The organism is Dellaglioa algida (genome assembly GCF_030127605.1).
Lineage (GTDB): Bacteria > Bacillota > Bacilli > Lactobacillales > Lactobacillaceae > Dellaglioa > Dellaglioa algida.
Window position 1 is genome coordinate 1 of record NZ_JANXLE010000010.1, and the last position, 47,445, is coordinate 47,445.

Annotated in this window: 49 protein-coding genes, 2 tRNA genes and 1 pseudogene; 10 read left to right on the plus strand and 42 right to left on the minus strand. The window is 36.3% G+C overall.

Annotation, left to right across the window (positions count from 1 at the left end):
• Positions 1-14: 14 nt before the first annotated feature.
• From N0K73_RS07775 to N0K73_RS07790, 4 genes are all read right to left on the minus strand, one after another.
• Positions 15-1,124, minus strand: coding sequence for a D-alanine--D-alanine ligase family protein (locus tag N0K73_RS07775; protein WP_181647360.1), 1,110 nt, complete (start codon positions 1,122-1,124; stop codon positions 15-17).
• A 102-nt stretch (positions 1,125-1,226) separates the two neighbouring features.
• The gene (locus N0K73_RS07780) at positions 1,227-2,537 is read right to left on the minus strand and encodes an NCS2 family permease (RefSeq protein WP_112250163.1); all 1,311 of its coding nucleotides are present in this window, start codon (positions 2,535-2,537) and stop codon (positions 1,227-1,229) included.
• A 136-nt stretch (positions 2,538-2,673) separates the two neighbouring features.
• Positions 2,674-3,228: a 5-formyltetrahydrofolate cyclo-ligase gene (locus tag N0K73_RS07785; RefSeq protein ID WP_112250165.1), complete on the minus strand. Its 555-nt coding sequence runs from the start codon at positions 3,226-3,228 to the stop codon at positions 2,674-2,676.
• 4 nt (positions 3,229-3,232) lie between these two features.
• Positions 3,233-4,273, minus strand: a complete 1,041-nt coding sequence (locus N0K73_RS07790; protein ID WP_225416482.1) for a zinc-binding alcohol dehydrogenase family protein — start codon at positions 4,271-4,273, stop codon at positions 3,233-3,235.
• Between the two features lie 148 nt (positions 4,274-4,421).
• Here N0K73_RS07790 and N0K73_RS07795 point away from each other — a divergent pair, with 148 nt between their 5' ends.
• Positions 4,422-5,138, plus strand: a complete 717-nt coding sequence (locus tag N0K73_RS07795; RefSeq protein WP_083478938.1) for a DUF975 family protein — start codon at positions 4,422-4,424, stop codon at positions 5,136-5,138.
• Between the two features lie 32 nt (positions 5,139-5,170).
• Here N0K73_RS07795 and N0K73_RS07800 read toward each other — a convergent pair whose 3' ends face one another.
• A complete protein-coding gene (locus N0K73_RS07800; RefSeq protein WP_112250167.1) occupies positions 5,171-5,812 on the minus strand; it encodes a DNA alkylation repair protein in 642 nt (213 codons plus the stop codon).
• A gap of 94 nt (positions 5,813-5,906) precedes the next feature.
• Here N0K73_RS07800 and N0K73_RS07805 point away from each other — a divergent pair, with 94 nt between their 5' ends.
• Complete coding sequence (locus N0K73_RS07805) at positions 5,907-7,010, plus strand: baeRF6 domain-containing protein (RefSeq protein ID WP_112250169.1); 1,104 nt, start codon at positions 5,907-5,909, stop codon at positions 7,008-7,010.
• Positions 7,011-7,108: 98 nt separating this feature from the next.
• Positions 7,109-7,579: a nucleoside 2-deoxyribosyltransferase gene (locus N0K73_RS07810; protein WP_112250171.1), complete on the plus strand. Its 471-nt coding sequence runs from the start codon at positions 7,109-7,111 to the stop codon at positions 7,577-7,579.
• A gap of 70 nt (positions 7,580-7,649) precedes the next feature.
• On the opposite strand, the gene N0K73_RS07815 is transcribed toward N0K73_RS07810, so the two are convergent.
• Entirely contained in the window at positions 7,650-8,216 is a 567-nt protein-coding gene (locus N0K73_RS07815) for a TetR/AcrR family transcriptional regulator (RefSeq protein WP_284068668.1), read from the minus strand.
• A gap of 169 nt (positions 8,217-8,385) precedes the next feature.
• Here N0K73_RS07815 and N0K73_RS07820 point away from each other — a divergent pair, with 169 nt between their 5' ends.
• Positions 8,386-9,312, plus strand: coding sequence for an SDR family oxidoreductase (locus tag N0K73_RS07820; protein WP_112250176.1), 927 nt, complete (start codon positions 8,386-8,388; stop codon positions 9,310-9,312).
• A gap of 57 nt (positions 9,313-9,369) precedes the next feature.
• On the opposite strand, the gene N0K73_RS07825 is transcribed toward N0K73_RS07820, so the two are convergent.
• The 7 genes from N0K73_RS07825 to sufC form a co-directional block, all read right to left on the minus strand.
• Positions 9,370-11,274 carry a M13 family metallopeptidase gene (locus N0K73_RS07825; RefSeq protein ID WP_284068669.1) on the minus strand — a complete coding sequence of 635 codons (1,905 nt, stop codon included), beginning with the start codon at positions 11,272-11,274 and terminating at the stop codon, positions 9,370-9,372.
• A gap of 406 nt (positions 11,275-11,680) precedes the next feature.
• Positions 11,681-12,325: a hypothetical protein gene (locus N0K73_RS07830; RefSeq protein WP_146744978.1), complete on the minus strand. Its 645-nt coding sequence runs from the start codon at positions 12,323-12,325 to the stop codon at positions 11,681-11,683.
• Between the two features lie 218 nt (positions 12,326-12,543).
• Positions 12,544-13,938 carry a Fe-S cluster assembly protein SufB gene (gene sufB / locus N0K73_RS07835; RefSeq protein WP_112250181.1) on the minus strand — a complete coding sequence of 465 codons (1,395 nt, stop codon included), beginning with the start codon at positions 13,936-13,938 and terminating at the stop codon, positions 12,544-12,546.
• A 15-nt stretch (positions 13,939-13,953) separates the two neighbouring features.
• Entirely contained in the window at positions 13,954-14,385 is a 432-nt protein-coding gene (gene sufU, locus N0K73_RS07840; protein WP_112250183.1) for a Fe-S cluster assembly sulfur transfer protein SufU, read from the minus strand.
• Positions 14,372-15,610 carry a cysteine desulfurase gene (locus N0K73_RS07845; protein WP_112250185.1) on the minus strand — a complete coding sequence of 413 codons (1,239 nt, stop codon included), beginning with the start codon at positions 15,608-15,610 and terminating at the stop codon, positions 14,372-14,374. Before N0K73_RS07845 ends, sufU begins: the two co-directional genes overlap by 14 nt.
• Positions 15,579-16,871 (minus strand): Fe-S cluster assembly protein SufD, encoded by a 1,293-nt coding sequence (gene sufD, locus N0K73_RS07850; protein ID WP_112250186.1) that lies wholly within the window; start codon positions 16,869-16,871, stop codon positions 15,579-15,581. Before sufD ends, N0K73_RS07845 begins: the two co-directional genes overlap by 32 nt.
• A gap of 13 nt (positions 16,872-16,884) precedes the next feature.
• Positions 16,885-17,667, minus strand: a complete 783-nt coding sequence (sufC, locus tag N0K73_RS07855) for a Fe-S cluster assembly ATPase SufC (RefSeq protein WP_112250188.1) — start codon at positions 17,665-17,667, stop codon at positions 16,885-16,887.
• Between the two features lie 135 nt (positions 17,668-17,802).
• Here sufC and N0K73_RS07860 point away from each other — a divergent pair, with 135 nt between their 5' ends.
• Positions 17,803-18,519, plus strand: a complete 717-nt coding sequence (locus N0K73_RS07860; protein ID WP_112250190.1) for a gamma-glutamyl-gamma-aminobutyrate hydrolase family protein — start codon at positions 17,803-17,805, stop codon at positions 18,517-18,519.
• A gap of 43 nt (positions 18,520-18,562) precedes the next feature.
• On the opposite strand, the gene N0K73_RS07865 is transcribed toward N0K73_RS07860, so the two are convergent.
• The 24 genes and pseudogenes from N0K73_RS07865 to N0K73_RS07980 form a co-directional block, all read right to left on the minus strand.
• The gene (locus N0K73_RS07865; protein ID WP_404825126.1) at positions 18,563-19,369 is read right to left on the minus strand and encodes a MetQ/NlpA family ABC transporter substrate-binding protein; all 807 of its coding nucleotides are present in this window, start codon (positions 19,367-19,369) and stop codon (positions 18,563-18,565) included.
• A gap of 19 nt (positions 19,370-19,388) precedes the next feature.
• Positions 19,389-20,093: a methionine ABC transporter permease gene (locus N0K73_RS07870; RefSeq protein ID WP_112250194.1), complete on the minus strand. Its 705-nt coding sequence runs from the start codon at positions 20,091-20,093 to the stop codon at positions 19,389-19,391.
• Positions 20,083-21,120 carry a methionine ABC transporter ATP-binding protein gene (locus N0K73_RS07875; RefSeq protein ID WP_112250196.1) on the minus strand — a complete coding sequence of 346 codons (1,038 nt, stop codon included), beginning with the start codon at positions 21,118-21,120 and terminating at the stop codon, positions 20,083-20,085. The genes N0K73_RS07870 and N0K73_RS07875 overlap by 11 nt, the downstream gene beginning before the upstream one ends.
• A gap of 367 nt (positions 21,121-21,487) precedes the next feature.
• Positions 21,488-21,847, minus strand: a complete 360-nt coding sequence (locus N0K73_RS07880) for an arsenate reductase family protein (RefSeq protein WP_112250198.1) — start codon at positions 21,845-21,847, stop codon at positions 21,488-21,490.
• A 63-nt stretch (positions 21,848-21,910) separates the two neighbouring features.
• Positions 21,911-23,116, minus strand: a complete 1,206-nt coding sequence (locus N0K73_RS07885) for an FtsW/RodA/SpoVE family cell cycle protein (RefSeq protein WP_057973813.1) — start codon at positions 23,114-23,116, stop codon at positions 21,911-21,913.
• Positions 23,117-23,188: 72 nt separating this feature from the next.
• Positions 23,189-23,410 carry a DUF2969 domain-containing protein gene (locus tag N0K73_RS07890; RefSeq protein WP_057973812.1) on the minus strand — a complete coding sequence of 74 codons (222 nt, stop codon included), beginning with the start codon at positions 23,408-23,410 and terminating at the stop codon, positions 23,189-23,191.
• Positions 23,403-23,663, minus strand: coding sequence for a membrane protein insertion efficiency factor YidD (gene yidD, locus N0K73_RS07895; RefSeq protein ID WP_057973811.1), 261 nt, complete (start codon positions 23,661-23,663; stop codon positions 23,403-23,405). The genes N0K73_RS07890 and yidD overlap by 8 nt, the downstream gene beginning before the upstream one ends.
• A gap of 83 nt (positions 23,664-23,746) precedes the next feature.
• A complete protein-coding gene (gene mreB / locus N0K73_RS07900) occupies positions 23,747-24,733 on the minus strand; it encodes a rod shape-determining protein (RefSeq protein ID WP_112250200.1) in 987 nt (328 codons plus the stop codon).
• Between the two features lie 94 nt (positions 24,734-24,827).
• Entirely contained in the window at positions 24,828-26,132 is a 1,305-nt protein-coding gene (gene murA / locus N0K73_RS07905) for a UDP-N-acetylglucosamine 1-carboxyvinyltransferase (RefSeq protein WP_112250202.1), read from the minus strand.
• Between the two features lie 16 nt (positions 26,133-26,148).
• Positions 26,149-26,382: a DUF1146 family protein gene (locus N0K73_RS07910; protein WP_057973808.1), complete on the minus strand. Its 234-nt coding sequence runs from the start codon at positions 26,380-26,382 to the stop codon at positions 26,149-26,151.
• A gap of 135 nt (positions 26,383-26,517) precedes the next feature.
• Complete coding sequence (locus N0K73_RS07915) at positions 26,518-26,937, minus strand: F0F1 ATP synthase subunit epsilon (protein ID WP_057973807.1); 420 nt, start codon at positions 26,935-26,937, stop codon at positions 26,518-26,520.
• A gap of 13 nt (positions 26,938-26,950) precedes the next feature.
• Positions 26,951-28,351: a F0F1 ATP synthase subunit beta gene (gene atpD / locus N0K73_RS07920; RefSeq protein WP_057973806.1), complete on the minus strand. Its 1,401-nt coding sequence runs from the start codon at positions 28,349-28,351 to the stop codon at positions 26,951-26,953.
• Positions 28,352-28,374: 23 nt separating this feature from the next.
• Entirely contained in the window at positions 28,375-29,322 is a 948-nt protein-coding gene (locus N0K73_RS07925; protein ID WP_112250204.1) for a F0F1 ATP synthase subunit gamma, read from the minus strand.
• Positions 29,323-29,353: 31 nt separating this feature from the next.
• Complete coding sequence (gene atpA, locus N0K73_RS07930) at positions 29,354-30,871, minus strand: F0F1 ATP synthase subunit alpha (RefSeq protein ID WP_057973804.1); 1,518 nt, start codon at positions 30,869-30,871, stop codon at positions 29,354-29,356.
• Positions 30,872-30,899: 28 nt separating this feature from the next.
• Positions 30,900-31,445, minus strand: coding sequence for an ATP synthase F1 subunit delta (atpH, locus tag N0K73_RS07935; RefSeq protein ID WP_057973803.1), 546 nt, complete (start codon positions 31,443-31,445; stop codon positions 30,900-30,902).
• A gap of 1 nt (position 31,446) precedes the next feature.
• Positions 31,447-31,956 (minus strand): F0F1 ATP synthase subunit B, encoded by a 510-nt coding sequence (gene atpF, locus N0K73_RS07940; protein ID WP_112250206.1) that lies wholly within the window; start codon positions 31,954-31,956, stop codon positions 31,447-31,449.
• Positions 31,957-32,027: 71 nt separating this feature from the next.
• Positions 32,028-32,240, minus strand: a complete 213-nt coding sequence (gene atpE, locus N0K73_RS07945) for a F0F1 ATP synthase subunit C (RefSeq protein WP_057973801.1) — start codon at positions 32,238-32,240, stop codon at positions 32,028-32,030.
• Positions 32,241-32,273: 33 nt separating this feature from the next.
• Positions 32,274-32,984: a F0F1 ATP synthase subunit A gene (gene atpB, locus N0K73_RS07950; RefSeq protein WP_112250208.1), complete on the minus strand. Its 711-nt coding sequence runs from the start codon at positions 32,982-32,984 to the stop codon at positions 32,274-32,276.
• A gap of 217 nt (positions 32,985-33,201) precedes the next feature.
• Positions 33,202-33,831 (minus strand): uracil phosphoribosyltransferase, encoded by a 630-nt coding sequence (gene upp, locus N0K73_RS07955; protein ID WP_057973799.1) that lies wholly within the window; start codon positions 33,829-33,831, stop codon positions 33,202-33,204.
• A 64-nt stretch (positions 33,832-33,895) separates the two neighbouring features.
• Positions 33,896-35,158, minus strand: a complete 1,263-nt coding sequence (gene glyA, locus N0K73_RS07960) for a serine hydroxymethyltransferase (RefSeq protein WP_057973944.1) — start codon at positions 35,156-35,158, stop codon at positions 33,896-33,898.
• A gap of 33 nt (positions 35,159-35,191) precedes the next feature.
• A pseudogene (locus N0K73_RS07965) lies at positions 35,192-36,175 on the minus strand (L-threonylcarbamoyladenylate synthase); the annotation flags it as partial.
• 16 nt (positions 36,176-36,191) lie between these two features.
• On the minus strand, positions 36,192-37,037 hold the full coding sequence (prmC, locus tag N0K73_RS07970; protein WP_181647362.1) for a peptide chain release factor N(5)-glutamine methyltransferase: 846 nt from the start codon (positions 37,035-37,037) through the stop codon (positions 36,192-36,194).
• Positions 37,030-38,115: a peptide chain release factor 1 gene (gene prfA / locus N0K73_RS07975; RefSeq protein WP_057973797.1), complete on the minus strand. Its 1,086-nt coding sequence runs from the start codon at positions 38,113-38,115 to the stop codon at positions 37,030-37,032. Before prfA ends, prmC begins: the two co-directional genes overlap by 8 nt.
• Positions 38,116-38,159: 44 nt before the next feature.
• Entirely contained in the window at positions 38,160-38,741 is a 582-nt protein-coding gene (locus tag N0K73_RS07980; RefSeq protein WP_057973796.1) for a thymidine kinase, read from the minus strand.
• 211 nt (positions 38,742-38,952) lie between these two features.
• On the opposite strand from N0K73_RS07980, the gene N0K73_RS07985 reads away from it, so the two are divergent.
• Entirely contained in the window at positions 38,953-40,299 is a 1,347-nt protein-coding gene (locus tag N0K73_RS07985; RefSeq protein ID WP_112250214.1) for a Mur ligase family protein, read from the plus strand.
• A 2-nt stretch (positions 40,300-40,301) separates the two neighbouring features.
• Complete coding sequence (locus N0K73_RS07990; RefSeq protein WP_057973794.1) at positions 40,302-41,009, plus strand: type 1 glutamine amidotransferase; 708 nt, start codon at positions 40,302-40,304, stop codon at positions 41,007-41,009.
• Between the two features lie 56 nt (positions 41,010-41,065).
• Here the strand turns inward: N0K73_RS07990 and manA are convergent, their stop codons facing one another.
• Genes manA through N0K73_RS08005 form a run of 3 tightly spaced genes read right to left on the minus strand, consistent with a single transcriptional unit; the run spans position 41,066 to position 43,780 of the window.
• Positions 41,066-42,031: a mannose-6-phosphate isomerase, class I gene (gene manA / locus N0K73_RS07995; RefSeq protein WP_112250216.1), complete on the minus strand. Its 966-nt coding sequence runs from the start codon at positions 42,029-42,031 to the stop codon at positions 41,066-41,068.
• 54 nt (positions 42,032-42,085) lie between these two features.
• Entirely contained in the window at positions 42,086-43,120 is a 1,035-nt protein-coding gene (locus N0K73_RS08000; RefSeq protein ID WP_112250218.1) for a serine hydrolase domain-containing protein, read from the minus strand.
• A 6-nt stretch (positions 43,121-43,126) separates the two neighbouring features.
• A complete protein-coding gene (locus tag N0K73_RS08005) occupies positions 43,127-43,780 on the minus strand; it encodes a histidine phosphatase family protein (RefSeq protein ID WP_057973791.1) in 654 nt (217 codons plus the stop codon).
• Positions 43,781-43,985: 205 nt separating this feature from the next.
• On the opposite strand from N0K73_RS08005, the gene N0K73_RS08010 reads away from it, so the two are divergent.
• Positions 43,986-44,324 (plus strand): hypothetical protein, encoded by a 339-nt coding sequence (locus N0K73_RS08010; RefSeq protein ID WP_057973790.1) that lies wholly within the window; start codon positions 43,986-43,988, stop codon positions 44,322-44,324.
• Between the two features lie 73 nt (positions 44,325-44,397).
• Here N0K73_RS08010 and N0K73_RS08015 read toward each other — a convergent pair.
• Positions 44,398-44,470: transfer RNA gene (locus N0K73_RS08015), tRNA-Glu, on the minus strand.
• Between the two features lie 517 nt (positions 44,471-44,987).
• Between N0K73_RS08015 and N0K73_RS08020 the strand changes: the two genes are divergently transcribed.
• Positions 44,988-45,060, plus strand: a tRNA-Gln gene (locus tag N0K73_RS08020).
• A 206-nt stretch (positions 45,061-45,266) separates the two neighbouring features.
• Here N0K73_RS08020 and N0K73_RS08025 read toward each other — a convergent pair.
• Positions 45,267-45,944, minus strand: coding sequence for a hypothetical protein (locus N0K73_RS08025; RefSeq protein ID WP_112250226.1), 678 nt, complete (start codon positions 45,942-45,944; stop codon positions 45,267-45,269).
• A gap of 271 nt (positions 45,945-46,215) precedes the next feature.
• Between N0K73_RS08025 and N0K73_RS08030 the strand changes: the two genes are divergently transcribed.
• A complete protein-coding gene (locus N0K73_RS08030) occupies positions 46,216-47,400 on the plus strand; it encodes a multidrug effflux MFS transporter (protein WP_112250228.1) in 1,185 nt (394 codons plus the stop codon).
• Positions 47,401-47,445 lie beyond the last annotated feature (45 nt).

Here is a 47,445-nt window from a genome sequence, read left to right on the forward strand (position 1 = left end):
TAATCTTTTCAGTTTTAGATTTCAGGTAATTCAGTGAAATCATAATGTAATTCTTTAACAGCGGCATGTTCGTCGAATGCTAATTGAATTAATTTATCAATTAGTTCTGAGTAACCAATTCCCGAAACTTCCCACAATTGTGGATAAAGTGAGATATTAGTAAATCCTGGTAACGTGTTTAATTCACCAAGATATGGAATACCATCTTTAACTAAGAAATCGATTCGTGCCAAACCACGACAACCTAATGCTTCAAAGGCGCGTAATGACATATCTTGAATTTCTTTTGTTAATTCATCAGGTAATTCAACTGGCATTTCAAACTCAACGCCTGAAGCATCAACGAATTTATTGTTGTAATCATAAAATACATCCGATTTTGGTACAATAACTGCGCCTAATTTTGAAGCTTTTAAATCAGTGTTTCCAAGAATTGAGCATTCAATTTCATCAGGATTTTCGATTGATTCTTCAACCAAAATCTTTGTGTCATATAAAAATGCATCTTCGATACCTTCGAGGAATTCTTTTTCATTATGTGCTTTATGGATACCAACTGATGAACCTTGGTTAGCTGGTTTGATAAAAACAACATCCCCAAGTTCTTTGCTGATATGTGCATAAGACATTTCAACACGGTTATTAGCCTTAACGACCAAGTATTTAGTATTTCTGATATTATTTAACGTCAACATTTTTTTCGTTAAATCTTTATCAAATGAGATTGCAGATGAACGAACATCACTACCAATGTAAGGTTTGTCTAAAAGTTTAAACAGACCTTGGATAGTGCCATCTTCACCCATATTACCATGAATTACTGGGTAGAAAAGATCGATATCCTTAACTTCAGTTAAACTCATAATGTTTGCTAGTGGATTTGTAAAGTCGATTGTTGGTAAGACATCAGCAACAACTTTTGCTTCTGGTTCGCCATCAAAAATACGACGTGAAGCAGCATCGCCAAGTAATACCCCTTCTTTTGTAAACATGAATAAGCTAACTTCATATTTATTTTTATCCATTGCATCATAAATATTATGTGCTGAACGTTTTGAAACATCATGTTCTGATGAGTTACCACCAAAAAGTAATCCGATGTGTATCTTTTCACTTGTCATCATATTATCCATTCCTATTCGTATTATATTTTTTATTCGTTTAAACCCTTAGTCTAAATAATACCATGTTTAGACCGGTTCTGTCATTTAGGTTTGCGATTTTATTTAAACATTTAAGATCCACATGAAGAGTAGGAATATGAAAAATAATCCATACATGATGGGATGAATATCTTTACGACGACCAGCTGCAATCATTGTAATGGGATAAAGAATGAATCCTAAAGCTATTCCGTCAGAGATACTGTACGTTAGGGGCATCCCTATGACAATTAAGAATGACGGTATAGCAATTTCCATTTTTGACCATTCAATTTTCGTTAATGATTGTGCCATTAATACACCAACAATAATTAATGCTGGTGCAGTAACTTGTGTTGTCACAACCGATAATAATGGTGAGAAAAACATACCGGCAACGAATAATAGTCCCGTTGTAACGGCCGTTAATCCTGAACGTCCACCAACTGCAATCCCTGCTGAAGACTCAACAAAGGCACCAACTGGTGATGTTCCTAAAACAGATCCTGCAAGCATTGCTGTTGAATCAGCAGCGAGTGCTTTACCTACGCGTGGCATTTTATTATCTTTCATGAATCCCGCTTGTTGTGCTAATCCAACTAGAGTTCCTGCCGTATCGAAAAACGTCACTAATAAGAAAGTAAGTACAACGACCCATAGTTGAACCGTGTTAATATCTCCGATATGTTTAACACCCTGCATAAAGGTAGGTGCTAGACTTGGCGCAGCAGAGACAATACCTGTTGGTGCCTTAATTAATCCCGTAATGAACCCAAGGATAACAGTTGCAAACATCCCTATGAATATCCCACCAGGAACACGTCTAACCATTAAAATTGCAGTAATAACTAACCCAAATATTGTTAACCAAGTTGTCCCAACGCTCAATGAACCTAATCCAACGACCGTTGATTTATTGGAAACGATTAATCCTCCACCCTGTAATCCAATAAAAGCGATGAATAACCCAATCCCACTTGAAATCGCATATTTTAAATTGCTTGGAATCGCATTAATAATTAATTCTCGTAATTTAAAAATAGTGATTAAAATAAAGATTAATGAGGCAACAAAGACACCTGCCAAAGCCGTTTGCCATGGAATACCCATCCCGATAACAACCGAGTAAGAGAAGAAGGCATTAATACCCAGTGCTGGTGCGGTAGCAATTGGGTATTTAGCTAGAACACCCATTAATATACAACCCAAAGCACTTGATAATGCGGTTGCCGTAAAGACAGCCCCTTTATCCATTCCTGAAGCGCTTAAAACTGTAGGGTTAACAAATAATATATAAGACATTGAAATGAAAGTCGTAAATCCAGCCAAAATCTCACGTTTTACCGTTGTTTGTAACTGGTCAATTTCAAAATATGATTTAATGCGGTTAATCATTGTATATCTCCTTTTTAATAAATGCTTTTGTTCGTGTTTATCCCATTAACGAGCAATTACAATTTTACTATATTCGGATATTAATGTAAATCATATTATCAAATCATATTTTGTTAAGAATTCATTCAAATAAGCCTTATACCGTTAGAATTTTGTTAATTTTAATATCAAATTGGTTATCAAGCCATTGTTCAGAAGTTACGTTTTGGACATCAAGACAAAGTGAAACAGTCTTAGACTGATATTTGGCAATAAATCGGTCATAATAACCTCCACCAAATCCAATCCTTTGATTATTATTTAAATTAAACCCAACCCCTGGTACAATAACTAGATCTAACTCATTATTTTCTAGTGCCTTATCATAACTGGGTTCTAAAAGGCCATAGCTACTTTTTATTAATTCTTGCTCAGCAGATAGGTATGGCAAAAATGCCAACTGCTTTTTGGGCATCGTCTTTGGTACGTATACCCTTTTTTTCTGTTCCAAAGCTGTCAGAAGTAACTCATTTGTTGAAAATTCAATTGATTGACTAATCGTTAACCCGACCGAACTGGCCATTTGCCATTCCTCTGAGCGCAGTAACTTATCGATAATTACTAATTCTTGTCGTTTTTTTTCAAGCGGCTTATTTTTGGCTAAGTCTGCCATTTTAAGAATCGTTTTTTCTCTGATTTCTTGTTTGCTCACTGATTTAAACCTCCGCGTCGAATTCACCGGTGATGACAAGTTTACCGATCATTGCCCCGCCTTCAACAGTCTTAGTAGCTGCTCGCAAATTATAAGCATTAATTCCTTCAACCGATTTAGTCATTGTTGATTTTATGCTACCTTCATCTAATAACTTAGCCAATTGATTTAAGGTAGCCCCTTGCGAAGCCATATCTGCAGTATGGTAAATGCCTTTTGTAAATATCGTTAACCATTTAAAATCATTACTTTTATTTTTTAAAATACTCAATGGTAACTCCGCAGTTGTTGCCACAATAGACATGACAATTCCCCGTGGTTTAATTAGCTCTGACGCCACATTAAAATATAGTTCAGTTGAATGTAACATTAAAATACCATCAACTTCATGAATTCCTAATTCATCTAATTGTTTTTTCAAATCTTTTCGATGATTAATCACAATATCAGCGCCCATTTTTTTAACCCAATCAATTGTCTCTGGACGTGAGGCGGTTGTGATTACCTTAATCCCTGCCCACTTCGCGAGTTGTATGGCAATAGACCCAACACCGCCGGCGCCATTAATAATCAGAATTGATTGGCCTTGATTGGCATCTTTTTTTGGTACAAAAGCTAATTTTTCAAACAATGATTCCCATGCTGTTACGCCAGTTAACGGGATGGCAACCGCTTCAGCAGTCATTATCTTCTTAGGGGCATGACCAACTAACCGTTCATCCACTAATTGATATTCTTCATTACTTCCCGATCGGTTGTTTACACCCAAATAAAAAACTTTATCCCCAACAACAAAATTAGTCACATTCGCACCAATCTCTGACACGGTTCCAATGGCATCGAATCCTAAGATACGCGATTGGTCCTCTGATTCAATTAACATTCTTGTTTTAAAATCAATAGGATTCACTGAAATCCCCGCTATTTTTACGAGAATATCATGATCTTGAGGCATAGGTTTATCAATTTCAACATCTTTTAACACCCTTACATCTTCTATGGGATATTTACCAAACGCTGCAATGGCTTTCATTTTATTTATCATTAGTTAATCCTTCTTTCGTTTAATATGAATTATGCTATTCATCTTACTACAGTTAATAAAAAAATGATTGTATTCAGATTTAATTGACTTTAACGGCTAATTTTTGTACGATTTGGGTGTACAAAATCTAAAAATATTGGAGATTACCATGATGGATAAGCAATTAAAAACTAGAAAACAACTAAAATCTGAAACGAAAGTACTCTTTAAAGGAAATTGGAAATCTGCTATCTTAATTAGTCTAATAGGTGTCCTTGCCTATATCGTTTATTTACGCTTATATGCCTATGAATATTCGAGATTATTTAATTCCGAGTCGGGGTCTTATGTCTCTCCGTTAAATCTTAATCCAACAACCTCAGCACTGATGATTTTTCTTATTCTCATTTTTGAAATTTTAATTATGGGTGCTTCATATGCCTTTTTAACTTGGGTGAGTTCTAAAAAAACACCAGAACGCGCATTTACGCAAAGTTTCCAAGTTTTCTCTAATGAATTATTTTTTTCAACTATTGCATTAGCAATTCTTAAAACTATTTACACTATCTTTTGGTATCTTTTACTTTTCTTTCCCGCAATCATTAAACACTATTCGTACTCGCAAGCATTTATGATTAATAAGGACTTGCAAGATAACCCTAACCACCCTGATATCAAGACTAACAAAAAAATTACATTAAGCCGTCAATTAATGAACGGTCATAAGTTCGACTTATTTGTACTTGATCTCAGCTTACTGGGTTGGTACCTATTATCACTTATCACACTAGGCATTGGGTTCATCTGGTTCTTACCCTACCAAAAAGCAGTAAAAGCTAATTTTTATAGAGATCTTGCCGGTGATCAATTTTTAATTTTAAAATAACAGAAAAGGACTGAAAGAAATTTCAGCCCTTTTTATTTTGTCGCTAAATGTTTAAGACCTTCCCGAACGGCCAATTTTGATAAATCATGTCTTTTAATGAAAGTTTTAACCCACCCCATGTCAGTTTTCGCATATTCACGCAGTGACCACCCAATTGCCTTTTGAATAAAAAATTCATCCGTTGTTTGATCATTCATGATCATTTTTGTTAAGTACGCTAAATTAGTCGCTTCTCGATATCCTAACTGAAGATTTATACCCACACGGCGCATCCAAAAATCTTCATGCCCTTCAAATTGTTGACTTATAAGACTAAAATATTCCGGGTGTAATTTAACGAAGTCACTGATAACTTTACGTAAACTGTCTACCGAGTCCCACCATGCTTTAATGGGAATTAAATCAATAAGAACTTGAACCTCGTTCACGGTTAATCGTTTAACATTTTTTTGAGCTAAATCAATTGCAACATACTGGTATTCTCTTTCATTACGACTGTAGTAAGCTAAAATCTGTAAGGTAAGTTCTTCCAGCGACCAGGCTTTTGATTCCTTCATTAAACCTTGAATTAATTTTCGTCTGTCAGGTGCTCGGATTCCCAAGAAAACAAACCTATTTTTCATATATGCTTCCATCTTTTCGACATTTTTATTATCCGCTTCGAAATCGATCATTTTAGTTCTCCTTTGTTGAAACCGCAACCATATCAGTTGGATAACGAATTTTATGATGTTATACTGTGGTTAATCATATAAAGGGGGAATCATTATGTCAATGCACAACAATTTAAAAGAATTACTTACAATTAAAGAAGGACCTGTCGTATCAATTTTTATTAAGACATACCCAGGGATTAATTTTGCAGCGAAGAACCAATTAAAACTGAAAACTAGTTTAAAAACTGCAAAAGAAGAACATTCAGATATTGATAAAAAAGCTTGGGGTGCAATTGAAGGTCAACTTACTAATTTCATGAACGATATTGCTGATCGAATTGGTCAATTCCCTAGCATCGCGCTTTACTTAACACCAAATAATTACTTTAAATTTAATTTGAACCATGCCATTGAATTGGATCAGGTGATTGTTGGACCTGAAGCTTACACATTACCTTTACTCGCTCAACAAGCAACAAAATTATCTGGTACGATTTTGAGCTTAAATCGTGATTCATTCGAATTACACCAATTTAAAGAAGGTATCTTACTGAAACAAGAATTACCAAAAGATGCGCCTATCGATATGGTATCAGCCCTTGGACCTGAAAGAACAGATACAACAACAACTCATGGCCCTACTGGTGCTCTTCATGGCTTAAACACTAAAGATGAAGAAAAGGCAATTGATAATAAGAATTACTACTTAGCAATTGAGCAATTCTTAATGGCTCATACTGATTTAATTTACAAACGTCTTTTCATTATCGGGTTACCTAAAAACCAAAGTTTATTCCGTGATTTAACAAAATTAAAAACAGTTAATTCAGAAATTACAATTAAAAAATCTCCTAGCGCATTAACAACTGCTGAAATTGAAAAAGAATTATTGGATCAAAACCAAGTTTTAATCGACCAAACAGTTGAAAAATTATTGGATCGTGCGCGTTCACTTGATGAAGTCAATCCAAGCGAAACGAACCCGGCAGAATTGTTTGCCCTTTTAACACAACATCGTGTTAAAACTTTATTAATAAATGAGGAATCAATGTTCCCAGGATTGATTGTCGATGGTCAAATCGTCGATACTGAACCTGGAAAAACAACGAATAACTTATTAAATGATTTAGCAAACTTCACATTACGTAATGGTGGTGACGTTTACGTTATCTCGGCTACTCACTTTAATTCTGGCCAATTCGTTTACGGTGTTTAACAAAAAAAGGAAGGCATTTGTCTTCCTTTTTTTGTGTCCAATCGGTCACGTGATGTTATACTTAAAAGACAAATATATATTCAAGGAGACGACATTTAATGAATAAAGTTTATTTAGCAGGTCCGTTTTTTGATGACAAACAACGTGAACGTGTTTCACAAGTTGTGTCCGCATTAAAAGAAAATAAAACAATTGATGGTGACAATATCTATTTACCACAAGATAACCAAAGTGAACAGTATGAGCAATTCAGTAAGCCTTGGCAACGTGCCGTTTATCTTGCAGATACTCGCCAAGTGCATCGTGCTGATGTTGTTGTCGCTATCCTAGATTATAAGGATGATGAAGGCAATGAACCTGACTCTGGTACTATGTTTGAAGTTGGTATGGCCGTTGAAGCACGTATCCCGGTTATCTTGGTCCAATTCGAAGCCGGACGTGTGATTAACTTAATGTTATCGGAAAGTCTAACAGCCTTCTTTGATGTTAATAAGAACGGTTTAAAAAATCTTTCTGAATACAATTTTGATATTTTAGAAGAAAAAATTACTGAAAATGAAGTTTTATAACCGATATCTATAAATAATAAAAGAGCTACAGAAAATAAATTTCTGTAGCTCTTTTTCTGTATTTACTTCACTATTGACAAATTGAATCTAAAATCATTTTTGAAATAATCTGATAGCTATATTTTTGCTCTGAATATAAACCTTGGTTTATATTCAGAGCATGACGATGTAGTATATTAAAAACCGTTACCATATGTAAATTAATTGGGACATCTTTAAGATATCCTTTTTGAATACCTTCATTTAAAAGTTGAATAACTTGTTCGTTTCCACTATAAATATCATCTTCTAGGATATTCAATGATTTAATTTGCTCAATAACAGTCAAACTATTAGGATATGCAATAGCATAATAAAAAACTGAATGAATATAATAATCAATACGCTCATTAACCAGAATTGTTCTATCGTTCAATTTTTCTAAATCACTTATTTGCCTAATCCGTTCAAACTCACGATGATAAATATTTTTTAATAAATCATCTTTATTTTTAAAATATAAATAGATGTTGGACTGTGCGATACCCATCATTTTGGCAATTTTAGTCGTTGAGAGTGCAGCTACTCCCTCAGTTAAAATAATCGTTACTGCACTATCCAATATTTTTGTTATTTTTGAATCATCTTTTTTTTTCATAAATCTAGTATAAAGTTTTACTCTACATATTTCAAGGTTGACAAAGATAACTCTATCTTTTATAATTATTTAAGAGATAGAGTTATCTTTTAATCCCTATCAGGAATAGCCAAATGGTGAACGAAACAATAAAAGTTGTTTCAAAATACATTATAAGAAGGAAATTTTGATGAAAATTGTTATGTTAGGTTCTTTAGGAAATATTAATAAATTAGTTATTCCCGAATTATTAAAAATGAATCATCAAGTAACTGTAGTTACTTCAAACCCTGATCGTGTCAAAAATATTAAAGCCTTAGGTGCCACTGCAGCAGTTGGAACCATCTCAGATATTAATTTTCTAACAAAAACTTTTGCAGGCAATGACATCGCCTACTTAATGGTTCCAAGTACATCATCAAATGGGACTGATTTGAATGCGGAAATGAAAAAGCAAGGTACTATTTTTTATTCGGCTCTTTTAAATTCCGGTGTTCAAAATGTGATTCAATTAAGTAGTATTGGCGCAGAATCTGGTCCTGATGCTGGCTCTTTATACGCCTATCATTATTTAGAAACAGAGCTAAATAGGTTAACGAATATTAACCTTGCCTTTATTCGTCCAGTTGGATTTTATAACAACCTCTATAATCATTTAGACAGTATTAAAAATGAGCACCAAATTTATTCAAACGTGCCTGACTCAATTGAACAAAAATATGTCGCTCATGAAGATATTGCAGAAGTTGCTATTAAATTGATTCTTAAAACACCTGCTAAAAAAACGATTCATTATGTTGCCAGTGATTCTTTCTCACTAAAAGAATTTATTACTAAATTATCTGTTGCAGCAAATCTACCTGATTTACAATTCATTCAAATATGTGATGACCAATTAAAACAGGGTCTATTAGCTAACCACGTCCCAGATCCAATTGTTGACGCTTTGCTAAAAACATCTCAATTTCAAAAAAGTGACTCTGATATTTACAAAGATTTAACACCAGAGAATACAACTTATGGACAAGTTAAATTAATAGATTTTATTAAGCAATACGCTGTTGCATTAGTCGGTATTGATAATTCTCACCATTCTTCAACTATTGCAGATAAATAATTTAACCAAAAAGGACATTATCATTTTGATAATGTCCTTTTAATCTATCTTCATTATTTACCAAATATTAACTCTTTCATCGAGATTTTTGTACATCTTATCACCTGGATTAATACCAAAGGTAACATAAAAATCAGCTAAATTTTGAACCTGGATATTGGCGCGTAGTTTAGCAGGTGCATGTACATCAATTGATAGCAACAACTGCATATATTGTGTTGACGCCTTCATACGCCAGACTTGAGCCCAGTTAATGAAGAAAGCAGAAATATCAGCATTAGCCTCTGCCTTCGCGGCTTCAAGTGCGCAACTCAATCCACCGGCATCTGCAATATTTTCGGATACTGTTAAAGTCCCATTAACTTTTTGACCGGCATACTCAGTTCCATCAAATTCGGCAACCATTTGCTGAGACAATTCTTTAAAATGAGCCAAATCAGCTTCACTCCACCAATTATTTAGGTTACCATATTCATCAAATAATGCCCCATTATTATCAAACGCATGTGAGATTTCATGCGCAATTACTGCTCCAATACCGCCATAGTTAGCACTACTACTTTGTTCTAAACTATAAAATGGTGCTTGTAGAATAGCTGCCGGAAAGACAATAATATTTTTAAATGGATGGTAATAAGCATTAACTGTTGCCGCACTCATTTCCCAAAGGTCACGATCAACCGGTTGATTCCATTTACTAAACATATCTTCCGTTGCTAATTTATCAAAAGCCATCGCGTTTTCTAATAACGTTTTTTTCGTATCAACATGCATTTTTTGATAAAGTGGATTAATTTTGTCCGGATAGCCGACTTGAATACCTAATTTATTTAATTTCAAGATGGCTTTGTCGCGTGTAGCGCTAGTTAACCATTTATTGTTGGCCAATCTATTTTGATATACACCAATCATTTTTTCAACCATTCGTTGAACATCTGCTTTAGCATCTTCACCAAAATATTTATGCCCATAATATTCACCAACAATACCGCTATAAGCACCCATGGCTAAATAATAAGCAAATTTTTGTTGTTTCTTCGGCCCCTTACTTCCGGATAACGCACGTCCATATTCACCAGAAATAACGCGTATATCATCTGATAAAAATGAGCTAAGGCTGCTAACTGTTTTAACAATTAGCCAACTTTTAAATTCATTAAAATGAGCTTCATTCAATATATCATCGATTGCAGCCAAGTACTTAGGTTCAGTCACAATTATTTTTTCTGGCTCTTGACCATTTAATAACTGCTTAACAACCACTTGTAGATTTACATTTTTACTTTGTAATCCAAATTCAGTAAACGTTTGTGGATTGTACGCTTTACTATAATCAGCAGATTCTTCAGCACTTTTAACGTGTGGCACTAAATTGCGATCAAAAATTAATGCCTCTGAAATAACTTTTTTCACATCTTCTTCACTGTAATCTAGAGTGCCCAATAATTTTGTCATCATTTTACGGAATACGTCGAGTAATCGTTCGGCTTGTTGATTATCTGCCTCATAATAAGTTTTATCCGGCAAAATAAGATTTGGAGCCGCCGCAAAGAAAGCATTAATTTTAGCATTCTTCATGTCAGCGTCAACGTCAAAATTAAGTGGTGAAGGATATCCAGCAAGTACAAAATCAGCCCATTTAGCATTAAAGTCAGCTAAACCTGTTAAATTTTCTAACGGCTCTAAAACGCTCTTCAACGGAGTTGTTCCTTCTAATTCACGACGATCAAAATCAGCCGCTAATGCGTAATAGTTTAAAAATTCTTGCATTAATGCTGGTTGTGTACTTGAATCAGGTATCATTTTTTCAAAGTCACTCATTAATGTTTTATCAATCTCATCAGCTAAATCATTAAAACCACCCGTTGCAGGCTTATCATCAGGAATTTTGGCAGTTTTTAACCACTCACCGTTCACGGCTTCATATAAATCATCTTTAATTAGTTGTTCATTTACAGTCATTATTTTTATCCCCTTTTACATTAATATGTATTTAAGTATAAACGTTATACTGGAAATTTAATAATTATTCACTCGGAAAAATAATTATCTATATAGGTCATTTTTTTTGAAATCATTTCCATAAATAAACGTGCGGGTGCTTCAATTATTGGCAGATTATTTTTGTTATAAAAAGACATAAATGGTTTAGGAACTATTAAATAATCGACTGAATCTTTATTCCTAATATAATTAATTGAAACGTCGTGATATTCAGAAAAATAAGTTTTCAATTAATTATTATTCTTGATAAAAAGGGTAAAAATATTGATTTAAAATTTATCCCAGCGCTGACAATTCCAAAATATATACTATCTTCACCTAAACACAACAGAACAAATGACAATATAAATTTTTCATTATTGTACTAATCGATGAATTCAATTTTAGATCCATTGGTATATGTTTCAAGATACAAAACTCTTTTTTCAAGATTTTTTTTAGATTTTCCACCCGTAAACGTTCTTTTATATCTTTTATTATTATCAATAAACTTCATTTCAATTTTACTATCACTTCTCTTTGTTCGAAGCTTCATAGTACTTCTCGATAAATTAATTGACATTATTAATTCTCTCGCCATTGAACGAATTGATTGATATACCGGATTATTTTTAGGCACGTTCCCATTTTGATCGACCCATCCTAAAGAATTTAATTTTGTAAGAGCGACAAATGATTCCTTCATGTCTGGATCAACATGTGTCCCGCCATCCTGATTAGCAACAAATAATATTATATCCTTTCTCGTAAACTTAGAATTAAGATCGTCAAATATTATTTCATTCCACCAATCCTCAAAATTCATAAAAAAGGTTCTACTTGGGCTATCAATCAATGGCTCATAAGCTATACCATCATTTGACATTTTTATAGATAACAGAACCCAAGAAGGTAGCAAGTTATCGGGTAAATAATATCTACCACTAGAATACAAATGCATTAATGGTTTTAATTTACTAAAGACAGAAACAGACTTCGGAGTTTCATGAAATAGAATGCGTAAACTCACTGAAATACGTCTTGCTTCTTTCTCGTTGCCCTCGTCAAATATGTGTATAGACTCTTCAATAAAGGTAATTTAATCATCCCAATGTTCTTGAAATTCTGATATGTTTAACTTATATTTCATCGATTTCTATCCCCTTTAAGCTTTCTAATACCATATTTTACACTAGATATCGTTTATAATAAAATATTATACTGACTGTTTCAATCCTTATAAATTCTTTACCCAACTGATCCTTCCATCTGATACTCAATCAAACGGTTCAACTCAACAGCGTATTCCATTGGTAATTCCTTCGTAAAAGGTTCAACAAACCCCATCACGATCATCTCCGTTGCCTTGGCTTCAGAAATACCGCGACTCATCAAATAATACAATTGCTCTTCAGAAATTTTAGAAACTTTCGCTTCATGTTCCATTGACACATTTCCATTCAAAATTTCGTTAAACGGTATTGTATCACTCGCAGATTGATCATCCATGATAATCGTGTCACATTCAACATGCGCAAATGAGCCATCACTATGTCGGCCAAATTTTAAGTACCCACGATAATCGACCCGACCGCCATCTTTACATAATGACTTAGACACAATCGAAGAAGTTGTCTTTTTCGCATTATGAATCATTTTTGCACCAGTATCCTGGATGATATTACCACCCGCAAATGCAATTGATAGCATTGTGCCATGCGCACCTTGTCCGTCTAAATAAATACTTGGATATTTCATCGTGACTTTTGATCCAAGGTTCCCGTCAACCCACTCCATAGTCGCATTTTCTAGAGCTCTCGCACGTTTAGTCTCTAAACTATATACGTTGTCCGACCAATTTTGAATCGTCGTGTAACGGCAGTAAGCATCCTTCATGACATTGACTTCAACCACAGCAGCATGCAAACTATCTGCGGAATAATTAGGTGCCGTACATCCCTCAACATAGTTCACGCTTGCGCCTTCATCAACAATAATCAACGTCCGTTCAAATTGTCCCGTGTTCTCAGCGTTAATCCTAAAATAACTTTGAATGGGAACTTCTGTCTTCACGCCTTTGGGTACATAAATAAAAGTACCACCGGACCAAACGGCCGAATTTAATGCAGAAAATTTATTATTTGAAGCAGGCACTAATTTGCCAAAATACTGTTTGACTAGTTCAGGATATTCTTGAAGGGCAGAATCAGTATCCATAAAAATAATCCCTAATTTTTCGAAATCTTCCCGCATATGATGGTAAACGACTTCTGACTCATATTGCGCTGAAGAACCGGCTAAATATTTACGTTCAGCTTCTGGCACACCCAGTCGATCGAAGGTCTCTTTAATTTTATCTGGTACGTCATCCCAATCTCTGGCAATAGTATCACTCGCTCTTTGGAAATAACGCATGTTCGCTAAATCTAATTGTGATAAATCAGGTCCGAAACTTGGCATGGGCATTTTTTCATACAAAGAAAATGCACGAAGTCGATAGTCTAACATCCATTCTGGCTCATTCTTAGCTGCAGATATTTCTCGAACGGTTGCCTCGGTTAACCCACGGCCGGTTGAATAAATCGGTTCAAAATCATCTTTAAAACCATATTCATATTCACCACCAACATCTAATTCTTTCACACTGAACCCTCCTTTCTAATTTTCTAAGTTAACGGCTTGATACGCCGCTTTCCAAGCTAACGTTGCACATTTAATCCGTGCGGGAAATTGTGCGACGCCTTCTAAAATAGCCGCTTCACCTAAAAGGTCATTATCAATCTCTTGACCCATAACCATTTCTGAAAATGTTGTGACCATTTCTTCTATCTCTTCTTTTGATTTACCAATTATTTCATCTGTCATCATACTCGCAGATGCCTGACTAATTGTGCATCCCGTCCCAGAGAAAGCCACTTTTTGAACTTTATCATTCGCCATAATAAGTTCAACTTTTAAGACATCTCCACAAGTTGGATTTCTAAGCTCGATTGTTTTTTCACTATCATCCAATGATCCATGGTGATGTGGGTGGGTTGCTTGTTCTAAAATAACTTGGCGATATAAATTATCTAATTTAGATAGTCCCATTTTTAAAGAACTCCTTTGTGGCGATTAACGCTTCAATAAATTTTTGATTTTCTTCTAACGTATTATATAGATACAAACTAATTCGAACGGTTGATGAAACGCCCATCCGTTTCATTAGCGGTTGCGCACAGTGGTGCCCTGCGCGAACAGCAATTCCTTGCATATCCAGAACCGTTGCGACGTCGTGTGGATGTAAATTTTCTAAATTAAATGAAATAACACCTGAACGTTGTTCAATATCAGTCGGTCCGTAAACAACTACACCCGGGATTGCCTTTAACATAGGTATTAAATCAGCAACTAAAACTTGTTCATGGTCATGAATATTAACCATTCCAACTTCTTTTAAATAATTAATTGTCGCACCCAAAGAAATGACGCCCTCAATATTCGGTGTTCCGGCTTCAAATTTCCAAGGAACTTCTTTAAACGTTGACCGTTGTTCCTCAACGAAATCAATCATTTCGCCACCAAATTCAAGCGGCTGCATATCATTTAAATACGTATTTTTTCCGTACAAAACGCCGATACCGGTTGCGGCACCCATTTTATGGCCTGAAAAAGCAAAGAAATCAACATCCAAATCTTGTACGTCAACTGGCATATTGGGCACTGATTGTGCCCCATCACAGATAACGATGGCGCCAATATGATGTGCTATACGTGTTAATTCCTTAATCGGTGTAATACTACCTAAAACATTTGAGATCTGAGTTAATGACACAATTTTAGTTTTGCCTGTCATTTTTTGTCTTGCATCATTAATGTCTAATCGCCCATCGTCCGTTAACCCAACGTAAACTAGCTTTGCGCCAGTCTTTTGTGCGACTTGTTGCCAAGGAACGAGATTACTGTGATGTTCCATAATTGAAATTAATATCTCATCCCCAGGCTTCAAACGATTCTGTGCAAATCCTTGTGCCACTAAGTTCAGGCTTTCAGTTGTTCCTTTCGTAAACAAAATCTCATTGGCACTTTTTGAGTGAATAAAATCCGCTACCAATTGGCGTGTTGCTTCAAATTGTTCAGTCGCACGTTCAGCTAAGGTATGCACACCTCGGTGAACGTTCGCATTATCATGTTCATAGTAATGCGAAATGGTATCAATAACGACTTGCGGTTTCTGAACAGTTGCGGCATTATCGAAATAAATAAGTGGTTCATCATTCACAAGTTGCTTTAAAATAGGAAAATCAGCGCGATACTTTTTCAAATTTTTGGCCATTAATGAGTTTCCCTTCTATCGTTTCAATGAGTCGTTCACGTACATCAGCTGCCGGAATGGCTGTTAAGACCGGTCCTAAAAATCCACGAATAACTAATCGTTCTGCTTCTTCTTTATGTAAGCCGCGACTCATCAAGTAATATAATTGTTCTTGATTAACGCGTCCAACACTCGCTGCATGTCCAGCTTGTACATCATTTTCATCAATTAATAGAATCGGATTAGCATCTCCACGCGCTTTTGTGGATAACATTAATACACGACTTTCTTGCTGTGCATTTGCGCCCTTTGCGCCTTTAATAATATGTCCAATTCCATTAAAGGTTAAAGTCGATCGCGATAAAATCACACCGTGTTGCAGAATTTGACCAATCGAATGTTTTCCGTAATTAGTCACCCGTGTATCGATTCCCTGAATTTGATTTCCCGTCGAGATAGCAACAACTTTAACGTCTGCGTGAGCCCCAGCACCAATTAAATCGGAATCAAAATCGCCAATAATATTCCCATCGTTAAGCAGTCCGATGGACCAATCTATTTTGGCATTATCAAGCAAATAACCCCGTCGATTAATATAGGCAGTTGTTTTATCTCCTAGTTGATCCACACCGGCAAATTTTACGTGACTATTTGGTTCAGCAATGACTTCAACAATAATATTTGCAGTTGTTGTCTCGTTGCCTAATGTATCTCGATTTTCCAAATATGAAAAACGACTATTCTCTGCCGCAACGATTAAGACGTGGTGCACATAATCTTGTCCATCACGCGCATCTTGCGTCAAGTAACTCGTAATGGGTTCATCCAGTTCAACATTTCTAGGAACATAAATGAACAAGCCACTCGTTAACTGTGCTAAATGTGCTGCCGTTAACCGATCAGCGTCCCATTTAACCGCCTTCGTCATAAAATATTTTTGAATTAAGTCTGAGTGCTCTATCAATGCAGTTTCCCAATCACAAATAATAACATTTTTTTGTTTTAATTCATTTGTTAATTTCAAACTTAACGTTCGCGATCCGACCTGCACGACCGTATTTCCAACTGCCCTTTTTTGATCTAATTCAACTTTTCTAGATTCCAAAAGCGTTCGTTTAGGTATAATGGGCCACCTTTGATATCTGATTTTCTCAAATGAAGGAAGCTCCAACATAGTCATTTTAGTGAAGGCAGCTTTTCTTAATTTTTGAAACCACTCAGGTTCCTTTTTTAAGTTAGAGAAATCAATCACGCTTTGTTCTAAGACCTTTAAGTCACTCATTTTATGGCCTCCACTAGACATTCTCGTCAGTTAGTACAACGTCCAAGCCTAATTCATCGCGTAATCCCGCATAGCCTTCTGCTTCTAATTTCTCTGCTAGCTCGGCACCACCCGTTTTAACCACACGTCCGTCCATCATAACGTGCACAACGTCTGGCACAATATAATTCAATAATCGTTGATAATGTGTAATCATCAATGTCCCAAACTCAGCATTTTTTAACATTTCATTAACGCCTCTAGAAACGACTTTTAGCGCATCGATATCTAACCCAGAGTCAATTTCATCCAATATCGCAAATTTTGGTTCAATCATCATTAATTGTAATATTTCATTTCGTTTCTTTTCACCGCCCGAAAAACCTTCATTTAAATAACGATCAGACATTTCTTCAGTCATGTCTAAAGTCGTCATCATTTTATCCAACTTTTTTAAAAATTCTCTAATTGGAATTTGGTTATCTTCTGGGCGCCGGGCATTAATTGCTGCACGCAAAAATTCAGCATTTGTGACCCCAGGAATTTCTGAGGGGTATTGCATGGCTAAGAATAGTCCTGCTCGAGCCCGTTCATCAACTGGTAATTCTAAAATATTAACACCGTTCAACAAGACCTCACCCTCAGTTACTTTATATGCGGGGTTACCCATAATAGCTTCGGATAAAGTTGATTTACCTGTACCATTCGGACCCATAATCGCATGAACTTCGCCTGTCGCCATCTTCAGGTTGACACCTTTTAGAATTTCTTTATCTTCAATCTCTACATGCAAATTTTTAACTTCAAGTGTCGACATTTTAGTATTCCTCCGATTTATTAATATATTCCATTCTATCTCAATAAATTGCCCATTTCAATGAAGCGTCAATCCTAGCAATCTTTATTTAATTAAGTTAAACTTAGAAAAAGTAAATTTTGAGGAGGATTATTTATGAAACCTATTATTGGTATTGTTGGGAATCCTAACCGGAACCCAATTGAAGGCCTGCACATGGACGAAATAACTTACACACCTGAAGGTTATATTGATGCTATCTTCAAAGTTGGTGGTTTACCACTAATTATTCCAACAAATTTGGATGATGCATCGAAATATCTTGATTTGGTGGACGGTTTATTATTAACAGGCGGTCAAGATATCTCGCCTGAATTATATGGACAAGAACCTCATCCAAAATTACAAGAACTGAACCCACCTCGTGATGAAATGGAAATGGCTTTAATTAAAGATGCTAGTTCTCGTAATATGCCCATACTCGGTATTTGCCGAGGACTTCAGATACTGAATGTTGCTTTTGGTGGCACATTATACCAAGATTTATCTGAGTATCCAAATTGGAAAGTTAGACATTTACAAGATCCAACTTTACCAGAATATGCCACTCATTCCATTTCAATTGAACCAAATAGTTACCTTTCAGAAGTTTACGGTCAAAATTATCGCGTTAATACCTACCATCATCAAGCAATTAATCAATTAGGCGATTCTTTGGTCGCTATTGCGGAGAGCCCAGATGGGTTAGTTGAAGGATTAGTCAGCGATGACAATCGAATTCTTGCCGTTCAATGGCACCCCGAAATGTCATTTACAAGAAATCAATCAGATTTAGCTATTTTTAAATGGTTAATCAATAAAATTGAAAAATAAAAAGAATTGAAACTAGTTAATTAGTCACTAGTTTCAATTCTTTTTATTTGGCCGGAATCACCGCACCCTTATATTTAGTTAATATCCACTTTTGGGTATCTTTTGATTGTAACGCTTCAACCAATTTCTTAATAGCCGGGTTATTTTTATTTTTTGGTGTAACGGCGACTAAATTCGCATAAGACGATGTATTACTTTCCAACGAGATGGCTTGTTTCATCGGATTCAATCCCGCCTCAACGGCGTAATTTGCATTGATCACAACCGCCGCACCCTCATCATTTGCGTATAAATCGGACATTAATTTAGGTTCATAAGTATGTTTAAAGTTTAACTGTAACTTATTCGTTTGAATATCGTTAAAGTTTGCCGTCGCAACATCTGTTCCTTTTTTCAAAGTAATCAGCCCGGCATCTTTAAAAATAGTTAGTACACGCCCATAATCTGAAATACTGTTGGATACAAGAACGGTGCTCCCCTTCTTTAAGTCGGTCAATCGTTTAACTCGTTTAGAGTAAACGCCAATTGGCTCTAAATGAACGTTTCCGACACTAATAAGGTCGCCATTATTCTGTTTATCCCAATTATCTAAAAATGGTTTATGTTGAAAATAGTTAGCGTCCAAATCTTCAGATTCTGTCGCCTTATTAGGCATTACATAATCCTGAAAGACCTTTACTTTTAAGTCGATACCTTCTTTTGCCAACATTGGCTTTACATGAGCCAATATCTCGGCATGTGGAATATTACTAGCACCCACAACCAGCGTATTTTTATCATCCGCTCGTTTTCCACACCCAGTTAACAGAATTATCACAAAGAGAAGTGAAAAAAATAGTTTCTTATTTATTTTCATCATATATTCCTCCCTAGTTATTCCGTTTATCAATTAGTTTAGCCGATTGATCTCCAATAAGTTGGAAAATGGCCACAATAATAATAATCGTTACCGTTGCAACTAATGTGACAGTATTATTATTAGCTCCGTAACCTTCGATAAAGGCCCAATTTCCTAGGCCCCCGGCTCCGATTGTCCCGGCCATCGCCGTATACCCAATAATTGTAATTCCCGTAACCGTAACACCAGAAATTAATGCCGGTAAACTTTCTCGCAACAACACTTTCCAAATGATTTGTATTTTATTAGCGCCCATTGCCTCGGCAGCTTCAATAACACCGTAATCAATTTCGCGAAAAGCTAATTCAACCATCCTTGCATAAAATGGTGCTGCTGAAATAATCAATGCCGGTAAAGCGGCAACTGGGCCAATAATCGAACCAACTAAAGCTTTTGTGAATGGTAATAATAGCACAATTAAAATAATAAATGGAATTGAGCGAAAGATATTAACTAAAGCTGAAACAACCCAATTAATGACTTTAGACCAGATCATTATCTTACCCGTCGTTTTCTGCTTTGTTTCAAACAGGATCAGACCCAAGAGAATACCTAGAATGGCAACTGCGATGGTAGAAATCAATGTCATACTGATTGTTTCCCAAGTATTCGCCCAAAAATCGGCCCAATTAACGGCGCTAAAATTAAAATATGACGCCCACGTATTAGTCCCCATAATGAAGCACCTCCGTTTCTACTTTCATTTTTTGTAAGAATGGAATGGCTTGATCCAAACTTTCTTTTGGTCCAGTTAATTGAATATATAATGTTCCAATCGGACCACCCTGCGTTTGGTGAATTGATCCTTCAACAATATTAAAATCGATTTCAGGAATTTGTCTTAACATTTCAGAGATAATAGGCATTTGCGTCTGTGTACTGTGGAACGTTAATTGAACGATTAAGCCTTGTGGATAAGCCTCAATTAATTCATGGACGGCAATTTCAGTATCGTGCATTGCTGGTGTTACTTCTTGGTTAACAAATCGTTTTGTGACGTCTTGTTGTGGTCGTTTAAAAACATCTAAGACTAAGCCATCTTCAACTAATTTACCATTTTCCATGACTGCAACATGATCACATATTTTACGAACAACGTGCATTTCATGTGTAATTAAAACAATCGTCAAATTTAATTTATGATTAATTTGGAGTAATAAATCTAATATTTCATCAGTTGTTTGTGGATCCAAAGCACTTGTCGCCTCGTCACAGATTAAGATTTCAGGGTCATTGGCCAATGCCCTAGCGATACCAACACGTTGTTTTTGACCGCCAGATAACTCTGAGGGATAAGCATTTTCTTTCCCTTTTAATCCGACTAACGTTGTTAATTCTTCAGCCTTGGCCAGACGTTCGGCTTTACCTAAACCGGCAATTTCAAGTGGAAACATAATATTTTCCACAACCGTTCGAGACCAAAGTAAATTAAAATGTTGAAAAATCATTCCAATTTTTTGACGTTGCTTTCTTAATGCCTTCCCCGTTAGTGAAGCAATTTTAGCCCCGTTCACATCAACTTCTCCTGAAGTCGGTGTCTCCAAACCGTTTAGCATTCTAATTAGCGTACTTTTTCCAGCCCCAGAATAACCGACGATTCCTAAAATATTACCGTCTTCAACCGAGAGGTTCAAATCAGAAACCGCACTTACTTTACCATTATTCGTGACAAACTCTTTAGATACATGTTTAAATTCAATCATATTCATTCCTCCTTTTTTCAAAAAAAATAGCCCCTCATCCCCCGTTTAATAAACGGAAGGACGAGAAGCTATAAACTTCACGTGTTACCACCTTGTTTTATTGTTACCTCACGATAACAATCTCATCAGGTACGGGCTAATTGCTTAGTCGATACCCTTTCGCTGTATTGGGCGTACCCAAGGTAGATTTACATTGCTCATCCACCAAACGTTCCAAGACCATCTTCAATTCAGTAATTTCGATCCCTTTTCAGCTACCGGGACTCTCTTCTCTAATTACTAAAACCTACTCATCTTTTCAAAACGTCTCATCTGTATTTCTTATTGTAGTTGATTATAGCCAGATTAAAATTTAATGTCAACACTTTTATTTATTTAACCAATTTTCTTCGAATACATCTTCCTTAAATCCAGTTGTCATTTTGTCGCCCTCAATTAATACGGGGCGCTTAATTAACATCCCATCTGACGCTAGTACTTGACTTGCTTGAATATTTGACATTGTTGGTAATTCGTCTTTTATTTTTAATTCACGATACTTTTCACCATGCGTATTAAAAAAATAAGTCATGGGTTGTTCAGACTCATTCAACCACTTTTCAATTAAAGCCGCTTTCGGCGTATCTTGAATGAGGTCTATCGTACGATAGTCAACACCGTTTTCATCTAACCATTGTTTCGCTTTTCTACAAGTTGAACATTTAGGATACCAATAAAAATCAAGCATTATCGTAAACCTCCCAGTTTTAAAAAAGCGACGACTCACAAAATAGAATCGCCGCGCCAGTATCTAATCAAAATCTTCGTCATCGTTACTAAACATATAGCTCTTATGATGGAATCGCATTGACATGATCAACCCAATCCCAATCATATTACCTACCAGGGCTGACCCTCCCTGACTGACAAATGGCAATGGAATACCTGTTAATGGTAACAACCCGATGCTCATCCCAATATTTTCAAAAACATGGAATAAAATCATCATAATAACACCTGTTGATAAGTAAGCATAAAATTCATTTTTCGTATCAAAGGTTGCACGAACCATTCGATAAATTAATAGGAAATAAATGAAAATCAAGATACAGCCACCAATGAATCCAAAATTCTCACCAATAACGGAAAAAATCATATCGGATTCACGAACGGGTACATAGACGTTTGAGACGTTAAATCCTTTACCGGTCATTTGTCCAGACCCGATAGCCTTCATACTTTGCCATAATTGATATCCCGTTCCAGATGTATCTTTTGAAGGATCCAACCAGTTATCCACACGATCAAATTGATAAGCGGCAAAGCCAATTTTCTCTAAAATCGCTCGACCAGTCGTTGAAATAACCATGTACAACGTTGTTCCACCTACAACTGCAACAATCCCAAATGCTGGTCCAATAATTTTCCAGGTGATTCCGGAAACTAAAATGACGCCACCTAAAATAGCAAAGAAAACCAACATCGTTCCAAAATCATTTTGTAATTTTAACAAAACGACGACTGGAAGCGTCCAGCCAATCATCTTAGCCAACAAGATAAAATCTGTACTAAGCTTATGTGTTGGATAATCATTATTATGCACTGTAACGACACGGGCTAACATCAAAATAAATGCTGGCTTCATTACCTCTGATGGTTGGAACGTTAATGAACCCACAAGCGGTATCCAGCTTTTAGCACCTGTACTTGCATATAAACTCCGACTATAAACAACCAAAACAATCGCCAACAAGAACAGACCAACACCATAGACAATCGGTGCAATCCGCCACAGTTGTTCTGAATCGAATTGCATTATAACCACAATTGCAACGACCCCAATGGCATACCACATCAACTGTGAAACCATTTGGCTAACAATTGAAGTAGCACTCGTATCATGGGAAGCCGATACATAAATCGAAGCAAGTCCAATGATTGCTAAGACTAAAACGGCAAAAATGATACCATAATCAATCCTTGCCTCACTATCGATCTCATCTTTTCTACTACTCATAGAATTATCCTCCATGCTATGTTGCTTATTTCATTAAATTTATGACTAGACCAATAGTTAATCTATAATCAATTAGCCTCGGTGTAAATGGAAATCACGTAATAAAGTATCAATTCCTTCATCGCGAGTTTTAGCTTTAAACGTTTCTCCGTTGCTCAATGTGGCAACAAATTTTGCATCTTGTTGCATAACTGTTCCAATTTCAATGCCACCAACTGTTAACGAAACAGCTTCTTCACCATTAATTTTAATATCGTTCTCTGCAACTTCAATTTCTTTTTCTTTCTTAGACATGTTTATTTTCTCCCTCTGGGTTCTTATTTCTGCGTACGGTAAAGTAGTCAGGTACTGGATCAAATCCGCCCCTGACAAAAGGATGGCATCTTAAAATCCTACCGATACCCATAATAATGCCTTTTGCGCCATGTTTTTGAATGGCTTTAATCATATAATTTGAACACGTCGGATAATAACGACAACTAGGTGGGAACATTGGTGAAATAAATTTCTGATAAAACTTGATTGGTGCTAGCATTAAGTTTTGCATAAATCAATGACCCCCTATATTAAAAGGTCCATCAACAGATTGCCCCGTTAATAGACCTCCCCTAATAACCCATATAAAAGTTCTTATCTACCTTGTTTTTCAATATGATCAAGCAGGTATCCAGTCCCTTTTGCAACATCATCCAATGGTGTTTCAGATACCATTACCGGAATATCTAAATTCTCTGACATTAAAAGGTCAACACCATCTAGCAATGCACCACCACCAGTTAAAATTACACCAGTATCGATAATATCTGATGCCAATTCTGGTGGCATTTGTTCAAGAACTTCTTTAGTTGCGGATACAATTGCTTGCATCGTTTCGTGAGTCGCTTCTTCAACCTCAGCAGAAGTAAGTGTAATTGTTTTTGGTAACCCAGTCACAACATCTCGTCCGCGAATTTCCATTTCTAATGAACGGTTACCTGGGTAAACTGTACCAATTTCAATTTTAGCTTTTTCAGCTGTACGTTCACCAATTTGAAGATTATGTTTTTGTTTAACAAAATTAATAACATCACTATTTAATTGGTCACCTGCAACGCGCAATGAACGACTTGCTACAATATCGCCTAACGAAATAACAGCAACATCACTGGTACCACCACCGATATCGATAACTAAACTACCGCGAGGTTGATAAATATCTAAACCAGCACCGATAGCAGCAACTTTAGGTTCTTCAGCAAGATAAACCTTGCCACCACCAGCTTTTTCAGCAGCTTGAATAATTGCTTTTTGTTCAATTGATGTAATGTTTGTTGGACAACAGATCAAAATACTTGGTTTTGACAAGAAGCCACTCACATTTAATTTTTTTATAAAGTAAGTTAACATTTGTTCTGTAATATCGAAATCAGCGATGACACCATTTTTCATGGGTCTGATTGCTCTGATACTACCGGGTGTTCTTCCGACCATTTTGTATGCTTCTGACCCAACTGCTAGGACGCGTCCTGACTTCGTGTCAATTGCGACAACAGAAGGTTCATTTAAAACAATACCTTTATTTTGAACGTTAATTAATACGTTTGCGGTTCCTAAATCAATACCAATATCTTTAGCCATTGTGTTTCTCCTCTCGGCACTTAAAACTTATACTAATGTCAGTATTATACCATATATATGCGCAATAAAAAAATGTCCAAAATGGACATTTTTCTTATTTCACTTCATTTGATGTCTTAATAATAATATCCTGTGTATCATCATCAATTCGTTTAATTTCAGCGCCTAATGCCTTCAATTTTTGATGGAAGTGATAGTAACCACGGTCAAGATACTCAAGATGAGTTACCTGTGTGTAACCGCGAGCAACTAATCCAGCAAGTACAAGTGCCGCTGCTGCTCTTAAATCAGTAGCGGCAACTTCTGCTCCGTTGAAATCAGTTGGACCATACATGACAACCGAATTACCTTCAACCTTAAAGTTAGCATTCATACGACGTAATTCTTCTAAATGCATAAAACGATTTTCAAATACAGTCTCAGTTAACGTGCTTGTACCAGATGCCATTAATTGAAGCACTGTCATTTGTGGCTGCATATCTGTTGGATAACCCGGATGAGGCAATGTTTTAACCGTAATCGGTTTAATTTCATCTGTACCAATTACTCGAATACCATTTTCTTCTTGGATCACTTCAATACCCATCTCTTCTAACTTAGAGATTAATGGTTTATTGTGTTCTGCAATAGCTTCTTCAATTAAAACGTTACCTTGGGTTACTGCTGCCGCAACCATGAAAGTTCCTGCTTCAATACGATCTTGAACAACTGCATGATCTGCACCATGAAGTTCCTTCACACCATGAATACGGATTGTTTCAGTTCCAGCACCTTGAACCTTGGCACCCATCTTATTCAAAATGTTGGCTAAGTCAACGATTTCTGGTTCTCTCGCAACATTTTCTATCACGGTTGTCCCAGTAGCTAATGTTGCAGCCATCATAATATTCTGAGTTGCACCTACACTTGGAAAATCAAGGTAAATATTTGCGCCTTTTAATTCATCGACGGTTGCTTCTATGTAACCATCATATTGTTCAATATGAGCACCCATGGCTTCAAAACCTTTTAAATGTAAATCAATTGGTCTAGAACCGATTGCACAACCTCCAGGCATTGCAATTTTGGCATGCTTAAGTCGTGCCAAAAGCGGACCCATCACAACAATAGATGCACGCATTTTTGAGACATATTCAAAAGGTGCTTCTGGTGATAATTCCTTAGCAGCACTCATTTTAACTTCATTTGTTTCCTCATTAAAATCAACATCTAAATTTAAAAAACGTAACACGTTATTCATAGTGAAAACATCAGATAAAACAGGTACATTTGATAACGTGTTTTCGCCCGTACTTGCTAAAATACCTGCTGCTAAGATAGGTAATACAGCATTTTTAGCGCCTTCTATATGAACCGTTCCATTGAGTGAGTTGCCACCCTTAACAATAATTTTTTCCACAATTATTCCCCCGTTATTATTTAACTAAAAAAACTAAATTACGTATATTATCCATAAAATTTAAGAAGAACGCGCTACTTGTATAACCTAATAAGATAGCCAACATCACAATTAATGCCTTGATCCTTTGTTGATTACTTTGTGGGAAAAATCTGTCTATTCGTAAACCTTGAATTGCCCAAAAAGCAATTCCAATAAACATCAAATGACTCATCAAAGTAACCAACGATTGTATTCCTACGGTATTCATAAAAACACTCCTAAAATTTATTCGTCATAAGCATAGCATATTTTGTATCACTTGTCGCTAATATTTGTAACAAAAATGAAATATTTAATATCTGTATAAAAAAAGACACTGAAAAAATTCAGTGTCTTTTTTTTGCTAATGTTTTGAAATTTTGATTCGGTTAATTGCACGTCTAAGCGCAATTTCTGATCTTTTAAGTTCATTTGTATTATTTGTTTCTTTTGCTTTAGAAATCATTTGTTCGGCACGAGCCTTAGCCGCTTGTGCACGATTTTCATCGATATCTGCTTGGCACTCTGCCGCGTTTGCAACAATTGTTGCAACGTTTTTTGAAAACTCGACAAATCCACCACTTACGGCAATCTCATCTTCTTTGTTGTCGCTAACCTTAATTCTGACAGCGTCAATATCAAGAGAAGCAATAACTGGAATATGATTGGGTAAAATACCCATTTCCCCACTGGGCGTTTTGACAATAAGCATTCTAGCCTCATTTTCATAAACACTACCATCGGGAGTGACGATACTAACGGTCAAAACTGAATCTTCAGCCATCTGTTATTACCCCCTATTTTGCCATTTTGTTTGCTGCTTCAATAACATCTTCGATTGGGCCGACACCATTGAAAGCATCTTCAGGGAGTGCATCATATTTACCATCAAGAATATCCTTGAAACCTTGAACAGTTTCGGCGATTGGTACATATGATCCAGGTTTCCCTGTAAATTGTTCAGCAACGTTAAAGTTTTGTGAAAGGAAGAACTGAATACGACGCGCACGTGCTACAATCACTTTTTCTTCATCAGATAATTCATCCATACCTAAAATAGAAATAATATCTTGTAATTCACGATAACGTTGTAACATATGTTGAACTTCCGTAGCAACACGATAATGTTCTTCTCCAACAATTTCAGGCGTTAATGCGCTTGAAGTTGAAGCCAAAGGATCAACAGCTGGGTAAATACCTTGTTGCGTTAAACTACGTTCCAAGTTAGTTGTTGCATCCAAATGGGCGAACGTTGTAGCAGGAGCAGGATCAGTATAATCATCGGCAGGAACATAAACTGCTTGGATTGATGTAACTGAACCTTTTTTAGTTGACGTAATACGTTCTTGCAATTGACCCATTTCAGTAGCTAATGTTGGTTGGTAACCTACGGCTGAAGGAATACGACCTAATAAGGCTGAAACTTCAGAACCGGCTTGTGTAAAGCGGAAGATATTATCAATAAACAATAGCACATCTTGTCCTTTTTCATCACGGAAGTATTCCGCAATTGTAAGACCAGTCAATGCAACACGCATACGGGCACCAGGCGGCTCGTTCATCTGACCAAACACCATGGCTGTCTTCTCTAACACGCCGGATTCTTTCATTTCGAAGTAAAGGTCATTACCTTCACGAGTTCGTTCACCAACACCGGTAAACACTGAAATACCATTATGTTCTTGAGCAATATTATGAATCAATTCTTGAATTAAAACGGTCTTACCAACACCGGCACCACCGAATAATCCAATTTTACCACCTTTAATATAAGGGGCTAACAAGTCAATAACTTTAATTCCTGTTTCAAGAACTTCAGTACTTGCACTTAATTGATCATACGTAGGGGCATCTTTATGAATGCTACTACGTTCTGCATCTTTACTAAATTCAGGACCACCATCAATGGTATCTCCTAAAACGTTAAACACTCGACCAAGAGTATCTTCACCAACGGGGACAGAAATTGAAGCACCTGTGTCTTCAACAACTGTTCCGCGTTGCAAGCCATCCGTAGAATCCATGGCGATTGTTCTCATAACTCCGTCACCTAATTCAAGCGTAACTTCAATAATTAGAGCAGTCCCATCTTCACGCGTAACTTTCAACGCATTATTGATATCTGGTAAGGTTTCGTTTAAAGAGAATTGTACATCGACGACGGGCCCGATAACTTGAACAACTTTACCGAGACTCATCTTCTGTATTTCCTCCTGTCATTTTACTCTAAAGCAGCTGTTGCACCAGTAATTTCTGTAATTTCTGTTGTAATAGCACTTTGACGTGCACGATTATACGTCAATTCTAATGATGAAATAATATCTTTGGCATTATCTGTCGCAGATTTCATCGCTGTAGAACTTGAAGCATGTTCAGCTGTTTTAGCATCTAAAATCGCACCATATACTAGGCTTTCAGCAAACTGAGGTAGCACAACTTCAAGAATTGCATCTCCTGAAGGTTCCATATCATAATCTTCGTTACCCATTGCATTAGGCACCTCAATGCCCTCTGAATCGGTATCCAAATTCACTTCTGAAATTGGTAACATCTGCTCAGAATGAAAATCTGATTGTAAACTGTTAACGAAGTGATTATAACAAACGAATAACTCATCATAAACTTCACTATTATACATTGTCACCATTGATCTAACGATTTCACGAACTTCAATAAATGTTGGAATATCGCTTACGCCACGATGTTCATAAGCAACATCGTATCCTCTATTTTTGAAGAAGTCTGCGCCAGTACCACCAACAGCGATGATAACAGTGTTATCTACAGTACAGCCATTTTGTTTCATTAAATCTAATGATTGTTTAATGACGTTACTATTGTAACTACCAACTAAACCACGATCAGACGTAATGATTAAATAACCGCTTTTTTTAACAGGTCTTTTCTGTAACATATCAAAACCTGAAAATTTTGAACTACCGTTCTCAGATGATTGTTTTGCATTTCCGGCCTTAGCATCTAAAAGGTGAGATTGGGCAAGATGGGTAATGACACTTCTAATTTTAGAAGCATATATCTGATAACTTTGAGTATGACGTTGAATTTGACTCAGCTTAGCAGTTGAAACAACTTGCATTGCGCCAGTTATTTGCCCTGTTTTCTTAGTCGAAACAATTCGACGTTTTACTTCCATTAATGAAGCACCCATTAATTCTCACCATCTTTCATTTACTTTTAGTTTACGCTTTTTCAGGAGTTACTTGAAAACCTTCTGAAAAATCTTTGATTGCAGCATCGAATTTATCTTCATCAGGTAAATTACCCGTTTCTTTAATGTGATTTAAGAGATCACTATGATTATTATCAAAGAAATCAAAAATTTCACCTTCAAAGCGAAGAATATCATCAACAGGAACTACATCTAAGAAGCCATGTGTTAAAGCATATAAAATTAAAACTTGTTTTTCAACAACTAATGGTTTGTGTAATGGTTGTTTAAGAACTTCAACCGTACGATGACCACGATTTAATTTAGCTTGCGTTGCAGCATCTAAATCAGATCCAAATTGAGAAAATGATTCTAATTCACGGAATGATGCAAGAGCCAAACGAAGGCTACCGGCAACTTTCTTCATAGCTTTAATTTGAGCTGAACCACCAACACGAGAAACTGATGTCCCAGCGTCAATGGCTGGACGAGTACCTGAATAGAATAAATCACTATCCAAGAAAATTTGGCCATCGGTAATCGAAATAACGTTGGTTGGAATGTATGCAGAAACATCACCAGCTTGAGTTTCAATAAATGGAAGAGCAGTCATTGAACCACCACCCAATTCATCACTCAACTTAGCTGCACGTTCAAGTAAACGTGAATGTAAGTAGAAAACATCACCAGGATAAGCTTCACGACCCGGCGGACGTCTCAAAATTAATGACAGTTCACGGTAAGCCGTTGCTTGTTTTGATAAATCATCAAAGACAATCAAAACATGTTTACCGTTGTACATGAATTCTTCACCCATTGCTGAACCAGTATATGGAGCTAACCATAATAATGGTGCAGGAGAAGCAGGACCAGCACTAACGACAATTGTGTAATCCATAGCGCCTAAACGACGTAATGTTTCCACTTGTGCGCTAACAGTTGATTCTTTTTGTCCAATAGCAACGTAGATACAGATCATGTCTTGATCTTTTTGGTTTAAGATTGTATCAATCGCAACTGATGTCTTACCAGTTTTACGATCACCAATGATCAATTCACGTTGTCCACGGCCAATTGGTACTAAGGCATCAATAGCCTTAAGTCCGGTTTGTAAAGGTTGATCAACAGACTTACGATCCATAACTCCTGGAGCCTTTTTTTCGACTGGACGAGTTTTGGTTGTCTTAAGATCACCTTTACCATCGATGGGTTGGCCTAAAGGATTAACAACACGTCCAATAAGTTCTTCACCAACAGGAACTTCCATGATTCTACCCGTACGTTTAACAACATCGCCTTCACGGATACTTTCATAGCCACCTAAAATAACGATACCTACATCGTTTGTTTCTAGATTTTGAGCCATACCATAAGTACCATCAGAAAATTCCAACAGTTCCCCTGATAAAGCATTATCCAAACCGTGTGCACGAGCAATACCATCACCAACATAAGTAACGGTACCTACTTCATCAACGATAAGTTCGTCTTTATATTGTTCCAATTGTTCTTTAATTAAAGCACTGATTTCTTCAGCTTTAATGCTCATACAAGGTTCACCTCTTAACTACTTTAATTTATTGATTTGCTAACAATCTTTTTACTTTATTGATTTTTGATGAAATTGAGCCATCAAAAATCTGATTGTTCGCTTCAATAACAACTCCGCCAATAATTTTTTCATCGATAATATTGTTAAATACTATCTTGTTTGCACCGATTCGTTCTGCAAACTTAGCTGATAATTTTTCTAATTGATCATCATCAAGTTTAATTGCAGTTGTCACAGTTGCATGTACAACTTTTTCTTTAACATCACATAATCGTTCGAATTCTTCAATTATTCCGACCATATCACCCATTCGACCATAATCAAAGACCATCTGGATAACATTCGCAATAATTGGAGAAGCATCTTTGAGTAAGACCTTAATTAAGCCTTGCTTTTCTATCAAATTAAGTTGGGCACCAACAAGTACGTCACTTAATTGTGGATTGGCAAGAAAGACTTGTCTAAGTTCCTCTAACTCTTCCGAAAAGGCAACAATGTTACCCTGTTCTTCGGCAATTTCAAAGATGGCTTCTCCATAACGATTAGCAACAGTTGCTTTGTCTAATTTCATTTTACTTTACCAGCCCTTCAATATAAGAGTTGATTAAGTCTTTTTGATCATTTTCATTTAATTCTTTTTGAATAATCTTAGAAGCAATTTCAATAGATAATTCAGCGACATCACTCTGAACGCCACTTAATGCTTCTTGACGTTCTTGTTCAATATCTTTAATTGCATTTTGTTTTAACGTCGTTGCTTCATCTTGCGCTCCGGTAACAATATCATCATGTTGCTTTTTACCGTTATCTTTTGCACGATTAACAATTTCAGATGCTTCTTGACGTGAATTATCTAATTGGCTTTGTCGCTCTGTTGCTAAAACGTTGGCTTTTTTTCTTGAATCTTCAGCAGAATCTAAATCATTTGCAATTTTTTCTGCACGATCACTCATCATTTTTGTGACGGGTCCCCATGCATAATGTTTAATAATCAACATTAAAATAACGAATGAAACGATATAAAAAAGAAAATCACCAGTCTGAAAATTACCAACAGCACCGAAAACTAAATCTGAAAACATCTATTGACACCTCCTTTTAAAATTAATATATTTCGTCATAATTAACGAAGAATAATGCTTAATTTCAAAAATTATTTAGCCATCAATAAGAACGAAATAACGATAGCGATGATAGGCACGGCTTCAATCAAACCGACACCAATAAACATTGTTGAACGTAATTGACCTGATAATTCAGGTTGGCGAGCCATACCTTCAAGTGTTTTAGAAATAACTAAACTGTTACCAATACCTGTTGCAAGAGCGGCTAAACCGGCTGCAATACCTGCTGCTAATAATCCCATAATATGTGTTTCCTCCTTATATATATCTTGTTTTTATTCTTTTTGTACTTTTCCACCAATATAAACCATTGACAATGTTACGAATACGTAAGCTTGGATACTTCCGATAAACAGAGAGAACCCTTGCCAGATCATTTCAACTGGCAATGCGACAATTGTCATTACTGGTCCCATAGAAACGGCACCACCAATTAACGTTAACAACACTTCACCAGCGTAAATGTTTCCGTACAAACGAAGAGCCAACGTCAACAAATTAGTAAATTCTTCAATCAAATTAATTGGTATAAACATGGCAACGGGGCTCAAATAAGAGTTCTTGAGATACCCTTTAAAGCCTAACTGTATAACACCCATAAAATGCGATAGTAAAATAACTAAAAATGCAAACGTTAGAGTCGTTAGCGGACTTGACGTTGGACTTTTAATCAACGTCTTGTCGCCAAAACCGATTTGGAGAAATAAACCCAATTGGTTAGATACGAAGATAAATAAAAATAGCGTAAATGCTAATAAATTAAACTTTTTACCTTCTTCTCCTGGCATTGCACTTTTAACAATACCGTTAGTGAAATCAATGAGCCATTCCAAAACGTTTTGTTTTCCGGTTGGCTTCATAGATAATTGTCTAGATAGCGCAATCACGACTATTGCGACAATTATAAATGCGACCAAACCCGAAGCAATATTCGTAATATTGAAAGGCAGTCCATAAAGCTTTACAACGAAAGCTTCTCCATCCACAGAATTTCACCTCTTTCCAAACTTTGATTTGACCGTTTAAAACGGCATAAATTAAAGAGAACAACTTTATAAATATTCTCCAATTACAAAAGAAATCATACCACCAATTGAAATAAAACACAAAAGAATTTCAAACTTATTTTTTGTTTTTTTTCTTGTTAAAAAAGATGACACCTAGATAGCTTATACATAAGCATTCTAAGAGTCATCCATTTAATTATTTCGTACCGAATAATCGATCGCCAGCATCGCCCAAACCTGGGACAATGTAGCCATCTTCATTTAATCGGTCATCAAGTGCTGCTGTATAAATATCAATGTCAGGATGTTTCTCACGTAAAGCTTCCACACCTTCTGGAGCCGCAACAAGACAAACAAACTTAATTGTTTTTGCACCACGTTTCTTCAATGCATCAACGGCCATAATGGCAGAACCACCAGTAGCAAGCATTGGGTCAACAACCAGAAGGTCACGACTAGCAATATCTTCTGGCATTTTTACAAAGTATTCCGTTGGTTGGAATGTCGTTTCATCACGATACATACCAATGTGACCAACTTTAGCTGCTGGTAATAATTCTAAAATACCATCAACCATTCCTAAACCAGCTCTTAAAATAGGAATAATCGCAATTTTTTTACCAGCCAATGTTTTTTGCGTTGTTTTGCCCATAGGCGTTTCAACGACAACATCCTCTAAAGCAAAATCGCGAGAAACATCATATACCATCAACTCGGCAATTTCATTAACAACTTCTCTAAATTCTTTTGTTCCACAGTTCTTATCACGTATAATCGTTAATTTATGTTGAATCAACGGATGGTCCATTACTTGAAATTTGCCCATTACGAAACACTCCCTTAAATTTAGTCTATTCTATTTTAGCGAACTATCACTTAAAATACTAGTCTTAAACGTATTTAATTTGTGAAATTGGATGATTATTAGATAATGCTAAAACTTGTGACCCAATTTCAGCTAATTTATCATCATCATCATGGAATTGAATTGCGTACAGAACTAAGATTGCGATTACCTTAACGTCCTCACTATCGAAACCACGCGTCGTAATAGCTGGTGTGCCAATTCGGATACCAGATGTTTTAAATGGACTCAATGGTTCATTTGGAATTGTGTTCTTATTTACTGTGATATGAACGCGATCTAGTAAATTTTGAACTTCTTTCCCATTCAATCCAGATGGCGATACATCCAAGTTCATCAAATGGTTATCCGTTCCACCAGAAATAACTCTAACTAAATCTGACTGTGCGAAAACGCCTGCCATAGCTTGCGCATTTTGAACAACTTGATACATGTATGATGTGAATGCTGGTTGCGCCGCTTCAAAAAATGATGCCGCTTTTCCAGCAATAACATGTTCTAGTGGTCCACCCTGTGTTCCAGGGAAAACAGCAGAATTTAATTTCTTAGCATATTTTTCTTTGGCAAGAATCATTCCACCACGAGGACCGCGTAACGTTTTATGTGTCGTTGTTGTCACAACGTCTGCAACGTCGACAGGATTAGGATGCAATCCTGTCGCTACAAGTCCTGCAATATGAGCCATATCGACCATTAGATAAGCGCCAACTTCATCAGCAATTGCTCTGAATTTAGTAAAATCAATCATTCGACTGTAAGCTGAGGCACCGGCAATGATCATTCTAGGTTTTTCTCTGAGTGCAATTTCGCGAATCGTATCGTAATTTAATCGTTCCGTTTCAGGGTCAACACCATAACTAACAAAATCGTATAGTTCACCTGAGAAGTTTACGGGTGAGCCATGTGTTAAATGACCACCGTCATTCAACTTCATCCCTAATATCTTATCTTCCGGTTCTAAAAATGCCTGGTAAACAGCCATATTTGCCTGTGATCCAGAATGTGGTTGTACGTTAGCATACTCAGCATGGAATAATGCCTTAGCACGATCAATGGCCAATTGTTCAACCACATCAATATACTCGCAGCCACCGTAGTAACGTTTCCCAGGATAACCTTCTGCATATTTATTGGTTAGAACACTACCCTGAGCAGCTCTCACAGCATCGGAAACAATATTTTCAGATGCAATTAATTCAATATTATCTTCTTGGCGTTTTTCTTCGTGCGCGATTGCTTCCCACAATGCTTTATCTTGTTGTTTATATTTTACTTTTTCAGCTTCCATAAGGTCGGTTATATTTTGCTTGCTCGCCGCTTTCTCAAGTCGGTTCATATAAGCGACGCCAAGTCCGGTTTTATCGAATCCTTCAACTAAAATCATTTGCACATTAGGGTTATCATCAAAATAACGTAGTCCATCAAAAAGGGCTTGGCTTGCTGACTCCACGGTCTTTCCTAAAGAAGAGTACCCACTATTTTTTGGCAATTGATCAGTATCGATTTGGCCTTCCTTAGTCATTAGCCCAATTGCGATATCTTGTTTAGCGACCCAATCCAAAATATCTGACCATTTTTGTTCTGGATTCACAATCACAACTTGTGCCCTTGGTGCATAGTGTCTGTATTTCATACCAGGTGCTTTGGGTGTCTCGCCCTCGGCAATCTCATGTGTCTCATCACTAACTGGTCCGATTACCGCCTCAATCTGCGATAATGTTACAGCACCGGGTCTCAAAATCGTTGGTACTTCTGTACTCATATCTAAAACAGTTGATTCTACACCGATTTTCGTCTGGCCATCATCAATGACAGCAGCAATTTTTCCGGTCAAATCATGCATGACATGTTCTGCCATGGTTGGGCTTGGTTTCCCAGAAGTATTTGCTGAAGGACCAACGATTGGGACACCTGCCTTAGCAATAAGTTCTAGCGTCACCTTGTTATCTGGCATTCTAAATGCGGCAGTTTCTAATCCACCTGTGACTGTTTTCGAAAGAACCCCTGGCTGTAACTTTAAAATAAGCGTCAACGAGCCTGGCCAAAATGCCGTGATTAATTTTATTACGTTGGCAGAAAGTGGTTGTGCATACTTTCTAACGGTATCAAGGTTGGCAACATGCACAATTAACGGATTATCACTTGGTCGACCTTTTGCAGCATATACCCGTTTAACCGCCTCTTCATTGGTTGCGTCAGCACCTAATCCATAAACAGTTTCAGTGGGAAATGCCACTAATTGTCCTTGTTTCAGTAAATCTGCAGCCTTTTCTATTTCATTAGGTTGATAAATAATTGTTTCCATGATGTCAACACTCCTTTTATAATTTTGCTTGGATCATCCGCTGATTACCAAAACTATCTTTTTTTCCTTCTATTAAGTAAGTACTTTTAAATGTATCCATTAACATTTCCATTACAGCCGTTTCTTGTTGGTACCCTATCTCAAAAAAAATAGCCTGTGGTAGTTGTTTAAATTGAGCTATTTCTTGAATCATTCTTCGATATAAACTCAAGCCATTTTCAGTAGCAAACAACGCTTGATGAGGTTCGTACTCAATAACGCTTTTATCCATCACATCTTGCTCATTCTCAGCAATATAGGGTGGATTTGATACGATGACATTCATCTCCATCTTTTTAATTGGTTCCGTTAAGTCCCCAACTAAAAAGGTTATATCCGCCTGTTGTTTTACAGCATTCTCTTTTGCGACACTAAGAGCGTCTTCTGAAATATCACTTGCGAATACTTGCCAATTGGGTCGTTCTTTCTTTAAAGCTAACGCGATAGCTCCCGTTCCGGTACCAATATCAGCGATTCGTAAATTTTCATTTTGTGGTAATGATTCCAACATCCATTCTACCAATTCTTCCGTCTCAGGTCTCGGGATAAGCGTTGCGTTTGTCACTTTTAATTGCATACCAAAAAAATAAGCATGTCCAATGATGTACTGTGCGGGCATTCCATCACAAAACGACTTAATATCAATTCGATATTGCTGCCACTCAGCTTCAGGCATTTTAGTTTGATAATGCATTAATAAGTCAGTTGTCGACCAGTTCAGCCGTTCCAACAAGAGCCATTGAGCACTTTCAGTTTCCAGCTTATGTTCCTCTATACACAAAGAAGCCCATTTCAAGGCTTCATAGTAGGTTTGATTAGTCATTTTCTTGCAACTTTTCCATTTTTTGTGTTTGATCATATAAAATCAATGAATCAATAACTTCTTCAAGTTCACCATTCATAACACGATCTAATTTGTTCAATGATAAACCAATTCGATGATCCGTGACGCGGTTTTGAGGGAAGTTATACGTTCTAATTCGTTCAGAACGGTCCCCTGAACCAACGGCAGATTTTCTATTTTCGTTGTACGCACTTTGTTCTTGTTGTGAATAAAAATCGTAAACACGTGCCTTCAAAATTTTCATTGCTTTTTCACGATTTTGTTGTTGTGAACGTTCATCTTGCATTGCTACAACAATATTAGTTGGTAAATGAGTCATTCGAACAGCTGAAGATGTCTTATTAACATGTTGTCCACCAGCACCTGATGAACGGTAAACATCGGTTCTAATATCTTTTGCATCAATTTCGATTTCTACATCTTCAGCTTCTGGCATCACACCAACCGTTGCAGTTGATGTATGTACACGCCCAGCTGATTCTGTTGAAGGAATTCGTTGAACACGATGTGCGCCACTTTCATATTTTAATTTAGAGAAGACACTATCACCGTTAATTAGCAATACGATTTCTTTAAATCCACCTACTTCAGTCACATTCTTATCCACAATTTCAACAGTCCAACCTTGTTTTTCGGCATATTTTGAATACATTGTGAATAAGTCAGCAGCGAATAAACTCGCTTCATCCCCACCAGCGGCACCGTGAATTTCCATGATAATATTCTTATCATCATTAGGATCCTTAGGAATCAAGAGCACTTTAATTTCATCTTCCAACGCCGTTTTTGACTTCTTAGCATCAGATAACTCTTCCTTTGCCATTTCAGCCATCTCTGGATCAAGGTTCTCCCCTAGCATTTCTTCGGCATCCGCAAGTTCTTGAACAACAATCTTATATTGACGGTATTTTTCAACGGTTTCTCGGATACTTGCCATTTCTTTTGATAGTTCCATAAATCGATTATTATTTGAAATAATCTCTGGATCAGAGAGTAATTCGCCTAGTTCTTCATAGCGATCATCAACTGATTGTAATTGGTCATACATTTCATCCATTTATATTGTCTCCCTTTAATTCCTTATCGTATAGTCTATCTGAATTATTCTAACTGTCCCATTAACGGATTATTGTAGTGTTTACGACATACTGGATAATAAGCTTCATTACCACCTATTTGAATTTGTTCACCATTGTAAACCGGTTGTCCATCATGAATCCGTAAGTTCATAATCGCTTTTTTGAGGCAGAACCAACAAATTGTTTTCATTTCTTCAATTTTATCAGCATATAATAATAAATATTTTGATCCTTCAAACAATTCATTTCTAAAATCATTTTTCAAACCAAAAGCCATTACTGGAATATTCAGTTCATCCACAATTTTAGCTAATTGAATAATATGATCTTGTTTTAAAAATTGTGATTCATCAATCAGGACACAAGCGGCTTTTGAATTTGTCTGTTGCACCAATTCAAAAACATTTGTTTCATCAAAAATGGGCGTCGCTTCACGTTTTAGTCCAATACGACTCGAAACGAATCCGACCCCATCTCGATCATCTATTCCACTTGTTAAAATGATGACTGATTTATTTTGTTCCTCATAATTATGCGCAACTTTTAAGATTTCAATTGTCTTACCACTATTCATTGCACCGTATTTAAAAAATAATTGCGCCATAATAATCCTCTTTTATCTTTCAGATTTCCGTCTTTAAGTATATCCGATTTACGCTTAGATTTCATTAAATAAAAATTTTTTCTTAATATTAAGCATTTTATATGTAGAATTTTGTAATTATGCTATTATAGACATTATATAAATTCAGTAATTAGACCGTGTTATGCTCTTAGCATATCCAGTTAATTTTTCTATAAACGGAGGATATTCAATGACGATAAAAAGTGCTATGGCAACTGCTGCCGGAAAATCATCATACTGGTTTTTACATACCTTCTTAAAAGGTGGTAGCTCATTACCCGGCAAAATAACTGCCGCATTAGATCCAGATATTTTGAAAACATTGGGTGCAAATTATGATGTCATCGTCATTACCGGAACTAACGGTAAAACATTAACGACTGCCTTAACAGTTAAAGTTTTAGGTGCTAAATATAATCATATTTTAACCAATTCAGCTGGATCGAATATGGAACAGGGTATTATTACTGCATTTTTAACGGATAAACGTAAGAAAAATGAACGCCCACTTGCTATCCTTGAAGTCGATGAAGCTAATGTCATTAAAGTGACACAGTATATTACACCAAAAGCATTTGTTCTAACGAATATTTTCCGTGATCAAATGGATCGTTATGGCGAAATCTATACGACATATAAAAAAATTATTGATGGTATTAAATTAGCCCCTGAGGCGACAATCATTGCTAATGGCGATGCGCCAATTTTCCATTCGATTGACTTACCAAATCCTTTTGTTTTTTATGGTTTTAATCATGAAGAAGAAACAGAGAGTCTGGCGCCAACAAACACAGATGGTGTCCTTTGCCCCGTCTGTCAGCATATTTTACATTACAAAATTCGTACGTATGCTAATCTTGGTAAATATTATTGTCCAAATTGTCATTTTAGTCGTCCTGAATTAGACTATCAATTAACATCTCTTTTGGAACAAACGCCAACATCGTCTCGTTTTATCATTGACGGACAACCTATGGAAATTCATGTTGGTGGCCTGTATAACATATACAATGCACTTGCCGCATATGCAGTTGGTCGCTTTTTAGATGTAGGTCCTGCAGCCATCAGCAATACCTTAAGTGAAGATGATGAACAAGTCTTTGGCCGACAAGAACTTATCCAAGTTGATGATAAAGAGATTACGTTAATTTTAGTTAAAAATCCAGTTGGACTTGATCAAGTATTGGATATGATTGCAACGGACACAGAACCGTTCTCTCTAGCCTTTTTACTGAATGCTAATTATGCGGATGGTATTGATACGAGTTGGATTTGGGATGGTAATTTTGAACAATTAACACAAATGAACATCCCCCAATTTATGACTGGCGGCGAACGTTACAAAGATGTTTCGTTCCGTTTTAAAGTTGCCGGTGTTACTGATGACCAATTAATTAAAGAACCAGACGTTTCTAAAGTTGTTGACCAACTTAAATCTTTCCCAACAAAACATATTTACGTTTTAGCCACGTACACGGCTGTTTTACAATTACGTAAATCATTGGCAAGTGACGGTTATATTAAGGAAGGGATGTAAACATGGCAAAATATCATTTAAACGTCGCCCATCTATATGGTGACTTATTGAATACTTACGGCGATGTCGGCAATCTACTAGCCTTAGAATATTACGCCAAACAAATGGATGTTGAACTAAAAACTGAAGTTATTAGTTTAGATCAACCTTTTGAAAAGAATCATTTTGATTTAACATTCTTTGGCGGCGGTCAAGATTTCGAACAAAAAATTGTTTCAAAAGATATTCAAAAAAAGAAAAACGATTTAACTGATTATATTGAAAATGATGGTCCTCTACTCGCGATTTGTGGCGGTTACCAATTACTTGGACAATATTATGTCGGTGCTGACGGTGAAAAAATTCCTGGTATTGGCGCAATGAGTCACTACACTGAAACTCAAGATAACAATCGTTTTATCGGGGACATTACTATTCAAAACGAAGAAACAGGCGAAACATATCATGGTTTTGAAAATCATAATGGGATGACTTTCCTTGGTGAAGACGAACGTCCACTTGGCAAGGTCCTAAAAGGTAAAGGTAATAATGGCGGGGATGCATCAGAAGGTGTTGTTTATAAAAATGTCTTCGGTTCATACTTCCATGGACCTATTTTAACTAGAAATGGTGAACTCGCTAAACGCTTGTTATTAATTGCCTTACATCGTAAATATCCAGATGTTGATTTCAGTCAACAAGAAGCGCTCGTTATCGAACCAACCTTTTAAATAAAAAAATAAAGTTTCGAACGACAATGATAGTTGTCATTCGAAACTTTATTTTTTTAAGCTTTTTCTCCAGGTTCTGATGCAATAATCTGCATGTTGCCTGTAATCGTCCATTTCTTAACTTCATTAGGCAAAATAAAATGCATACCCATTTTCAAATCAAAAACTTTACCATCAACTTCGATTTGGCCTTCTCCTTTTAGAACAGAGACAAGCGTGTATGGTGCAATTGTTCGCTCAAATGTTGCAGAACCATTCGTAATTAACCATTCATAAACACTGAAAAATGGTGTTTTAACAAAGCTCGTCACTTTTGCGTCACCAATCATTTGAGTTTTAATATCTAACTTTGGCACAACATTAGGAACATTCGTAACATCAATTGACTGTTGAATATGCAAATCACGTTTTTTACCAGTAGTTGCGTCAACACGATCAAAATCGTAAACGCGATAAGTTGTATCACTACTTTGTTGTGTTTCAAGGACCATTACACCTGAACCAATAGCATGAATTGTGCCACTTGGTACGTAGAAGAAGTCTCCAGCTTTAACGGGTACATGGGTAAATAGTGCATCCCATTTTTCATCATGAATCATTTCTGCCAACTCTTCACGCGTTTTAGCATGATGACCATAAATGAGTTCTGCCCCTGGTTCAGCAGATATCACATACCAACACTCCGTTTTGCCAAGTTCATGCTCATGTTCCATCGCGTAGGCATCATCAGGATGAACTTGAACCGACAAATCTTGATTAGCATCCAAAATTTTCGTTAAGAGCGGGAAAACATCCCCCTTAACATTACCAAAGACTTCGCGATTTGAATCCCATACTTCATTCAATGTTTTACCGGCATATGGCCCATTTAAAATGGTACTTGGTCCATGTGAATGAGCCGAAATTGCCCAAAGTTCACCGGTGTGGTCGCTCGGAATATCATAACCAAATACTGTTTTAAGATGGTTACCACCCCAGATTTTTTCTTGCAGTACGGGTTTTAAAAATAGAGGTTCTGTCATTAGTTATGTTCTCCTTCATCTTAAGTTATTATCCTTTAATTTTACCACAAGCGGTTACATTTTTGAATGCGAATCGGTTACAATCTCATTGTGTTCCGTTAAAAAACTAGTTACAATTTCATCACGTTTTTCGAGGTAGAGCGTATTATCGCTCGTTGGATGTACCCTATTAGTCAGAACAACTAATCCATCTTTTGTAGTCTGGTTCATTAGCATGAACGTCCCCGTAAAACCAGTATGATAGACAGATAAGTTCTTGTTACTTCCACGAAGGTCCCAGCCAAGCGACCGACCTAAGTGTCCAGTTGGCGTTTGATCGCTAAATAACATTTGGGTCGTTCTTGGTTTTAAAACGGGCCGTGTAGGGTCATCACTCATAAACCACTTCATAAATTTAAGTAAATCAGATACAGTTGAAAAAAGTCCGGCAGATCCACAATTCTCTTTTAAAATGCGCGCCTTAGGATCATGAACAATCCCTCTCAAAAGACCCAATTCGGGAATAATCTCTGTTGGGACACTTCTGTCAACATTGGGATTAAACGTACTATCAGCTAAGCCAAGGGGCACTAGAATTTCTTGTTTCAGCGCCTTTTGGACTGGAATATCTAAAATTTCTTCAATAATAAACCCTAAAAAGATGAGTCCAATATCACTATAAACAACCGTTTCGCCGAGACTATTACCATTAGTTAATCCAAATAACGCTTGTTTTAACGCGGGCGCAGATAACTGATTTCGATCCTTTATATATCCTTGAAAATCAGCCGTATGCGTCAGTAGATGTCGCAGGGTCACTCGTTCATCTTGATAATCAGCTAGATATTTTTTTATGGGATCATCAATATTCAATTTTCCTTCTTCTTGTAACTTCAAGATAAGCGTGGTCGTTCCAACAACTTTCGTTAAAGAGGCCACGTCATAGAGTGCATCGTCAACTAATACTTCGGATTCGGGAACTAATTGTGAATAACCAAGAAAATTTTGCGCTATTATTTTATTATGATGCACAATTCCAAATGAGGCTCCTGGAACGATTCCTTCATGGACTAACTGCTGAATTTTATTTGTCGTTTCAAAATATAGCAACGACAATCACCCCTTTTGGTTAATCTTAACAACTTTAAACTTTCCTTTTTCAAAATCAACGTTACTAACACTGGCATTTTTTAAGAGCATTATCGGTAATTGATTTTTTTCTAGACTATCAATAAAACTTGATAAAACAAGTCCGTGTGACACAATTAAAATATTTCCACCGCGCGTTTGGTACTGACTACCAATATCAGTCAGCGTCTCAATAATTCGACTAGTCATGCTGTCATATGTTTCAGCTTGACTTGTCCCCTCAAGTTCCGCAAACATATCGACTAAGTCCCTAAATCGATTATGTCCTAATACGGCTTTAATCACCTTAAAAAATCCAAACTTTTTCACAAGTAACGGAATTAATTTTTTATTTTTCATTTCCTCTAATCGACCAAAATCAACTTCCCTAAGGCCTTTTAATGGTTGTATATCGAACGCATATCTATTTTTTTCAAGAATAAAGTTCGCGGTATCCTGTGTTCGTTTTAAATCACTAGTATAAACTGCTTCAAAGTCCATATCTTTTAATTGCGTGCCTAGGTTTCTAGCCGCTTCTCGTCCTTTGTGTGTCAGACGAGAATTAGTCACTCCTTGTAACCTCTTTAATCTATTTAAACGTGTTTGACCATGCCTTACTAAATAAAAATGAACCGTCTTCATCGCCGGCACCCCCCAATAAAATAATTTAATGTTTGTATTATTAAGTATACGCTACCATAAAGATTTTACCTAAAGAAAAACCCATAAATTGAAACAACTTTTAATCCGTAAATACCCATTTAATTTATGATTATGCTAGAATAAGGCTAAACAATTTCATTTAGCCTTATATAATAAAGTAAATCATTCTAGGAGGCACACACTTATGGCTAGTAATTCAGATTCCATATTCTTCGTCTTATCTTTTATTAGACGACATCCCGATCAGGTTTTCTTTTCTCGGTTAACTTATACAAATTCACTTACAATCGTCTTGCCTGGTAGCACTAAAGTTGCCGATGCTGATATTTATTTTTTGCCAGATCAGTTAACCGTTAATCGTCTTGCCGATGAATTCGTCGCAAAACACGGTGATCTACTAGATTATTTTAATAATAAATTAGAAAATTCAGTTCCCGACTATATGGATGTTTGGGTAACGACCACCTACTTGACGCATCACGATAAATATTTAATTGAACTGTCATTTGAACAGGATATTTAAACAAAAAAAGAGTTAACACATCGCCGTGTTAACTCTTTTTTTGATAATTAAAATTTATCTATAAGCACTCTGATCGCCCAAACGGGGCTCGAACCCGTAATTCCGCCTTGAGAGGGCGACGTCTTAACCAATTTGACCATTGGGCAAAAATACTCTTTTAAGTATAACCCATACAGAATTGATGTCAATGCTTTTTCTGCCAAATTAAAAATTGAATAAAACAGCAATACACATACAGACCTAGACAATATATCGCGGCACCCCACATAACAAATGACAACCACTCGTATTGTAAAATAACCTTCGTCGTCCCTATCAGTAATGTTGTAACACTCGCAATCAATAATCTAGTGTATAATTTTTTTAATTCACGTCTTAATTTTATTTCCAATATGTTCGCCTCAGGCTTATTCATAGAATGATAATCATGACCAAACTAACTGTCACGATTGATAATTTAATAAACGACGTAAAAATATTTATCATATTTTTCACTTTGCATATTTTTATTATAGCTTTTTTTCTCAGTCATCGAAGGTTTATTCGATTATCTTTATCAATAATTAACCATCTTTACTATTTCTTATTTATTAATCAAAATATTATCATTTTTAATTTGACAAAAAGTCGTTATATCGCTAAAATTAGGAAGTTAATTATTAATGGGTAATAGCCAAACTGGTAAGGCGCCGGACTCTGAATCCGCAATCTGTAGGTTCGATCCCTACTTACCCAATTAAGTGTTTTACAACGTTGCGTCTAAATTCGGCAAAATAGATCATGTGGAAATATCGCGTGAAAATGCACCTGCTCAAATGAGCAGGTGCATTTTTGTTTATAATTAAGGTGCCCATGTCATATCACGAAATACAAAAAAAGCATCCGCTATCGCGAATGCTTTAAACTATATTTATTCCATTTTAGTAGACTCGACGGCCACGATTAATTCTGTGTCATTACTGAATCCACTATGCTTTTAGCACCAGATTCTGTTCTTAAATTCATAGTAATTACATCCTTACCATGAGGTTCCGTCCATGATCCGAAAGTAACCCCTGTGCCTTGTGTTGTATATGGAATAGTACTTCCATCGATTACTACATACGTTTTTGTTATCGTGTATTTAACGTCAAATGCACTCCTCATTTGTTCCATACGTATCGTTGAATCATTTTTAACGTATCCTACCTTAGTATAGTCACTAACAATATTCTGTGGTGCGCCTGATTTTTCCATTGCTTTATCAACATCTATGCCGTTAAATAGTTTAGGCGATAAGACAAATCCCTTAGCTAATTCGTTCCTTACAGCTGTCATTTCGTTAGCCGCTTTGTCCGAGCTTTCCGCCGTAATACTAGATGCTTTAGCAGCCGTTATTGATTCAGCCTTACTTTCAGAAATAGCTTTGGCCTTTTCCCCTGACACTTTCTTCATTGACTCTTTTTTACTTGACTCTCTCTTCGTTGATTCCTTTTTACTTGAATTTTCTTTCTCCTTTAACATACTAGATGACTTTGCCTCAGAAGACGATGAATCCTTAGATGTACTCTCACTCTTCCCACATGCGGCTAATGATAACAAAACAATCGTTGTTCCCAAAACTACCAATACCTTTTTCATTCTTAATCTCCCCCTAAATTTTTTATCAGTCTCTATTAAACAACAAAAAACAAAGTTGTACAACACATATATGGACACAATATTATTATATTTTTTAACTCGTACAGTATTTCTAGCAGACTATCTTTTTTGACAAATTTAGAATACACATGTTAAAGTACAATACACAGAAATGAGGTGACAACCCATGGAATATGAAAATATAATGGTTTGTGTCGCTGTAGATGGACGAGGACGTTTTTTCGCAAATTAAATTTTAGGAGAAATTGTGATGAAAAACGTCCGAAAAAAAGTCCCATCCCTAGCATTAATTATAACTTTAGTGGGTTTCCCACAAATTAGTGAATCAATCTTTACCCCAATTTTACCGGCCTTAAGTCAGGCTTTAAGTGTTAGCGCCAACCAAATTCAATTAACAATGAGTATCTACTTTATCGCATTTGCCATTGGCGTTTTATTTTGGGGACAACTTGCTGACTATTGTGGTCGCCGACCATCAATGTTAGGCGGTATTATCATTTATTTAATCGGAAATATTGGCCTTTACTGGAGTCCTTCTTTCAAATGGCTACTATTCTTCCGATTAATTCAAGCTTTTGGCGCCAGTGCAGGCTCTGTTGTCACGCAAACGATTATGCGTGAAAGCTTTTCAGGTGTTACAGGAACCAAGGTATTTGCTAAAACTGGTGCCGCCATGGCTTTATCTCCCGCGTTAGGACCCTTAATTGGCGGTTTAGTCCAAACAACGTTAGGCTATCGAAATGTCTTTACAACGCTAATTAGCCTTGCTGTAGTCGTTTTACTGTACAGTGGAATTCGATTACCTGAAACACGGCAAAAACAGCCATCTACATTAATCAAGGTTTCCCAGTGGCTTGTTTTAAAACAATTATTGTCTAATCCTGTAGTCTGGCGTTATGGCCTAGTTATTGGCGGCATAAATGGTATTTTATTTAGTTACTACGCGGAAGCACCTTTTATTTTCGAGGGTCATTTTAACTTTTCTGCCTTTCAATATGGCCTGTTAGGTCTCATTATTGCCAGTGTTAGTCTCTTAGGAGCACTTATCGTTAACCACTTAATTAATCGGTATCGTCCTGAAATTATTGCCTTTAGCGGACTTATTTTAAGTACTATATCAGCCGCAGGACTTTTAGTTGCTGCAACTGTTGATCAACCTGCATGGATGTTAGCTGGTATTTTCTTTGTATTCCTGGGTTTAAATATTACGTTACCTAATGCTTTAAATCGTGCGTTAATTGGGTATGAGCAGATTATGGGAAGCGCCAGTGGCTGGTTCAGTCTGGGTTATTACTTAGTTGTCAGTGGTTTAACTTACTTAATGAGCCTTATGCACAATGATTCCATTACAAGTTTACCGTTATATATTTTAGGATTAAGCTTAATGATGTTAATTAGTTATGCCCCATTGATTAAATTAAAAGAAATCAAATAGAAAAGAGGCTTTCTGAAATTATTTTTCAGAAAGCCTCTTTTTAAA

What these genes read in the sequence shown, in the direction of transcription:
- N0K73_RS07775 (WP_181647360.1), bottom strand. Translation starts at nt 1,124, where the DNA reads ATGATGACAAGTGAAAAGATACACATCGGATTACTTTTTGGTGGTAAC.
- N0K73_RS07780 (WP_112250163.1), bottom strand. Translation starts at nt 2,537, where the DNA reads ATGATTAACCGCATTAAATCATATTTTGAAATTGACCAGTTACAAACA.
- N0K73_RS07790 (WP_225416482.1), bottom strand. Translation starts at nt 4,273, where the DNA reads ATGATAAATAAAATGAAAGCCATTGCAGCGTTTGGTAAATATCCCATA.
- N0K73_RS07795 (WP_083478938.1), top strand. Translation starts at nt 4,422, where the DNA reads ATGATGGATAAGCAATTAAAAACTAGAAAACAACTAAAATCTGAAACG.
- N0K73_RS07800 (WP_112250167.1), bottom strand. Translation starts at nt 5,812, where the DNA reads ATGATCGATTTCGAAGCGGATAATAAAAATGTCGAAAAGATGGAAGCA.
- N0K73_RS07805 (WP_112250169.1), top strand. Translation starts at nt 5,907, where the DNA reads ATGTCAATGCACAACAATTTAAAAGAATTACTTACAATTAAAGAAGGA.
- N0K73_RS07810 (WP_112250171.1), top strand. Translation starts at nt 7,109, where the DNA reads ATGAATAAAGTTTATTTAGCAGGTCCGTTTTTTGATGACAAACAACGT.
- N0K73_RS07815 (WP_284068668.1), bottom strand. Translation starts at nt 8,216, where the DNA reads ATGAAAAAAAAAGATGATTCAAAAATAACAAAAATATTGGATAGTGCA.
- N0K73_RS07820 (WP_112250176.1), top strand. Translation starts at nt 8,386, where the DNA reads ATGAAAATTGTTATGTTAGGTTCTTTAGGAAATATTAATAAATTAGTT.
- N0K73_RS07825 (WP_284068669.1), bottom strand. Translation starts at nt 11,274, where the DNA reads ATGACTGTAAATGAACAACTAATTAAAGATGATTTATATGAAGCCGTG.
- sufU (WP_112250183.1), bottom strand. Translation starts at nt 14,385, where the DNA reads ATGGGACTATCTAAATTAGATAATTTATATCGCCAAGTTATTTTAGAA.
- N0K73_RS07845 (WP_112250185.1), bottom strand. Translation starts at nt 15,610, where the DNA reads ATGGCCAAAAATTTGAAAAAGTATCGCGCTGATTTTCCTATTTTAAAG.
- sufD (WP_112250186.1), bottom strand. Translation starts at nt 16,871, where the DNA reads ATGAGTGACTTAAAGGTCTTAGAACAAAGCGTGATTGATTTCTCTAAC.
- sufC (WP_112250188.1), bottom strand. Translation starts at nt 17,667, where the DNA reads ATGTCGACACTTGAAGTTAAAAATTTGCATGTAGAGATTGAAGATAAA.
- N0K73_RS07860 (WP_112250190.1), top strand. Translation starts at nt 17,803, where the DNA reads ATGAAACCTATTATTGGTATTGTTGGGAATCCTAACCGGAACCCAATT.
- N0K73_RS07870 (WP_112250194.1), bottom strand. Translation starts at nt 20,093, where the DNA reads ATGGGGACTAATACGTGGGCGTCATATTTTAATTTTAGCGCCGTTAAT.
- N0K73_RS07875 (WP_112250196.1), bottom strand. Translation starts at nt 21,120, where the DNA reads ATGATTGAATTTAAACATGTATCTAAAGAGTTTGTCACGAATAATGGT.
- N0K73_RS07880 (WP_112250198.1), bottom strand. Translation starts at nt 21,847, where the DNA reads ATGCTTGATTTTTATTGGTATCCTAAATGTTCAACTTGTAGAAAAGCG.
- N0K73_RS07885 (WP_057973813.1), bottom strand. Translation starts at nt 23,116, where the DNA reads ATGAGTAGTAGAAAAGATGAGATCGATAGTGAGGCAAGGATTGATTAT.
- N0K73_RS07890 (WP_057973812.1), bottom strand. Translation starts at nt 23,410, where the DNA reads ATGTCTAAGAAAGAAAAAGAAATTGAAGTTGCAGAGAACGATATTAAA.
- yidD (WP_057973811.1), bottom strand. Translation starts at nt 23,663, where the DNA reads ATGCAAAACTTAATGCTAGCACCAATCAAGTTTTATCAGAAATTTATT.
- mreB (WP_112250200.1), bottom strand. Translation starts at nt 24,733, where the DNA reads ATGGCTAAAGATATTGGTATTGATTTAGGAACCGCAAACGTATTAATT.
- N0K73_RS07910 (WP_057973808.1), bottom strand. Translation starts at nt 26,382, where the DNA reads ATGAATACCGTAGGAATACAATCGTTGGTTACTTTGATGAGTCATTTG.
- N0K73_RS07915 (WP_057973807.1), bottom strand. Translation starts at nt 26,937, where the DNA reads ATGGCTGAAGATTCAGTTTTGACCGTTAGTATCGTCACTCCCGATGGT.
- atpD (WP_057973806.1), bottom strand. Translation starts at nt 28,351, where the DNA reads ATGAGTCTCGGTAAAGTTGTTCAAGTTATCGGGCCCGTCGTCGATGTA.
- N0K73_RS07925 (WP_112250204.1), bottom strand. Translation starts at nt 29,322, where the DNA reads ATGGGTGCTTCATTAATGGAAGTAAAACGTCGAATTGTTTCGACTAAG.
- atpA (WP_057973804.1), bottom strand. Translation starts at nt 30,871, where the DNA reads ATGAGCATTAAAGCTGAAGAAATCAGTGCTTTAATTAAAGAACAATTG.
- atpH (WP_057973803.1), bottom strand. Translation starts at nt 31,445, where the DNA reads ATGAAATTAGACAAAGCAACTGTTGCTAATCGTTATGGAGAAGCCATC.
- atpF (WP_112250206.1), bottom strand. Translation starts at nt 31,956, where the DNA reads ATGTTTTCAGATTTAGTTTTCGGTGCTGTTGGTAATTTTCAGACTGGT.
- atpE (WP_057973801.1), bottom strand. Translation starts at nt 32,240, where the DNA reads ATGGGATTATTAGCAGCAGGTATTGCAGCCGGTTTAGCCGCTCTTGCA.
- upp (WP_057973799.1), bottom strand. Translation starts at nt 33,831, where the DNA reads ATGGGCAAATTTCAAGTAATGGACCATCCGTTGATTCAACATAAATTA.
- glyA (WP_057973944.1), bottom strand. Translation starts at nt 35,158, where the DNA reads ATGGAAGCTGAAAAAGTAAAATATAAACAACAAGATAAAGCATTGTGG.
- prmC (WP_181647362.1), bottom strand. Translation starts at nt 37,037, where the DNA reads ATGACTAATCAAACCTACTATGAAGCCTTGAAATGGGCTTCTTTGTGT.
- prfA (WP_057973797.1), bottom strand. Translation starts at nt 38,115, where the DNA reads ATGGATGAAATGTATGACCAATTACAATCAGTTGATGATCGCTATGAA.
- N0K73_RS07980 (WP_057973796.1), bottom strand. Translation starts at nt 38,741, where the DNA reads ATGGCGCAATTATTTTTTAAATACGGTGCAATGAATAGTGGTAAGACA.
- N0K73_RS07985 (WP_112250214.1), top strand. Translation starts at nt 38,953, where the DNA reads ATGACGATAAAAAGTGCTATGGCAACTGCTGCCGGAAAATCATCATAC.
- N0K73_RS07990 (WP_057973794.1), top strand. Translation starts at nt 40,302, where the DNA reads ATGGCAAAATATCATTTAAACGTCGCCCATCTATATGGTGACTTATTG.
- manA (WP_112250216.1), bottom strand. Translation starts at nt 42,031, where the DNA reads ATGACAGAACCTCTATTTTTAAAACCCGTACTGCAAGAAAAAATCTGG.
- N0K73_RS08005 (WP_057973791.1), bottom strand. Translation starts at nt 43,780, where the DNA reads ATGAAGACGGTTCATTTTTATTTAGTAAGGCATGGTCAAACACGTTTA.
- N0K73_RS08010 (WP_057973790.1), top strand. Translation starts at nt 43,986, where the DNA reads ATGGCTAGTAATTCAGATTCCATATTCTTCGTCTTATCTTTTATTAGA.
- N0K73_RS08025 (WP_112250226.1), bottom strand. Translation starts at nt 45,944, where the DNA reads ATGAAAAAGGTATTGGTAGTTTTGGGAACAACGATTGTTTTGTTATCA.
- N0K73_RS08030 (WP_112250228.1), top strand. Translation starts at nt 46,216, where the DNA reads ATGAAAAACGTCCGAAAAAAAGTCCCATCCCTAGCATTAATTATAACT.